The sequence below is a fragment of the Winogradskyella sp. genome (genome assembly GCF_028282165.1).
Taxonomy (GTDB): Bacteria; Bacteroidota; Bacteroidia; order Flavobacteriales; family Flavobacteriaceae; genus Winogradskyella.
On sequence record NZ_JANQIM010000010.1, the window covers coordinates 1 to 57,671 of the forward strand.

56 protein-coding genes (1 of these 56 running past the window's edge) are annotated in these 57,671 nt (G+C 35.3%); 33 read left to right on the top strand and 23 right to left on the bottom strand.

The window, feature by feature from the left end:
• The 7 genes from Q0972_RS04375 to Q0972_RS04405 form a co-directional block, all read left to right on the top strand.
• Positions 1-1,842: gliding motility-associated C-terminal domain-containing protein (locus Q0972_RS04375; RefSeq protein WP_299363088.1), on the top strand; the 1,842-nt coding region annotated here is incomplete at its 5' end.
• 33 nt (positions 1,843-1,875) lie between these two features.
• A complete protein-coding gene (locus tag Q0972_RS04380) occupies positions 1,876-2,805 on the top strand; it encodes a type IX secretion system membrane protein PorP/SprF (protein ID WP_299363091.1) in 930 nt (309 codons plus the stop codon).
• Positions 2,806-2,815: 10 nt separating this feature from the next.
• The gene (locus Q0972_RS04385; protein ID WP_299363093.1) at positions 2,816-4,795 is read left to right on the top strand and encodes an OmpA family protein; all 1,980 of its coding nucleotides are present in this window, start codon (positions 2,816-2,818) and stop codon (positions 4,793-4,795) included.
• A 103-nt stretch (positions 4,796-4,898) separates the two neighbouring features.
• Complete coding sequence (idi, locus tag Q0972_RS04390; protein ID WP_299363095.1) at positions 4,899-5,426, top strand: isopentenyl-diphosphate Delta-isomerase; 528 nt, start codon at positions 4,899-4,901, stop codon at positions 5,424-5,426.
• Positions 5,423-5,833: a 6-carboxytetrahydropterin synthase gene (locus tag Q0972_RS04395; RefSeq protein ID WP_299363097.1), complete on the top strand. Its 411-nt coding sequence runs from the start codon at positions 5,423-5,425 to the stop codon at positions 5,831-5,833. The genes idi and Q0972_RS04395 overlap by 4 nt, the downstream gene beginning before the upstream one ends.
• 3 nt (positions 5,834-5,836) lie before the next feature.
• Positions 5,837-6,808: a type I phosphomannose isomerase catalytic subunit gene (locus Q0972_RS04400; RefSeq protein WP_299363099.1), complete on the top strand. Its 972-nt coding sequence runs from the start codon at positions 5,837-5,839 to the stop codon at positions 6,806-6,808.
• A gap of 68 nt (positions 6,809-6,876) precedes the next feature.
• Entirely contained in the window at positions 6,877-7,143 is a 267-nt protein-coding gene (locus tag Q0972_RS04405) for a hypothetical protein (protein WP_299363101.1), read from the top strand.
• Between the two features lie 86 nt (positions 7,144-7,229).
• On the opposite strand, the gene Q0972_RS04410 is transcribed toward Q0972_RS04405, so the two are convergent.
• The 8 genes from Q0972_RS04410 to Q0972_RS04445 form a co-directional block, all read right to left on the bottom strand.
• Positions 7,230-7,940, bottom strand: a complete 711-nt coding sequence (locus tag Q0972_RS04410; RefSeq protein WP_299363104.1) for a DUF4369 domain-containing protein — start codon at positions 7,938-7,940, stop codon at positions 7,230-7,232.
• A gap of 18 nt (positions 7,941-7,958) precedes the next feature.
• Positions 7,959-9,266: a DUF819 family protein gene (locus tag Q0972_RS04415; protein ID WP_299363106.1), complete on the bottom strand. Its 1,308-nt coding sequence runs from the start codon at positions 9,264-9,266 to the stop codon at positions 7,959-7,961.
• 63 nt (positions 9,267-9,329) lie between these two features.
• Positions 9,330-9,509, bottom strand: a complete 180-nt coding sequence (locus tag Q0972_RS04420; RefSeq protein ID WP_299363108.1) for an Arc family DNA binding domain-containing protein — start codon at positions 9,507-9,509, stop codon at positions 9,330-9,332.
• A complete protein-coding gene (locus Q0972_RS04425; protein WP_299363110.1) occupies positions 9,502-10,017 on the bottom strand; it encodes a hypothetical protein in 516 nt (171 codons plus the stop codon). Before Q0972_RS04425 ends, Q0972_RS04420 begins: the two co-directional genes overlap by 8 nt.
• Positions 10,017-10,175 (bottom strand): DUF4177 domain-containing protein, encoded by a 159-nt coding sequence (locus tag Q0972_RS04430; protein WP_299363112.1) that lies wholly within the window; start codon positions 10,173-10,175, stop codon positions 10,017-10,019. Before Q0972_RS04430 ends, Q0972_RS04425 begins: the two co-directional genes overlap by 1 nt.
• 15 nt (positions 10,176-10,190) lie before the next feature.
• Entirely contained in the window at positions 10,191-11,051 is an 861-nt protein-coding gene (locus Q0972_RS04435) for an SPFH domain-containing protein (RefSeq protein WP_299363114.1), read from the bottom strand.
• Between the two features lie 302 nt (positions 11,052-11,353).
• Positions 11,354-12,277 (bottom strand): alpha/beta hydrolase, encoded by a 924-nt coding sequence (locus tag Q0972_RS04440; protein ID WP_299363116.1) that lies wholly within the window; start codon positions 12,275-12,277, stop codon positions 11,354-11,356.
• A gap of 407 nt (positions 12,278-12,684) precedes the next feature.
• Positions 12,685-13,284: an alpha-ketoglutarate-dependent dioxygenase AlkB gene (locus Q0972_RS04445; RefSeq protein ID WP_299363118.1), complete on the bottom strand. Its 600-nt coding sequence runs from the start codon at positions 13,282-13,284 to the stop codon at positions 12,685-12,687.
• A 118-nt stretch (positions 13,285-13,402) separates the two neighbouring features.
• Between Q0972_RS04445 and Q0972_RS04450 the strand changes: the two genes are divergently transcribed.
• On the top strand, positions 13,403-14,083 hold the full coding sequence (locus Q0972_RS04450) for a M15 family metallopeptidase (protein ID WP_299363121.1): 681 nt from the start codon (positions 13,403-13,405) through the stop codon (positions 14,081-14,083).
• A 3-nt stretch (positions 14,084-14,086) separates the two neighbouring features.
• On the opposite strand, the gene Q0972_RS04455 is transcribed toward Q0972_RS04450, so the two are convergent.
• The 3 genes from Q0972_RS04455 to Q0972_RS04465 form a co-directional block, all read right to left on the bottom strand.
• Positions 14,087-14,443: a hypothetical protein gene (locus tag Q0972_RS04455; protein WP_299363123.1), complete on the bottom strand. Its 357-nt coding sequence runs from the start codon at positions 14,441-14,443 to the stop codon at positions 14,087-14,089.
• Entirely contained in the window at positions 14,436-15,410 is a 975-nt protein-coding gene (locus tag Q0972_RS04460; RefSeq protein WP_299363126.1) for a hypothetical protein, read from the bottom strand. The genes Q0972_RS04455 and Q0972_RS04460 overlap by 8 nt, the downstream gene beginning before the upstream one ends.
• A 94-nt stretch (positions 15,411-15,504) precedes the next feature.
• Positions 15,505-15,849, bottom strand: a complete 345-nt coding sequence (locus tag Q0972_RS04465) for a DUF6249 domain-containing protein (protein ID WP_299363137.1) — start codon at positions 15,847-15,849, stop codon at positions 15,505-15,507.
• A gap of 142 nt (positions 15,850-15,991) precedes the next feature.
• Here Q0972_RS04465 and Q0972_RS04470 point away from each other — a divergent pair, with 142 nt between their 5' ends.
• Together Q0972_RS04470 and Q0972_RS04475 are read left to right on the top strand one after the other, a co-directional pair.
• A complete protein-coding gene (locus tag Q0972_RS04470) occupies positions 15,992-16,576 on the top strand; it encodes a sigma-70 family RNA polymerase sigma factor (RefSeq protein WP_299363139.1) in 585 nt (194 codons plus the stop codon).
• Positions 16,563-16,967 carry a hypothetical protein gene (locus tag Q0972_RS04475; RefSeq protein WP_299363141.1) on the top strand — a complete coding sequence of 135 codons (405 nt, stop codon included), beginning with the start codon at positions 16,563-16,565 and terminating at the stop codon, positions 16,965-16,967. Before Q0972_RS04470 ends, Q0972_RS04475 begins: the two co-directional genes overlap by 14 nt.
• Here the strand turns inward: Q0972_RS04475 and Q0972_RS04480 are convergent.
• The 8 genes from Q0972_RS04480 to Q0972_RS04515 form a co-directional block, all read right to left on the bottom strand.
• Positions 16,964-18,289 carry a hypothetical protein gene (locus Q0972_RS04480; protein ID WP_299363143.1) on the bottom strand — a complete coding sequence of 442 codons (1,326 nt, stop codon included), beginning with the start codon at positions 18,287-18,289 and terminating at the stop codon, positions 16,964-16,966. The two genes, Q0972_RS04475 and Q0972_RS04480, sit on opposite strands and share 4 nt — an antisense overlap.
• An 85-nt stretch (positions 18,290-18,374) precedes the next feature.
• Positions 18,375-19,166, bottom strand: a complete 792-nt coding sequence (locus tag Q0972_RS04485) for a class I SAM-dependent methyltransferase (RefSeq protein ID WP_299363145.1) — start codon at positions 19,164-19,166, stop codon at positions 18,375-18,377.
• A gap of 160 nt (positions 19,167-19,326) precedes the next feature.
• Entirely contained in the window at positions 19,327-19,911 is a 585-nt protein-coding gene (locus tag Q0972_RS04490) for a Crp/Fnr family transcriptional regulator (RefSeq protein ID WP_299363147.1), read from the bottom strand.
• A gap of 149 nt (positions 19,912-20,060) precedes the next feature.
• On the bottom strand, positions 20,061-20,756 hold the full coding sequence (locus Q0972_RS04495; protein WP_299363149.1) for a YafY family protein: 696 nt from the start codon (positions 20,754-20,756) through the stop codon (positions 20,061-20,063).
• 100 nt (positions 20,757-20,856) lie between these two features.
• Positions 20,857-21,234: a VOC family protein gene (locus Q0972_RS04500; protein WP_299363151.1), complete on the bottom strand. Its 378-nt coding sequence runs from the start codon at positions 21,232-21,234 to the stop codon at positions 20,857-20,859.
• A 127-nt stretch (positions 21,235-21,361) separates the two neighbouring features.
• On the bottom strand, positions 21,362-23,011 hold the full coding sequence (locus Q0972_RS04505) for a serine hydrolase (RefSeq protein ID WP_299363153.1): 1,650 nt from the start codon (positions 23,009-23,011) through the stop codon (positions 21,362-21,364).
• A gap of 112 nt (positions 23,012-23,123) precedes the next feature.
• Positions 23,124-25,031 (bottom strand): molecular chaperone HtpG, encoded by a 1,908-nt coding sequence (gene htpG / locus Q0972_RS04510; RefSeq protein ID WP_299363155.1) that lies wholly within the window; start codon positions 25,029-25,031, stop codon positions 23,124-23,126.
• A 458-nt stretch (positions 25,032-25,489) separates the two neighbouring features.
• Positions 25,490-27,931: a prolyl oligopeptidase family serine peptidase gene (locus Q0972_RS04515; RefSeq protein ID WP_299363157.1), complete on the bottom strand. Its 2,442-nt coding sequence runs from the start codon at positions 27,929-27,931 to the stop codon at positions 25,490-25,492.
• Positions 27,932-28,110: 179 nt separating this feature from the next.
• On the opposite strand from Q0972_RS04515, the gene Q0972_RS04520 reads away from it, so the two are divergent.
• The 14 genes from Q0972_RS04520 (at position 28,111) to Q0972_RS04585 (ending at position 39,938) form a co-directional block, all read left to right on the top strand.
• Positions 28,111-29,121 carry a 3-oxoacyl-ACP synthase III family protein gene (locus tag Q0972_RS04520; protein ID WP_299363159.1) on the top strand — a complete coding sequence of 337 codons (1,011 nt, stop codon included), beginning with the start codon at positions 28,111-28,113 and terminating at the stop codon, positions 29,119-29,121.
• Positions 29,122-29,479: 358 nt separating this feature from the next.
• Complete coding sequence (locus Q0972_RS04525) at positions 29,480-29,836, top strand: hypothetical protein (protein WP_299363163.1); 357 nt, start codon at positions 29,480-29,482, stop codon at positions 29,834-29,836.
• A gap of 174 nt (positions 29,837-30,010) precedes the next feature.
• Positions 30,011-30,379: a hypothetical protein gene (locus Q0972_RS04530; RefSeq protein ID WP_299363166.1), complete on the top strand. Its 369-nt coding sequence runs from the start codon at positions 30,011-30,013 to the stop codon at positions 30,377-30,379.
• 226 nt (positions 30,380-30,605) lie between these two features.
• The gene (locus Q0972_RS04535) at positions 30,606-31,088 is read left to right on the top strand and encodes a hypothetical protein (RefSeq protein WP_299363169.1); all 483 of its coding nucleotides are present in this window, start codon (positions 30,606-30,608) and stop codon (positions 31,086-31,088) included.
• Between the two features lie 78 nt (positions 31,089-31,166).
• Entirely contained in the window at positions 31,167-31,913 is a 747-nt protein-coding gene (locus Q0972_RS04540) for a helix-turn-helix domain-containing protein (RefSeq protein ID WP_299363172.1), read from the top strand.
• 33 nt (positions 31,914-31,946) lie between these two features.
• On the top strand, positions 31,947-32,372 hold the full coding sequence (locus Q0972_RS04545; protein ID WP_299363175.1) for a VOC family protein: 426 nt from the start codon (positions 31,947-31,949) through the stop codon (positions 32,370-32,372).
• The gene (locus tag Q0972_RS04550) at positions 32,369-33,289 is read left to right on the top strand and encodes an alpha/beta hydrolase (RefSeq protein ID WP_299363177.1); all 921 of its coding nucleotides are present in this window, start codon (positions 32,369-32,371) and stop codon (positions 33,287-33,289) included. The genes Q0972_RS04545 and Q0972_RS04550 overlap by 4 nt, the downstream gene beginning before the upstream one ends.
• A 128-nt stretch (positions 33,290-33,417) precedes the next feature.
• The gene (locus tag Q0972_RS04555; protein WP_299363181.1) at positions 33,418-34,863 is read left to right on the top strand and encodes a serine hydrolase; all 1,446 of its coding nucleotides are present in this window, start codon (positions 33,418-33,420) and stop codon (positions 34,861-34,863) included.
• An 88-nt stretch (positions 34,864-34,951) separates the two neighbouring features.
• A complete protein-coding gene (locus tag Q0972_RS04560) occupies positions 34,952-35,356 on the top strand; it encodes a hypothetical protein (protein WP_299363183.1) in 405 nt (134 codons plus the stop codon).
• A gap of 19 nt (positions 35,357-35,375) precedes the next feature.
• Entirely contained in the window at positions 35,376-36,515 is a 1,140-nt protein-coding gene (locus Q0972_RS04565; RefSeq protein WP_299363185.1) for an MBL fold metallo-hydrolase, read from the top strand.
• 27 nt (positions 36,516-36,542) lie between these two features.
• Entirely contained in the window at positions 36,543-37,196 is a 654-nt protein-coding gene (locus tag Q0972_RS04570; protein WP_299363187.1) for an NAD(P)H-binding protein, read from the top strand.
• A gap of 170 nt (positions 37,197-37,366) precedes the next feature.
• Positions 37,367-37,858, top strand: coding sequence for an SRPBCC domain-containing protein (locus tag Q0972_RS04575; protein ID WP_299363189.1), 492 nt, complete (start codon positions 37,367-37,369; stop codon positions 37,856-37,858).
• Positions 37,859-38,076: 218 nt separating this feature from the next.
• Positions 38,077-38,982, top strand: a complete 906-nt coding sequence (locus Q0972_RS04580) for an oxidoreductase (protein ID WP_299363191.1) — start codon at positions 38,077-38,079, stop codon at positions 38,980-38,982.
• A gap of 20 nt (positions 38,983-39,002) precedes the next feature.
• Complete coding sequence (locus tag Q0972_RS04585) at positions 39,003-39,938, top strand: AraC family transcriptional regulator (RefSeq protein ID WP_299363194.1); 936 nt, start codon at positions 39,003-39,005, stop codon at positions 39,936-39,938.
• A gap of 343 nt (positions 39,939-40,281) precedes the next feature.
• Here Q0972_RS04585 and Q0972_RS04590 read toward each other — a convergent pair whose 3' ends face one another.
• Positions 40,282-42,756, bottom strand: a complete 2,475-nt coding sequence (locus tag Q0972_RS04590; protein WP_299363196.1) for a TonB-dependent receptor — start codon at positions 42,754-42,756, stop codon at positions 40,282-40,284.
• Between the two features lie 101 nt (positions 42,757-42,857).
• On the opposite strand from Q0972_RS04590, the gene Q0972_RS04595 reads away from it, so the two are divergent.
• A complete protein-coding gene (locus Q0972_RS04595; RefSeq protein WP_299363199.1) occupies positions 42,858-43,220 on the top strand; it encodes a CoA-binding protein in 363 nt (120 codons plus the stop codon).
• Positions 43,221-43,227: 7 nt separating this feature from the next.
• Here Q0972_RS04595 and Q0972_RS04600 read toward each other — a convergent pair whose 3' ends face one another.
• The 3 genes from Q0972_RS04600 to Q0972_RS04610 all read right to left on the bottom strand — a co-directional run bounded on the left by Q0972_RS04600 (position 43,228) and on the right by Q0972_RS04610 (position 49,411).
• On the bottom strand, positions 43,228-44,559 hold the full coding sequence (locus tag Q0972_RS04600) for a vanadium-dependent haloperoxidase (RefSeq protein WP_299363201.1): 1,332 nt from the start codon (positions 44,557-44,559) through the stop codon (positions 43,228-43,230).
• Between the two features lie 3 nt (positions 44,560-44,562).
• Complete coding sequence (locus tag Q0972_RS04605) at positions 44,563-47,823, bottom strand: VCBS repeat-containing protein (protein ID WP_299363204.1); 3,261 nt, start codon at positions 47,821-47,823, stop codon at positions 44,563-44,565.
• Positions 47,824-47,929: 106 nt separating this feature from the next.
• Positions 47,930-49,411, bottom strand: coding sequence for a sodium:solute symporter (locus Q0972_RS04610; RefSeq protein WP_299363207.1), 1,482 nt, complete (start codon positions 49,409-49,411; stop codon positions 47,930-47,932).
• 68 nt (positions 49,412-49,479) lie between these two features.
• On the opposite strand from Q0972_RS04610, the gene Q0972_RS04615 reads away from it, so the two are divergent.
• The 8 genes from Q0972_RS04615 to Q0972_RS04650 all read left to right on the top strand — a co-directional run.
• On the top strand, positions 49,480-52,020 hold the full coding sequence (locus Q0972_RS04615; RefSeq protein WP_299363210.1) for a T9SS type A sorting domain-containing protein: 2,541 nt from the start codon (positions 49,480-49,482) through the stop codon (positions 52,018-52,020).
• Positions 52,021-52,103: 83 nt separating this feature from the next.
• Positions 52,104-52,721: a recombination mediator RecR gene (recR, locus tag Q0972_RS04620; protein WP_299363213.1), complete on the top strand. Its 618-nt coding sequence runs from the start codon at positions 52,104-52,106 to the stop codon at positions 52,719-52,721.
• A 7-nt stretch (positions 52,722-52,728) separates the two neighbouring features.
• Positions 52,729-53,832 (top strand): glycosyltransferase family 2 protein, encoded by a 1,104-nt coding sequence (locus tag Q0972_RS04625; RefSeq protein ID WP_299363215.1) that lies wholly within the window; start codon positions 52,729-52,731, stop codon positions 53,830-53,832.
• An 80-nt stretch (positions 53,833-53,912) separates the two neighbouring features.
• Entirely contained in the window at positions 53,913-55,274 is a 1,362-nt protein-coding gene (locus tag Q0972_RS04630; RefSeq protein WP_299363217.1) for a dihydrolipoamide acetyltransferase family protein, read from the top strand.
• Between the two features lie 194 nt (positions 55,275-55,468).
• Entirely contained in the window at positions 55,469-56,245 is a 777-nt protein-coding gene (locus Q0972_RS04635) for a 3'-5' exonuclease (protein WP_299363219.1), read from the top strand.
• 33 nt (positions 56,246-56,278) lie between these two features.
• Positions 56,279-56,890: a fumarylacetoacetate hydrolase family protein gene (locus Q0972_RS04640; protein ID WP_299363221.1), complete on the top strand. Its 612-nt coding sequence runs from the start codon at positions 56,279-56,281 to the stop codon at positions 56,888-56,890.
• Positions 56,891-57,232 (top strand): Hpt domain-containing protein, encoded by a 342-nt coding sequence (locus Q0972_RS04645; RefSeq protein WP_299363223.1) that lies wholly within the window; start codon positions 56,891-56,893, stop codon positions 57,230-57,232.
• Positions 57,233-57,671, top strand: partial view of a competence/damage-inducible protein A gene (locus tag Q0972_RS04650; RefSeq protein ID WP_299363226.1) — the start only. The gene runs 809 nt beyond the window's last position; the window shows 439 of its 1,248 coding nt (coding positions 1-439); it begins with the start codon at positions 57,233-57,235; its stop codon lies off the right edge, out of view.

Sequence of the window (57,671 nt, forward strand, 5' to 3'; positions counted from 1 at the left end):
AACGACGGCGGGGACGGAATAGCGGATGCCGGCGATACCATTACATATACCTTTACGGTGACGAATACCGGTAACGTGACCCTCACGGACGTTACGGTCACGGACCCATTGGTGGCGGTGGTCGGCGGCCCTATCGCAAGCCTGGCACCTGGCGCAGTGGACGGCACGACCTTTACGGCGACCTACACATTGACCCAGACGGATATCGTCAACGGCAGCTTTGCCAATACGGCGACGGTCAGCGGCGATGACCCGGGCAGCAACCCGGTGACGAGCCTATCGGACGATCCGGACGACCCGACGGATAACGACAGCGACCTTGACGGCAACCCTGACGATCCAACGGTAACGACCTTACCGTCCTTACCAGGTATCACGATTACTAAAGTGGATACCTTAGATGATGGTGGTGATGGTGTTGTGGATGCTGGCGACACAATTACATATACCTTTACGGTGACGAATACCGGTAACGTAACATTAAGTAATATTGTGGTCACTGATCCATTGGTGACGGTGGTCGGTGGACCATTATCAAGTTTAGCGCCTGGCGCAGTAGATAGTACGACCTTTACGGCAACTTATACAATAACACAAGCTGACATAGATAATGGTAGCTTTGCCAATACGGCGACGGTCAGCGGCGATGATCCAAGTAATAACCCGGTGACGAGCCTGTCGGACGATCCCGATGACCCTACGGATAACGATAGTGATTCTGATGGTGACCCTGACGATCCTACGGTTACAACCATACAACAACAACCGAGTATTAGCCTATTGAAGACTACTTTACCATTAGCAGATACAAACGGCGACGGAGTTGAAGGGAGTTTAGGTGATCTTATCTCGTATGTGTTTGTAGTTGAAAATACTGGTAACGTAACATTGACCAATATTCAAGTTGAGGATTTATTGCCTGGATTGAATTTAGTTGGAGGTCCAATAGCACAATTACTTCCAGGAGAGATAGACAATACAACTTTTACCGCAACTTATGAAATTACACAGATTGATCTGGATATTGGATTTGTGACAAATTCAGCAAGTGTCAGATCAGAAGGACCTTTAGGTGATTTAGGCGACCCAACAGATGATGTTGTGGACACTAGTGATGATCCTAACGATACGAGTGATAATGATCCTGATGGAGACGGAGAACCAGACGACCCAACAGTAACACCTGTAAATTCAATTTTTGATTTAGAGGTTACTAAAGTTGTTGATGAATTAAGACCAGTTGTAGGTGATGAAGTTACATTTACCATTGAAGTAGCTAATGTTGGAAACGTAACGGCTACAAATGTTGTAATAGATGAACAGATACCGGATGGATATGTATTTGTATCTGCAATTACAACGGCTGGAACGTATTCTGAATTTGATGGAGAATGGATAGTAGGACAATTGGACCCTGATCAAGTAGAAATTCTTCAAATTACGGTTGAAGTATTAGGAATAGGAGACTATTTGAACACAGCTTTTGTAGGCAATGCAGATGGTGGAACTGATATTAACCCTTCAGATGATGAAGCTAGTGCATCTGTTGATCCAATATGCCTAACGATTTACAATGAGTTTTCACCAAACGGTGATGATGTCAATGAAACCTTCATAATTGATTGTTTAGAACGATTCCCTAATAATAAACTTGAAGTCTATAATAGATGGGGTAATATCGTATATAGCAAAAGAGGTTATCAAAATGATTGGAATGGAACTTCGAATGGAAGGGCTGTGATTAATCAATCTGGAGATTTACCTGTAGGGACCTATTATTATGTTCTTGACTTAGGTGATGGTTCAGAACCGAGAGTTGGATGGTTATATATTAATAGATAAGACTAATTAACACTGATTATAAAATACATTAAAATGATACGTAAATCATCAAAAATAAAAGGATTAATAGTTTTAGTATTTATAATGCTAATTAGTGCTAGTAGTTTTGCACAGCAAGATCCTCAATACACACATTATATGTACAATACATTGAGTGTTAATCCAGCTTATGCAGGTCAACGTGAAACATTAAGTGTTGTTGGCTTACATAGATCGCAATGGGTTGGTATTGATGGTGCGCCACAGACACAAACTTTAAGTATCCATTCTCCTCTGCGAAACGAGCGTATAGGTTTAGGTTTAAATGTTGTGAGTGATGCCTTAGGGCCTGCAAGGGAGACCTTTGTAGATGCTAATTTTTCATATACCATTCCATTAAACGCTAATGATTTAAAACTATCATTTGGTGCTAAAGGTGGATTTCATATGTTGGATACGGATTGGAGTAAAGGACGTTTTCGGGATCCTGATGTTGTCTTTAATGATAATCTCAATCTTATTTCTCCGATGGTTGGTGCTGGTTTGTACATGCATACCAGAAAATGGTATTTGGGTGTAGCTGTCCCTAACTTCCTAGAAACCGAACATTATGACGATTTTCAGGAATCCATTGCCACCGAGCGTATGCATTTTTATGTTATAGGTGGCTATGTATTCAACCTTAGTGAGACCTTAGAAATGAAACCAGCCTTCTTGGTTAAAGGCGTTTCTGGTGCACCAATAATAGCAGATGTATCCGCTAATTTTTGGTACAAGAAGAATTTGACTGCAGGTGTGGCTTGGCGTTGGGATGACTCTATAAGTGCACTTTTTGGTTTTCAGATTACACCTGGTATGTTTGTTGGATATGGGTACGATCTAAACACAACAGGTTTAAATAATTATAATAGCGGAACTCACGAAATCACTTTAAGATTCGAAGTGAAGCGATTAGGTAGAATTTTATCACCACGTTTCTTCTAAAAAAATAACTATGAGAACAATTTCAAGGTATATCAGTGTCGTATTTGCAAGTATGTTTTTCATATCTTCTTATGCACAAAATGGAAAAATTAAAAGCGTTGAAAACGACTACAAGGATTTTGCTTATGTAAAAACAAGTGAAGTGCTTCTGGAGGTGGCGAACAAAGGTTACAGGTCGGCTGAGCTTTTCCAGAAATTGGCGAACTCCTTTTATTTTATTAATGATATGGAGAATGCGGTGAAATGGTATGGAGAGTTAATGTCTATGAATGAAGTTATTGACCCAGAAAACTATTTTAGATATGCATTAGCACTTAAGGGTATTGAGAATTATGAAGAATCTGATAAGTGGATGAAAAAGTTTAACGAACTTAAACCCGACGATCGAAGGGGAAGAGCATTTCTGTCAAAGGTAGATTACAAATCTAATATTGAAGCATTAAGTTTTCTCGATGTCGAACCTCAAAACTTGGATATCAATACGGAGTTTTCAGACTTTGGAACAACAGAGTACGAAAATGCAATTGTATTTGCTTCAGCTAGAGGTGGTGGTCGTAAGTATCGTTGGAACGAAGAGCCCTATTTAGATTTGTACGCGGCAGAAAAGACTGAGAGTGGCTTTGGTGAAGTTAAAGAAATTCAGGGTAAAGTCAATACAAAATATCACGAATCCAGTGCTGTTTTTTCACCTAATGGAAAATATATGTTCTTTACAAGAAATAATTTCTTTAGATTGAAGTATAAAGAAGATGATGCAGGTGTGAATAGGTTGCAGTTATATAGAGCTGCCTTAAGCGAGGATGGTACTTGGGATGAAATCCACAAAGTACATTTTAATAGTGAAGACTATAGTGTTGCCCATCCAACTTTAAATCTTACAGGATCTAGATTGTATTTCGCTTCAGATATGCCTGGAACTTTTGGGCAGTCTGATATCTTTGTTGTAGATGTTAATAATGACGGCACATTAGGCACTCCAGAAAACTTAGGACCTTCAATAAATACAGAAGGACAAGAATCTTTTCCATTTATTGATACTACTGGTAATTTATTCTTTTCATCAACAGGGTTCCCTGGTTTAGGAGGATTTGATGTTTATAAATCTGAGGAATTAGATCAAAAAGTGGCGGAAGGTTCTAACAGAAACTTTCCGATAGAAAATATAGGCAAACCTGTTAATAGTTCGGCTGATGATTTTGGCTATTATGAAAATTTGGTCACAAAACGTGTTTACTTTAGTTCTAATCGCGAAGGAGGAAAGGGAAGTGATGATATATATACATTTGAAGTTCCGGAATGTGAACAATTGGTTGTAGGAACCGTAAAAGATAAGAATACTGATGAGCCAATACCAAATGCTACGGTTATCTTGTTTGATGGTGAAGGTAATCTTATTGAGCGTAAGTCTGCTGATGCCAATGCTGCTTTTGCGTTTGAGCTCGATTGCGAAAAGGAATACATCGTCAGAGGTGAAATGGAAACTTATATCTCTGATGAACAGCGCTTTACAACACCAAAGAAAAAACAAGAGCTTCAAATTCAATTATTGTTAGAAAAAGACGTACAAGAAATAAATCCTTGTGACGATTTGGCTAAAGTTCTTGATATTCCGATTATCTATTTCGATTTTGATAAATCCAATATTAGATATGATGCGGAAATAGAACTACAGAAGGTGTTAGCTGTATTGAATAAGTATACAACAATGACGATAGATATTCGTTCGCATACTGACTGTAGAGGACTTGCAGACTACAATGAAAAATTATCGGAGAGAAGAGCACAGGCTACGCGACAGTATTTAATAGACAATGGTGTTGCTGCGGATCGCCTTACAGCTAAAGGTTATGGCGAATCGCAATTGGTTAACGATTGCGAATGCGAACTTGCAAAAGATTCTAGCTGCTCTGAAGAAGAACATCAATTAAACAGACGTAGTGAGTTTGTGATCACAAGTATTAATGGTCAATCTTGCGATGAAAAAGAGTAAGCTAAACGTTTCGTAAAACAAGTCAATAGCCGTTAATTCTTTAACGGCTATTTTTTATGAATTCCTTTACTTTTTTTAAAGCTTTAGGTGTTAATTTTGCTTTATGATTGAAGAACAAGTCATCTTAGTAGATGAAAACGACAACCAGATAGGTTTGATGCCAAAAATGGAAGCACACGAAAAAGCGGTATTACATCGGGCCTTTTCAGTGTTTATTTTTAACGATAAAAATCAATTAATGCTTCAGCAGCGTGCTAGGCACAAATACCATTCCCCAGGTTTATGGACCAATACTTGCTGTAGTCATCAAAGAGATGGAGAAACAAATTTAGAAGCGGGTAAAAGGCGTTTGCAAGAGGAAATGGGATTTGTTACAGACTTAAAGGAGTCGACGTCTTTCATTTACAAAGCACCTTTTGATAATGGGCTAACCGAGCATGAGTACGATCATATTATGATTGGATACTACAACGATGTACCAAATATTAATGAAGAAGAGGTTGCCGATTGGAAATGGATGTCCTTGGAAGATGTGAAAGTGGATATGGCACTTCATCCAGAGAATTACACGGCATGGTTCAAAATCATATTCGAGAAATTTTACGAATTCATAAATGTCAATAACTCATGAAAGTTACCGTACACAGAAGAGCGCATTTCAACGCAGCACATAGACTCTATAGAAAAGATTGGAGTTTCGAGAAGAATGAAGCTGTTTTTGGCTTGTGTAACAACCCACGCTATCATGGGCATAATTACGAGTTGATTGCTAGTGTTACTGGCGAAATTGATCCAGAAACCGGCTATGTTATTGATGTTAAGATTTTAAAGGACATCATTAAGTCTGAAGTTGAAAATGCTTTCGACCATAAGAATCTCAATGAAGAAGTTCCCGAATTTGAAAATTTGAATCCAACCGCAGAAAACATTGCTGTTGTAATATATAACAAGATCAAAGCTAAGCTCGACCCAAAATTTCATTTAGAAGTTACACTTTACGAAACTCCTCGTAACTTTGTTACATACTCTGGTGAATAATTTATGAAACACGTCTTACATCCACTAAAATTTCAACCTATCTTAAAAGATAGGATTTGGGGTGGTGAAAAACTCAAAACGCAGTTTAATAAAAATTCCGATTCTCACCAATTGGGAGAGAGTTGGGAAGTAAGTACGGTTTCTGGAGATATTTCTTTGGTTGTAAATGGCACCTTAAAAGGGAAAACATTACAAGAACTTGTAGAGGCATACACTTTAGATTTTTTAGGCAAAAAGAACTATAAGCGCTTTGGAAATAATTTTCCATTACTTATAAAGTTTATCGATGCTAAACACGATTTAAGTATTCAGTTGCATCCAGATGATGCTTTAGCCAAAAAACGGCATAATTCATTTGGTAAGACCGAAATGTGGTATGTAATGCAAGCGGATGAAGATGCACAGCTTATAGTTGGTTTCAATCAAAAAATGAATAGGGAAACCTATTTAAAACATCTTGAAGCGAAAACCCTTACTGAGATTTTAAATTTTGATAAGGTTAAAGAAGGCGATACCTATTTTATTGAAGCGGGTAGAGTTCACGCTATTGGCGCAGGCGTGTTATTGGCAGAAATTCAACAGACCAGTAATATTACCTATCGTGTCTATGATTGGGATCGGGTTGACGCGCAGGGAAACTCTCGCGAATTGCATAACGATATTGCAATTGATGCCTTTAAATTTGATATGGATAATGATTTTAGAGTCGATTATGAGAAGCTAAAGAACTTATCTAACACGATGGTAAGCTGTCCATTTTTTACCACCAATTACTTGCAATTGGATTCTAATATTAAAAAGGAAAACGACAAAGACTCATTTTTAATATATATGTGTGTCGACGGCGATGTTGAGGTGTTGACAGACACCACAAATGATAGTATTGCAAAAGGGGAGACTATTCTTATTCCAGCAGCAATAAAAGACTTTGAGTTAAAAACTAAAAGTGCCAAGCTTTTAGAGGTTTATGTTTAAAACCTTGATTGCGCATAGATGTTTGGCGAATAGATTTACTACATTTGCATTTATAAATATTATGAATTATGGCGAATAAAAGAGATTTAAAAAAAGACATTAATTACGTTTTTGGCGATATCATTGAAGCCGTTTATTATTGGGAACTAGAAAACACGCAAAAGCCAACTAAAGAAAGCGATGCCATTATAGATGATGCTATAGCTTCTTTTGATGAACTTATTGCTCGTGTTAATGATAGAAATGTAGACGACAAAAAAGCACACTTTAAAGCAATCAATAACGATTTAGAGGCTAAAGGAAGAGCTTTAATAGAACGTATAAATAAATTATAGTAGAATATAATTCTATATGGAAGCAAAAGCCGATCATATTTTTTGATCGGCTTTTTTTAATTAGACAGTTTATTTAGATACGATACTTAATTTTCTACTTTTCTGTTCTCTATAAATTTTCCTAGCTTTTTGCCATAAAAGGAATTCTTTACATCGTCATTTAAACCATTATAAACAGAATCTACATAGACTGGATTGGCCGAAGGCATTTCATATAATGCCAGATAAGGTGCAATAATATTGTCCTTATGGTTTATGGCAAATTGAATGGTAAAAGAATACTTGCGTTTTAACAAAGTTTCAGATGCCTTATTTAGGGAATCTACAGTAATACTGTCATTATTTTTTTGGGCTAAAAAACTCGCTTCAATGATATCTAGATTCTGATTGTTGAAGTTAGACATCACTTTGGTATATTCATTTAATAAATCTTGCTGTTTTGACCCTTTTACTTCTGCATCATAACTAAAGTTCTTTAGGGTAGTTTTAATTTCAGTAACACCTTCATCAGCAAAAAATGGTATGTAGTGCTCATCGTCATCACTTTTAAAGAGTTTTAAATAGAGTAGTATAGGTTCGTCTATAGTAGTTTTTAATGTGAATTCTGGCTGGCCATTTATTGCCATAGAATCTAAATTCACTATAGATGAATCACCATCTTTTTGAAGATAAACGATCCCTTTTTTAAGACCTTTTATTTCCCCTTTTAAGGTAAAGTTGGAGTTTTCTTCTTTTTTGCAAGAAACACTTATAAGTATTACTATTGTTGGGATTAGAAATTTATAGAATTTCGTCATGCTTTATTTAAATTAGGGTTAAGTTATTGGTGCAACGATTCGCATTAACTCAGCTGTAAGCATTGCGCCATAAGTTCCTACCACATATCCAAAAACTGCCAATAATACTCCGACTGTTGCTAAAGATGGATGAAAGGCTGCAGCGACAACAGGGGCTGAGGCAGCGCCTCCAATATTTGCTTTACTTCCAACAGCTAAAAAGAAATATGGTGCTTTAATTAGTTTTGCTATTAAAAACAGTAAACCTACATGAATTGCCATCCATACCAAGCCAACAACAATTAATCCTGGGTTATCTACAATCTTAGTTAAATCCATTTTCATACCAATAGAGGCTACAAGAATATAGATAAATACACTCCCTATTTTACTTGCACCAGCACCTTCGTATTTTTTTAATCTGGTAAACGACAATATAATGCCCAAAATAGTTGCTATTGATATCATCCAGAAAAACTGGGATCCAAATGAAGACCAAGCAGATTTTTTATCACTTACGGCTTCTACGTTGGTCTTTAAAAACTCAGAAATTTCATTAGCGCCAAAATGTGAGATACCAACAACAGTAAATGCCACACCTAAAATGACCATAAAATCGGCAAGTGTTGGGTTTCTTGATATACTAGCAGCATAGCTAGAAACCTTTTCTTTTAAGGTCTCGATAGCGCTGGTATCTGCCTTTAGCCATTTATCGATCTTTTTTTGTTTTCCTATACCAAGTAAAAGTATCGCCATCCATATATTGGCGACTACAATATCTACGATAACCATTCCGGCATAATTAGCTGTATTGTACTCGTAAATTTCTAACATTGCTGCTTGATTGGCACCTCCACCAATCCAACTCCCCGCTAGTGTAGCTAATCCTCTCCAAACAGCATCTGCCCCTGCACCACCAACAGTTTCTGGGGATACTAATGCTATTAAATAAACGGCAATAGGACCACCAATGATGATTCCTAAAGTTCCTGTCCCAAACATGGCCAAAGCTTTCCAACCTAGATTAAAAACAGCTTTTAGGTCTATACTAATGGTCATAAGTACTAAGGCTGCAGGAAGCATATACCTACTCGCAATATAGTATACTTGCGATTTGTGTTTTACAATCTCTCCGGTAGCTTCTTTAGTTTCCCATTCGGGAGCTATTAATCCGAAAGTAGTTAAGGCTGCAGGCATCATATATGCCATTAGAAGTGCCGGAATATATTTATAGAATTTTTTCCAAAATTTGTTATCGCTAGTTGATGTATAAAAAACAAACCCTAACATTAGCATTAATAGTCCGAAAACAATGGTGTCTTGAGTAAAAATAGGTACAGCGTTCATATGAGTTAAATTAAAGGCGCAAAATACCAAAAATAAAGGGTATTAAAAAAGTGATCGTTTCGATCACTTTTCATCTTCGGGTTTGTCTTTCTTTTTTGGTTGTCTATTGTTTTCTTTTAGATATTGCATCAACATCCATTCTATTTGGCCGTTGGTACTGCGAAACTCGTCCGCAGCCCATTTTTCAATAGCTTTTAGCATATCTTCATTTATCCGTAATGCAAAGGCTTTTTTCTTAGACATGTTTACTCTTAATTATTTTTTCTTTGTAGGTCTCTAATGTGGCTTTGGCTTCTTTTTGTTTTTTGGTGCCTATTAAAATTTTTTTACCATTCTTCAATTCGAGTTGAATACCAACATTACCAGAAACATTTATAGCCGCACCTTTGGATTTCTTCCAAGGGATCTTACCTTTCAGCCCCCATCCACCATACTCACTTATAGCATTATAGGTTCTCACATAGACTGAATTGATTTCGTTCCACCTTATAAGCTTAAAATTTTGGTGAAAGGGGAAAAATCTATAGTGAATCCCTAATTCGTCTATTCTTGATGAAAGCTTGAATAAAAAGATAATGCCTGAAGCCAAAATAATTAATCCGGCTATTAAAACAAATTCTAGAGAGGAAAGGCGCTGAGGCTCTGTGGTATAGATACCTACAATAATACCTAGAGGAACCATCATACTTAGAATAATTATGATTATTCGCCATGATTGAGTAAAACGCTGTTCTTCCTTAAAAATTCGCATCACCTATTTTTATCTCGTTCTAATACTACACTTCCCCAACCTTGACCAATGAATTTAACGGACCAGCCCTCTCTTGCATGTTGATTCAATATATCCTCAAATTGCTGAAACCGATTTCTGAAACCTAATTTTGGTTGTATTACTTTATATTCTTTCATTTTTTTGATCAGCTTTTAATGGCTTAATGTTCCAGTATTTACAACTGGAGCGGCTTCTTTATCACCGCAGAGCACAACCATTAGATTACTTACCATCGCAGCTTTGCGTTCTTCGTCGAGCTCTACAATGTCGTTTTTGTTAAGCTCTTCTATAGCCATTTCTACCATACTTACTGCACCTTCCACAATTTTATGTCTAGCAGCAACAATGGCCGTTGCTTGCTGACGCTTCAACATTGCATTTGCTATTTCTTGGGCATAGGCTAAATAACCGATTCTAGCTTCTAGTACTTCGATACCAGCGATGGATAAACGTTCATCGATTTCACGTTCTAATGCTTCACTGACTTCATTAACACTCGAGCGAAGCGTAATATCTTCAGCATGACCCTCATCTGCAAAGTTATCGTAAGGATACATACTTGCCAATTTACGTACGGCAGCATCAGTTTGTACACGGACAAAGTTTTCGTAGTTATCAACATCAAAAGCCGCTTTATAGGTGTCTTGTACACGCCATACTAGAATGGTACTGATCATTACAGGATTTCCTAATTTGTCGTTCACTTTTAAACGTTCGCTATCAAAATTGCTCGCTCTAAGTGAGATTTTCTTTTTTGTGTAAAAAGGATTGACCCAATAAAAACCGTTCTTTTTTATGGTGCCCACATATTTTCCGAATAGCAACATTACGCGCGAACCATTGGGTTGTACCATTACAAAACCCGCAGACATTACAATGGATAAGAAAATGGTAATGCCTGGCCAAGGAGTCTTATAGGCTATGATAGCAGCTATACTTCCAAAAAACAATACCAAGAACACAAACAACATAAAGTAGCCATTTGCAGGAACGATGATTTTTTCTTCTTTCATAATTTAAAATTTAATTGGTTAATCATTTAATATTTCAATATGATATCAAAATGATATCATAAAGATATAATTTATTTTGTTAGTATGCAAATAGATTTTTTTGTTACAACTTTATGAAAAGATTAAAAAAAGCATAGTTTGGCACGCGATTTGTTATATGTTAATTGTAATGGTTACAGCGATAGTTACAAGCGTAACACTACTACAAAATCGCGACATTACATTTTGGTTGGTTAGTTAGTAAAAAAGCATCTCACAAGAGATGCTTTTTTAATTAAGTAGTATGAAGTGGCCTATGATTATTAATTAATGAAATTAGTTATGCTTTTAACAAGTTTTGATGATATTGGCCTGAATGCTTCATTATAGGATTTGGAGTTTTCCAAATCACCACCCTCTATTTCAAAAAAGACGTGGTTCATATTTTCTATAATGCTGATCTGGGCGTTTTCATTGGCTTCCTTTAATAATTTTGCTTCCTCTTCCGAAACCTGAAGGTCTTTGGTGCCGTTAATAACCAAGATCGGAATCTTTAAATCCTTTATGATTTCTATAGGGTTATATTGCATCCAATTTATCATAAAACTTTGAATATTTGTGTCGAAAACCGAAGCCAATATTTCTGGATACTCTGCTGCAGATTCCCCTTTTTTGAGCTTATCAACTACTTTTTGTGCTTCTTTACCCAATTGAGGATTCATATTTGAGACTTGTTCAACGATAACATCTCCTATATTTTTTGCTGCTCCAGCAATAGAAATAAATCCATCGGTTTTTTCTTTTGCTGCAAGCATACCGACTAGACTACCCTGACTATGACCAATAACATAGATTTTTCTGAAAGAATTTTTTTCTTTAAAATAAGTAATGACATCTTTAGCATCATTCACAAAATCGTCGAACATTATATCTGGATCAACATTGCCTTGGTGAATTTGTTTTACAATGCGTTTATCGTATCTAAAAGTTGAAATTCCTGCGTTGGCAAGATCTTTTGCTAATTTTTTTAAGGCGTCATTTTTTAGAAAATTTTGGTTACCATCCCTATCAGTAGGGCCAGATCCGGCAATAATTATAGCTAATATCGATTTTTTATCTTCAATAGGATCCAATAATGTACCATCTATAAATTTTGACACCGAGATTTCTGTTTCGGAATAGGTTTTTTCTTGGCTAAAGCCATGAGCAGAAATTAGGAGAACAAAAATAAATTTTAAAGGTCCCATGGTTATAAATTTTACGGCACATAAAGTTATACTATAAATCATCTCATTTGTATGATTTAAACAATTTTTATTGATATTTATTATTCTATTAGCATCATATTTAGAAGAATCATTAAAATGTATTTTATCGACGAAATGCACAATTTTACCTATAAATGTTAAAATTAAATGTATTTCATCGATTAATGATGTTTTTAAGCGATAAAATTGAAACCTAATTATATATTTGGAGTGTACTAAAATTTAGTTTTTAGTTCAATGGATTAATTAATTAATATTTGCATTATGTTATGTTGACTTAGAGACCCTAAATCTACTTACATAATAAAAAAAGCAAATTAGAAAAACTGGGTTTGAGGGAACCCAGTTTTTTGTTTTTTGAGTTTTTAACTAATTGAGCTATAAAATTAAATCAGCTTTCTAAAGGTTAAGTTTATTCTGGGCTTTATTTCCTTTTTTGTCTTTGCAATCTGATGTAACCAGTAATGCTGCATTTCACCTTTCATTAATAACAAACTTCCGTGTTCTAAATTGAGTTTATAGCGTTGGTCCTTTAGCGTTCTGTGCTTAAAATGAAATGGACGTATTTCTCCAAAGCTTACCGACGCAATTACAGGATTATTACCCAATTCCTTTTCATTGTCTGCGTGCCATCCGTTGCTATCACTACCATCTCGGTATAGATTGATTAATAATGTGTTAAACTCAATATCGGCAATCTTTTCAACCCTTTCCTTTATAATTTTTAAGCTTGGTGTAAATGGGTTGGGATACAACACCAGATTAGAATAGCCGTACGGTTTGTTTGTGTCACCAAACAATGCGGTTAGCCTCGGTTCTTTATAGGTTTTCCCAAATACAGTAATATCATTGTTTCGCCATAAAGTTTGAGTATTTATGGTTTCAAAGTAATTATCGGATTGTTGTTTGCTAAAGAAGTTTGGGAGGTATAGTAATTCCGCATTGGGAAGAATTAAATGTTGTTTCTCTTGCGAAAACAAGTCCATAGCATATTTTTTTGCCTAAATTAGTGCTTCATTATGAACCGAGCAAGTTATTAGTTTTGGGGTTTACAAGATTAATGATTTATGAATAGCATGAGACTTAAAAAATTAGTATAACCACGTGAATTATAAAACACTCATATATGTTATTGTACTGGGTTTTCTCGTTCTGGGCTTCAATCAGCAACAAGAATTGCCTGAGGGATTTGTCTACGTGAAATCTGAGATACCAGATTTAGACGTAGAGCTTCGATATTTTGGAACAAATAATTTTGTAGGTGATACCATAGATGGTTATAAATCCAACCGTTTAATTTTAACCAAAGCGGCAACGGAGAAGTTAAAGTTAATTCAGGATGAATTGCAGCAACAAAATTTGTGCTTAAAGGTATTTGATGGGTATCGCCCACAGCGTGCCGTTAATCATTTTATCCGTTGGGCAAAGGATTTGAATGACACTATCAATAAATCGCAGTTTTATCCAGATGTAAAGAAGCGAAATTTATTTAAGGAAGAATATATTGCTTCAAGATCTGGACATAGTAGGGGAAGTACGGTTGACCTGACCATTGTAGACGGTAACACTGGTATTGCTTTGGATATGGGAAGTCCATTCGACTTTTTTGGGCATCAATCTTGGGTGAATTATGAGGGCATCACTGAAGCTCAAAAAAAGAATAGACAGCTATTGCAAACTATTATGTTAAAACATAATTTTAGAAATTACCCAAAAGAATGGTGGCACTTCACCTTGCGTTGGGAGCCTTTTCCTAAAACCTATTTTGACTTTGAGGTCGAATAAAATTCATAAATAAACCCAAGCCCAGTATATTAATCCAAACTGTAGTGGAATACGTAAGATCAATATCCATTTTGGGATACCAGCAGCAGCTTTTTTACTAGATAACATATAAAAGTGGATCGTAATGAGAAATACCACGAGCATAGCAATAATCAAATAAATTGCTAGGTTTTTTAAGAGAGGGAAACACAAGCCTATGCCTAAGAGAATTTCTGCAACACCACTTATATAGACTAAGGATTTGTGAGCTGGGAGATATTTTGGCATAACGCGCATGTATATTTTTGGGATGACAATATGCATTAGCCCTGCAAAAATATAGACTCCTGCCATGATATATAATCCTAAGGGCTCACTCATCCTTAAAGGTTTTAAAGCTTATACCGATGCCATAATTGTACAGGTCCTGATCTAAAAGACTTGATCTAAAACCATTGCCTTTATCAAACTTTACCCAGTTATTACCATTAATAAATACGCGTTTAATGAACGTGTTTTTAGTTTCGATTTCATCAGTGAAAGGCAGTAAGGGTCTAAAGTTGGTCGGTATTTTTACCGTACCATTTTTGGTTTTTATGTCTTTATATTTTTTGTTGGGCAGAAGTTTTCCTGTTTTATCAGTATAGCCCATGACTTGCAACGAAACGAAGAAACCATCTTTGGGAATGTAAATGTCATAAGCTTCAACATTTAGCGTATGGGCATCACCGTCCTTTTCAGTAGCTTTAAAAACAATGGTTTCATAGGTAAGGGTTTTTCCTGGTATCCCATTGTTATTGGCATAAAACTGAACCTTAAACAAAGTAGAGAAGGCTTTTTTGTCGCTATTGGAACGTTTCCGTTTTTTCCAATCTTTAGATTCTAGCGCAATAGGAAAAGTCACTGAGGTCAATTTTTGATCCTTGGTTGAGGTTTTGGCAAAATATACTGCAATTTCCGACTCGATAGTGGGCAACCAACAATGGTAATAGTCGTCATCTAAATAGGGCTTTAGGATTTCTTCCTTAAACTTTCGATTGAGCTTTGATGTAACGGTAACTTGATCTAGTTCATCGGCCTTTGGCTGCATTACCAATTCGCTAGGCAGGTTTTCAGTAGCGATACTTAAACTCTTAAATCCTAGTGCAGAAATAAAGAGCGAATCGATATCCGGATAAATTTTTTTGGTGAAGACAAATTTTCCTTCATCATCGGCAAAAATACCATTGCCATTTCCAAATGAAATGGTAGCATAGCTAACAGGATATTTAGTAATGCTATCTAAAACAGTAATTTGGGCTAAGGATACCTGGCTTAAAGTTAAAATGAAAAATAAGACTTTGGGCATAACTTTACTTTAGCTTAAATATACATCATTTAGGGGCATAAAAAAACGCTCCCTTACAATGGAGCGTCTTTTTATTGATTGATGAGTTTCTATTTTATTCTTCTAGTGCTTTTTTGGTTTGCGTATAACCCACATATAAACCAACACCAGCCATTAGAAATATCATTGAAGGATATACAGCTTCATCATCTAATCCGGTATAGGTATCTAGGATGTTTCCAATAAATACTCCCAATCCTATGCCCATTAATAGAAAGGCTAGATTTAAGACGACAACTTTCCAAGAAGAGCCTCGACGTTTTCCGATGTTAAAAATACTGGCATCTGCGCCTTTTTCTATCAATGCTAAACGCTCTTTGTTTCTTGTAGAGAAATATAAATATACAATCCCGAAAATTGCTGCGAATAGACTTAATGGTATTAAAATTTCTTCATCCATAATGTTTATTTTTTAATTGATTATTTTTATTTGTTCACAGCTTATGACGATAGCTTAGTTATTTAGGTTACAAATTTTTAAAAAAAAATATTTTTGTGGGTTTGTGTAACCTAATATGTAAAGCAGTCGTCTTAATAATAACATGACCACCAACGACGATATTATATTAATAGAATCCATTAATAATGGCGATACTAAAGCTTATGCCCAATTAGTTGATCGTTACAAGGATTTGGTCTATACTTTAGCTTTGCGTATGCTAAAGCATAGGGAAGAAGCAGAAGAGGTGGCACAAGACACGTTCATTAAAGTATTTAAGTCTTTAGATAAGTTTAAAGGGGATTCTAAATTTTCTACCTGGATTTATAGAATAGCTTATAATACCTGTTTGGATAACATCAAAAAGAATAAAAAGTATTTAAATAATATAGCAATAGATGAATATACCTTTAATAAATTAGACACAATTGATAATGCTTTGGATAATATAATCAATGAAGAAAAACGTGCTCTAATTAAAACGTGTATTAATAAATTACCAGAAGACAGTAGTGCATTGCTAACGCTTTTTTATTTTGAAGAACTATCCTTAGATGAAATATCTAAGATCATAAATGTTGAAGCCAATACAGTAAAGGTAAAGCTTTTTAGGGCCAGAAAAAAGCTAGCGGTTATTTTAGAACAGTACTTGCAACCACAAAAAAAGTTGAATTATGGAAAAGGATGAAAAAAGAATAGAAGATTTGGTAAATAAGTTAATGAGTGCAGATAGTCTTGAAAAAGCGCCATTGGATTTTACCGATAAGGTAATGGCAAAAGTAGAAGCTTTGTCCAATTCTGAGGTTACGGTATACAAACCTTTAATCCCCAAATATATATGGTGGCTTATTGCTTTAGGTTTTGCAACGTTGGTTGGCTATATTCTTTTTAATCGACCAGGCAATAGCACTAGCCTTACCGAGCGTTATAATTTACCCAAAGTTTCGTTTGATCTATTCCAAAACCTGTCATTGGATTTTTCAAGTGTCTTAATGTATGCTGTAGTATTACTGGCTTTTATGGTAAGTATTCAAATCCCTTTGTTAAAACAGTATTTTAATAATCGGTTGACTTATTAATTTGGAAAGTACCAAAAAGGTATAGTCGCATATCTAACGCGTTGTGTGTCTTTTTTTCTGATGCGTTTTCGCAATACTTTCAGTAAATGTTTACCTTCTTCAAGATTTTTTAGACTTACATATGTTTCAAAGCCCTTTTGTTTTTTTTGACTTTTACTTACAATAAACTCGCTATTGTAATCTATAGAATCAATCCTAACTGTAAAGACTTCATTAAGGGTTTTCATATATGCTTTCCTCAAGCTATCACGTTTTTTCCAAGATATGGTATTCATAATAATAATATCAGAGTCTAAGCCTCTAATATCCTTTTCTGGTTCTAGTCCTTTGTTAAAGGAGAAAACATAATCATCAAAATCGTCATACAAAACCATAAATACCTTCAAGTGATTGTTTGTTATCACTTTTGAGTCAATTGCTACATCTTCAATAAAATCATCTTCCCCGAGCATACTTTCATAATTGCTATTACTGGCAATTATACTGTTAGAAGACAGATCACCATTAAAATAGTTGGAGGTTTTGTAACTTAAGCTTGTGCCAACAAGTATTAAGATATAAATAGGGACCAATGCCATACTGATACGCCTACCAAATTTGTTGTCCAAAAAATTATACACAAGGGGACGATATAAAAAAGACAATGTAATTTTGCTGAATACCCAATACACGGGAAAATAGATTTTACTTAGCCATTTCTTTTTCTTAAGCCAGCCTAGGGTCAAAAAGTCAAAGAAAGTCATAAACATGCCTAAAACGATAAAAACAACCAAAGGAACACCGATCCAATGACTTAGGGTATCATTAGATATGATTTTAGTCTCATTTTCTAGAAACAGTTTTACAATAATCACTAAAACTATTATCGTAAACGTAAAAGCAAGGACATAGAAAATGAGCATAAAGGAAATGGCAAAAATAATGCTACAATAGTTTTCTAGCTTGGCAATATATTTGTCGAATGACCCTACCTTTTTTCTCAAGTAGCTAGTAAATTTCTGACTATAATTGAGTTCTTCATAATCAATATCTCCAGAAACATATCTTAAGCCTAATGCTCCAATCCATAGGCCTCTTAAAACGACATGTAGCATAAGGTTAAAAATTAGAATGGCGCAAGAGACCAATACCACCATTAAAACTATCCAGAAATATAGTTTCTCATCATTTTGAGCCGCTTTTGCAGTAATATTAATCTGAGGGAAAGCAGTAAATAGACCAAAAATTGCAAAACCCGAAATGAGAAGTTCAAGTTGCCAACTCTCTTCTTGTAATTTTTGAAGTAGTTTTTTAAATGCAGGGTTGTTGTAATCTTGGCTCACTCTGTAATAAGTTGATTGTATTTTCTATCAAATTTAGTAATAATAGAAGAAATAAGACTAACTGCCAATATTTAGCGTATCTTCTTTAATACATTATGTTTTTGCAAATGATATAAAGGTAATCACCAAAATCATTTTCGTAAGACTTTATAATACGATCGATTTTACCAGAATCAATATCATTTCGCAAAGTAACCAGTCCTGTTTCAACTTCAGTCTTATTGGCTAAAGCACTAAAAGAAGAAATGCCATATCTAATATTTTCATCAAAATACAATTCCGGATTTTGCTTGCCGCAGTACAAAAAATGATCTCTTAAGTCTGGTTTAATGTTGTAGGTTTCAGTTGCCGTAATTCTTAATCCGCTAGAAGTCATAGCCTCCTCAATCGCTTCTAAAGAAGGCATCTGTAAAATGGAATCACTTAACATTTTAGGGAAGTAGTGATTGAGCCAATAGCCTTTCATTTGTTTTGGTGTAGATGTGAAAATTACAACTTTGCCGTTAGGCTTTAATACGTATTGCAACTCTGAGAATGCTCTAGATAAATTTGTCCAATGGTGAATGGTCAACGTAGCGATTATGCCATCAACACTTTCTGGAGGCAAACCCGTTTTTTCTGCAGTACCAATTTGCCATTTTATCGCTTTATTTTTAAGCTGTGCTTTTTGTAGCATTTCTATAGATGGATCTATACCAATAAACTGAACCCCTTTTTCTTGTAAGGCAATGGTATAATTGCCAGTGCCACAACCTATATCTAAATACAACCCGTTCTTAATAGGGTTTAAATGTTTTAATAGTCGATCTGTTAAATATGGATCGGCCTTACGGGTTTGATTATAGTTGATGCCTATCTTGTTGTATTTTGTTGACATTACGGTCTCGTAGCTTTAAAGACTAAAGTTATAAAAAAAGCGCAAGTTTACTCAACTTGCGCTTCCTGGCTATTAATCCTAAGGGACTTAAATTAATCATGTTAGGGAAGGGCAAACATATAATTAATATTACATTCAAAAATTGATGTATGTTAAAAAATTAGCCTCCGGAAAGCTCTTTTCTAATTCTACTAAGACTTTCGGTGGTAATTCCTAAGTAAGAAGCTATATGGTAGTTCTTTAGAAATTTACCAATTTCTGGGTAAGTGGCCATAAAATGAAGATAACGTTCTGTTGCCGTTTGCGAAATACCAGCAAGTATCCGTTTTTGAAAAGCTGCAAAAGCACGTTCTAATTTAATCCTAAAAAAACGATCTATTCGTGGAATCTGGTCGTATAAGAATTCTTTATCTTGTCTACTAATTCTATATATTACGGAATCCTCAATGGCTTCAACAGTCATAATCGCTTTATCACCTGAGAAAAAAGCAGTGTAATCACTAATCCACCAATCCTTAATTCCAAATTGAACGGTGTATTCTTTTCCTTGACTGTCGATATGGAACGTTCTTAAGCAACCATCCAATATGTAGTAATGCGAATCCACAATATCGCCAGGACTAAGCAAAATGTCTCCCTTCTTTACAACGACTTTATGAAAAACAGATTCTATAATTTTAATTTCATCGTCTGTAAATACAAGATTTTTAAATATCTCTTTGATTTTAGAATTGTCCGAGTGCACGGTAATTGAATTATTAGCTATTTGAAATTACTCAAAATCCATTGAGGAGAAAAGTTAAATTCGATATGGGTAATTAAAAGAAGTTTAACCGCCTTTTTATATGAGAAAAAACACTTCAGTTCTCTATGTTGGAAAAGGTTTAGTGTTTTTTAATGATGACCTTCATAAGCTTCTGCTTTATAGTACTCTTGAAGATTAAACTTTCTATCGGTAAAGGTTTCTGGTAAAATCTTGAAATGCTGAATTCTATCTATTCTAAAAGCACGATAGGCATCTCTTAGGTAGCACCAGGCAATTAAAATCCATTTTTGATTTGTAGAGATAAGGGTATAGGGTTCTATTTTTCTGAATGTAATATTTGGATCATCCGCTTTGCGGTAGTTGATTTCAATGTAATTAAAGTTTGTAATCGCTAGCTGAATTTCAGATAGTGCGGCACTGGATATATCTTCTTGATACGGCTCGAACACAAAAATTTTGCTATCCAATAACTCGCTTTTTTCTTGAATGGACGTTCTAAAAACCGACTTAATTTTTATCAAGGCATCATTAAAATCCTTAGTAAAAGAAGAGTCTTGTGTTTTATTCACCAAATGCTGAGCTGTAATAATCGCATTGGCTTCTTTTTCCGTAAACTGAACTGGTGCTACAGTATAGCCTTCCATTAACGAGTAACCTCTACCTTCTATAGTTATAACAGGAATACCAGCTTCTTCAAGCTTTCTAATATCTCGATAGATCGTTCTAATACTTACACCATATCTATCCGAAAGTTCTGTTGCCGTTAAAAGCCTTTTGGATTTTAAGAGTGTTAATATCGATATAAGCCTTGCTAACTGAGACATAATAACAAAGATAGCGAACTGGTTGCCAATTCGCTATGTGTAGTTTTTAAATGAGTTTTTGTTCTTTTTTCGTTGATGAAAGAAACGAATTCAAAATGGTTTAGTTCCAAGAATGCAAAGCAATTCTATTGCCTTCAGAGTCTATAAACTGAGCCATATATCCATTTTCGCCAATATCGGTTTTTGGCATAATGACTTTACCACCAGAAGTTTCAACTTTTCCTAACGGGATGCTTAAGTCTTCACCACCATTGATGTAAAGTGTAGGGCCGTCTGAAGTTGGTTTTTGTTCCTCGCCTTCAACTAAACCACCTCCAACACCATTGTTATCATCATCGTAAGGAAACATACCATACTTTATGTTTTGTTCTGGCATATGGTGATCTGTGATTTCAATGCCTAAAACCGTTCCATAAAATTGCTTTGCACGTTCGTAGTTTGTTACTGGAATTTCGAACCAGCTAATTGCATTTTTCATTTTTAAAATTGATTTATTAATTAAACTTAGCACAAAGATATTAGCGCTAGTGTCAGAATATGTCAGAGGTGAAAAAGAAAAAACCACTTCGACCGAAGTGGTTTTTTAAGAATCTATTAAAAGCGTATTATTCAATCTTCTTAGCAACAGTTTCGCTTCCACCTTGATATAGTTTAAAACTAACAACTTTACCAGTACCGTCTTTGTTTATAACTATTTTTATAGGTGCTACTTTAGCAAAAAACGTAATGTCATCTTCGGCGAAAAGTTCAAGTTTTCCTTGGCCTGTAGCCTGTGCAAACATCTGGCTACCTTCAACTGTTATTTCGACTATAAAATTCGGAGCTAACTCATACTTACCTACATAAGGACTCAGAATTTCATTAGATAGTGTTACTTCTTTTCTAGTTGTAGGCATTTCCTTGTCAATTTCTTTCCCAATACTTTTAGAATCGGTCATAAATATCACTTGTTTCTTGCCATCGGCAGATTTTGAAAATTTGTACTCAATATTGCCTTTCTCAAACATAAAATGGTCTTCTGCTAATGGGAAAATATCAAAAACGGTATTAGTTTCTGATTCTTTCATACTTTTTAAGGCACCATCTTTCACAAAGATATGTCTTATTGCACCATCTTCAAATTCATAAGCACCAACCCATTGTTTCAGTTTATCTTGAGATAATTTCACTACATCTTTCATGGTTGGATATGGTTTGCCTATTGCCGCTGCAGCGAGACGTTGTGTTACATCGCCAATATCATTGCAATTGCAATTGCTTAGCCCTATAACATAAACATTTTCATTGATAAGATACATGCCATTGGTTGTGAAACCAAAAATGCCACCACTATGCTCATATCCTTTAGAACCTTTTAGGTTTATTTCTTCGAGGCCATAACCATAGTCAATATATTCGCCATTGTTTAACTTGGATCCGTTGATGGCCTTATTGAGCGTAGAGGCTTTAATTAATGTATTATTGGTTAAGGCATTTTGCCATTTCAGCATGTCATCCACTGTTGAAGCTAATGAACCTGAAGCATGAGGTAAAGTCATGCTGATGTAATTGGCATTGACATAACCTGTATCATCTTGTTCGTAACCTTGAGCTCTATTTTTTACAAGTTCCCTATTATTACCGAAGCTTGAACTTTTCATCCCTAAACGCTCAAATATTTTTTTCTCTATAAAATCTTCATAAGTCTCACCAGAAAGTTCTTCGATAATTTTTCCAAGAAGAATATAACCAGAATTGTTATATCTAAATTGGTCACCAGGATCAAAATCCATTGGTTCATTTTTAAAATAGTCAATTAACTCATCAAGAGTTTTGTCTGTTCGAGCAACTTCTACCAAATTCCCCATAGCTGTATAACTTTTTATACCTGAGGTATGATTTAATAAATGGTGCACTGTAATGGTTTTTCCCTGTGTTGGATAATCTGGAATAAATCTGGTAATGGGGTCATTGAGGTTGAGTTTGCCTTGTTCTTCTAGCATTAAAATAGCAACAGCAGTGAACTGCTTGGTGATAGATGCTAATCTAAATACATTTTCTGGTATCATGTTTACATCTAACTCTAAGCTAGACTTACCGATGGCTTTTCTGTAAATAGCTTTACCGTCTTTAGCCACTAAAAAGGTAGCGCCAGGCATATCGGACTTATACGATTGAGAAACGATATCATCGAATTGTTGCGTAAGGTTTTGGGCATACCCAGTTGTTGTAAAAACAATGAGTATGAGAACTAAAAGTAAAGATTTTGTTTGCATATTTTTTGATTGATTATTTTAGGTAAGACGACACTAAAAAAATAAAGTTACAAAAAAACCACCTAGAGTGTTCTAAGTGGCTTTGTCTATTAGCTTATCTATAATCTCAAATCTACTTAATCATATCATAGCTACGCTTAATAAAGTTGGTCAGTTCCTCGCCCTTTAACAAGCCTTGTGATAAACGTGCTAAGTCTAAACTTTGATTGATTAAACGTTCTTGTTTTTTCTTGGTCTTGGTATTTAAGATTTCGCCTACTAAATCATGGTTTGTATTTACCACCAAGTTGTACATTTCTGGCATATGCCCCATACCAAACATGCCACCACCAGTTTGCTGCATTTCTTTCATACGACGCATAAATTCGGGTTGTGTAATCATAAATGGTGATGCACTGCTATCCATAGCTTCTAACTGTACCATAAATTTTTCTGATGGCACCACTTCTTTCAACAATTCATCTAATTTGGTTTTTTCCTCATCCGATAATTTTGAAATGGTCGTATCTTCTTTTTTGATGAGGTTATCGATATGGTCGGCATCCACACGTGCAAAAGAAATATTTTCTTTAGTGGTCTCAAGCTTTTGCATTAAGTGACTTACAATAGGAGAATCTAACAATAACACTTCATAATCTTTCTCTTTAGCTGCTTGGATGTAACTGTGCTGCTCATCTTTATTAGCGGCATAAAGAATCACCATTTTATCGTCTTTATCTGTTTGCTTGGCTTTAATGGCATTGGTCAATTCTTCAAAAGTGTAGAATTTGCCATCAACTGTTGGGTACAGTGCAAAGTCATCTGCTTTTTCAAAGAATTTTTCTTCGGACAACATACCGTATTCGATAACGATTTTAATATCGTCCCACTTCTTTTCAAAATCCTCACGATTGTTGTTGAATAACGACTTAAGCTTGTCGGCCACTTTACGTGTAATGTAAGATGAAATCTTCTTCACATTACCATCAGCCTGAAGGTAAGAACGCGATACATTCAACGGTATGTCTGGAGAATCGATGACACCTCTTAACATGGTTAGGAATTCAGGAACGATACCTTCAACATTATCGGTAACAAATACCTGATTTTGGTACAATTGAATTCTGTCTTTTTGAATATTAAGATCGTTCGTCATTTTAGGGAAGTACAAAATCCCTGTAAGGTTGAACGGATAATCTACATTTAAATGAATGTTGAATAATGGCTCTTCGAACTGCATTGGATACAGCTCTCTGTAGAAGTTTTTATAATCTTCCTCTTCTAAATCTGAAGGTTGTTTGGTCCAAGCTGGATTTGGATTATTAATGATATCATCAACGGTTATCTTACGGTGTGGTTCAGTGGTTTCTTTACCGTCTTCATCGGTTATGGTTTGTGGCTCATGCTCAGGATCGTTGATTTCCTTGGTTCCAAACTTAATCGGAATCGGCATAAACTTGTTGTATTTGGTCAGCAATTCTCTGATTCTAGAATCTTCGAGGAATTCCTCTTCACCTTCAGAAATATGTAAAATGATTTCCGTTCCTCTTTCAGTTTTATTGGCTTCTTCTAACGTAAATTCAGGAGAACCGTCGCAGGTCCAATGTGCAGCTGTAGCATCTGTGTGCGATTTTGTGATAATCTCTACTTTATCGGCCACCATAAATGCCGAATAAAAGCCTAAACCAAAATGTCCGATGATTCCAGCATCTTTGGCAGCGTCTTCATACTTATTTAAGAATTCCTCTGCACCAGAAAAAGCTACTTCGTTAATGTACTTTTGTACTTCCTCTGATGTCATTCCAAGACCTTGGTCAATGATGTGAAGCTTTTTTGCTTCTTTATCAATCTTTACTTCAATAACTGGCGTACCATATTCAACTTTAGATTCACCAATACTTGTTAAGTGTTTTAGTTTTAAAGTGGCGTCTGTAGCATTGCTGATTAGCTCACGTAAGAATATTTCGTGATCACTATACAAGAATTTTTTAATTAACGGAAAGATATTTTCTACCGATACGTTAATACTTCCTTTTGTCATGATTATAAAATTTATTGTTTAATGTCACTTCGAGTGTTTTGAACTTGTTCAAAATTTATCGAGAAGTTCTCGATACTTCGATTTCGTCTCAACTCGAACTGACGAAAGTTGATGTTTTATTTTCATCTCAACTTGTTCAAATAAAATACCAAGACAAGATTTGTGACAAGATGGCATAAAAAACTGCACTAAAAGTAGTCACTGGCAGTCATTACGAACGTAGTGAAGTAATCTCTTGATTTATAATATAGTTTAAAGATTGCTTCGTTCCTCGCAATGACAGTTGAGAGTTTTTTAGTACAGTTTTTTTGTCCTGATTAATTCCTTATGGCTTCTTAAGCCTCTCTGGTAAGAGACAATGTATCTGTCATTTCGAGCGAAGCAGGGAAATCTCAAAAAGCTTAATGTTGAATGCCATCTCGACCTCGCTAGATGTGACAGAATAGGTTAATATGAAACTAATTCTTTAAAGTCTCTTCGTTTTCGATTTTTTGTTCTTCCTTCTTTTTGTTTTTTACGTGCTTATCTAGCCATTGGTCTTGTTCCCAAAGCATATGCATAATCGATTCTTTGGCTCTATAGCCATGACTTTCCTTTGGTAACATCACTAATCGTACTGGTGCACCCAAACCTTTTAAAGCATTAAAGTAACGTTCGCTTTGTAGAGGATAAGTGCCGGAATTATTATCGGCAACACCATGGATTAAAAGCAATGGTGTTTTCATCTTATCGGCATGCATAAATGGCGACATATTGTAATAGATCTCTGGTGCTTCCCAATAGCTACGCTCTTCACTTTGGAAACCAAACGGTGTCAATGTTCTATTATAAGCACCACTTCTGGCTATTCCTGCGGCAAATAAATTGGAGTGCGATAATAAGTTGGCTGTCATAAATGCACCATAACTATGACCACCAACAGCAACTTTATCACGGTCTATATAACCAAGTTTATCTACTGCATCTATTGCTGCTTTGCCATTGGCTACGAGTTGGGTTCTAAAGGAATCGTTGGGTTCTTCATCACCTTCACCAACGATAGGAAATGCTGCATCGTCTAGAACAACGTAACCTTTGGTTACCCAATAAATAGGTGAGCCCCAATAGGGATATACAAATTCGTTAGGGTTTGACGTACTTTGCGATGCACTCGACTTATCCTTAAATTCGCGGGGGTATGCCCAAAGAATCATCGGATACTTTTCGCCTTCTTTATAATCTAGTGGTAAATAAAGTGTACCTTCTAAATCTAAACCATCATCGCGCTTATAGCTAATGACGCGTTTATCAACTTCTTCGAGACTTTTAAAAGGGTTTTCAAAATCCGTAATAGCGGTTAGTTCATCCTTTTTAATATTTCTAATGTAATAATTTGGGTATTCCTTCTTTGATTCAATACGAACTAGAATTTCCCCTTTTTTCATATTAATGGCATAGTTAAGACTCTCAAGCTTATCTGTATATTCTGACTGATATAGTCGTTTGGTCTTACCAGATTTTATGCTGTATTCATCAATGAAGGGGAATTGCCCTTCTTTAGAATAGCCGTCTCCCATTAAATACAATTTATCACCATTCATATTTAAGGTATAGCGGCCGAAATCGTTTCTGGCAGTCACGAAATTTCCAGGATCGCTGTACACATCTTGGTAATTTCTATCTGAAATCACTTTGGCTTTCCCATTTGAAGGATTGAATAAATAAGTCTTTAAGTTTCTGGTGTTCCACCAATAATCATAAGCTACGGCATTTTTATCATTTCCCCATTCAATACCACCAAAACGCTGCTGGGTTTTAAGGATAAGTTTAGGCTTGCCATTAAAAGGCGCATTAAGCTCATACACAGCATCCCTGTACTCTATTTCTACAGCTGGGTCCCCTTTATCCAAGGCTTCTGCCCAAACCAATGTTGAGGGTTTGTCGTCTCGCCAGGTCATATTGCGTTTTCCCATTCTGGTGGACATAAAACCTTTTGGGCGAACTTCGTCTAGAGGCACATCGTTTACAGTTTTTACTTTTTTACCATTAGACTCGTACATAATACTTTCGTTAGGAAATCTAGAATAGGTTACTAAATATGAGAATGGACGTTTTACTTTAGTAACCATCACATAGTTTCCATCGGGTGAAAAACTAATGCCTCGATACATATCAGCGCTTAAGAAATCTTGTACATTACCATCTATAGATACTTTTATAATTTCCGAACGCGCTAATTGTTCAAAATTAAATTCGTCATTTGGCGTTTTTAATAGATCCTGGTAGGTTCTGTTTTGGGCTTTGGCACCATCACTCACAGAAATAGTTGGTCCTGTTGGCACTGCAATGTCTGTATTGATTAATTCCTTTCGGTCATTTGGTAGCATTTTCACCAAAAGGTTTTTATTGTCTTTAAACCAATTAATGGTGCTCCCCATATTGGCATTAACGTTAGCACTGGTAAGTTTGGTCACCTTTGCCTCGGTAATATTGAGTACCCATACTTCGACACCATTTGATGTGGTATTTAAACAGGCAATCATGGTTTGGTCTGGCGACCACCTAAAGCCAGATAGTCTAGCATTTTCTGGCAATCCTGTTACTTGTATGGCGTCTTTAGCTCTGATTTTTTTTACCTTAATATTGGTGTAATAATTAGTTCTACTTCCAATATTGGTTACGGGATTAATACGTAAACCTGCTAAACGCATTTCCGTTTCCGAAAGCTCTTCAATGGATTTGTATTGGTTGCGGTAGAGGAGTACCATATGCTCACCTTTGCTATCGATTTGCACGGCTGGCGCAAGTTCTACATCTGCCAGTTCTAATATTTCTTCAGAAGGTTGTTGATACTTAAGGCTTTGCTGTGCATAACTATTTAGTATGAAAAGCAATGCGAATACTTTGATTAATGATTTCATATTTTAGGATAATTGATTAGAGGTTTGAAGATACTTAAAAATGCAAGTCGAAAATGTGATACTAATGTTAAAATTGGTTACTAGTAATATACATCTCGTTTGCTATGCACGCATAGCGAATACATTTAGGATTCAATGGAAATGGGTTAAATTTGTTAATCTAACTATTTTTTAAGCACATGTACAATTCTAGAATTACTGGTTTGGGAAAGTACGTCCCAGAAAACGTCGTTACTAATAATGATTTAAAGCAATGGATGGATACAAGCGATGAATGGATCCAAGAGCGAACAGGTATAAAAGAGCGTCGTTGGATAGACCCAGAAACTAGTAATGATACTACATCCATTATGGGGGCTAAGGCCGCTAAGATTGCAATTGAGCGTGCCGGGTTGACTAAAGATGATATTGATTTTATCGTTTTTGCGACGTTAAGCCCTGATATGTATTTTCCAGGAGGAGGTGTGCGTGTACAAGAACTTTTAGAGATGGATACCATTGGTGCCATTGACATACGTAATCAGTGTTCTGGTTTTATATACGGACTGTCGGTTGCCGATCAGTTTGTAAAAACAGGGATGTACAAACATGTATTAGTGATTGGTAGTGAGAATCACTCTGGGGGTTTGGAGCGTTCTACGCGTGGTCGCGCTGTGACGGTTATTTTTGGTGATGGCGCAGGAGCAGCTGTGTTGAGTAGGGAAGAGGATACAACTCGTGGTGTACTATCTACACATTTGTACTCTGAAGGTAAACATGCCAAGGAACTATCGCTAGAAGGTCCAAGTACAGGGCGTTGGGTCGATGCCATTATGGAAGACAATGATCCAGAAGATGTGTCTTATTATCCTTATATGAACGGCCAGTTTGTGTTTAAGCATGCCGTGGTGCGTTTTAGTGAAGCTATTATTGAAGGTTTAAAAACCAATAATCTACAAAAAGAAGACATTAATATGTTGATTCCTCACCAAGCTAATTTGAGAATATCACAGTTTATCCAAAAGAAATTTGGTTTGGGTAATGACCAGGTGTATAACAACATTATGCGCTATGGTAATACCACGGCCGCATCTATTCCTATTGCTTTGACCGAAGCTTGGGAAGAAGGTAAAATAAACGAAGGTGACAATGTTGTCTTGGCTGCATTTGGCAGTGGCTTTACTTGGGGCAGTGCGATTATAAAATGGTAAACAATTCCTGCGTCTGCGTTCGGCGAAGCTTCTCGGCCGTCGTAGCCCTTGCTACTATAGCGAAGTCGGCTAGTGGAGGTGCAAAGTAAGACTCATATTTTGTACTTATTTGTAGATGCATAAATCTTTTTATGTATTTTTCTTATTGTGTGAAGTTAAGATTTCACTATTTTACAAGAGTGCTTATATAAGCTAGTTAACCACAAGTTAAAAATGACATTAGAGATATTACCAAATAAAGGATTTAAATTGAATTCTGATATCTTCAATTGGAATGAAGAAAGGGAATCGGTCAGGAAAAAACTAAAGAATCTACATAAAGAAGATAACATTCTAATTGATATGTCTCAATTTTTTGGTGGAGATACAAGTCACGATATTGATCAAAGAAGAGATATTTATCAAGATATTCACGGAGCGAAAAACTATTTTTTTTTTAAACTATAACAAGAACAACCTTCTTAGTGAATTAGAAGTTCATTGGGGAATTAAAGTTTGGATTGATAATATCGAATTGGATTTTGAAAAAGACATCAATACTTATTTAAACGAGCTGAACTCAAAAGGATATAATTTTAAAGAAATTGAGCAAGGAAACTATTTGTTTGAAAAACTCAAAATAACAATTGCGGATTCTGAATCGACAGGTGGAGATGGAAATGGGCTGTCATATCTATATTCGGGACAGAATATTGAACATTTGATTAAAAATTAAAAACTAGTGGCCAACATTGGCTATAACCAGCCCAACAGAGCCGTTTAGGTAGGTTGCTTAGACAAGTTCGTTTCTCCCGTCTCCGTGCAATTCGCTATCTTTCGGTTGTTGAGGTAAATTATAACTGATTCTTCACAACAACCCATAAACAAAACTATTATTGGCAAACTGAAAATGAATGCGAAAAAAAAATACCAACCATGTAATGTAAAAGCACAATCGTGGGACTTTATAGAAAATCGGTACACAGAAGATTGGTATGGTGAGCACAAAAACCTACTCGAATTAGTTCGGCATATAAAGAATTCGGATTTAAAAGATAGGCTTTTTGGCTCAACTTCAATGGACAAACTTGTCATTAGCATTTATGATCCTATCGATTATCGAAAAGAAGCTTTACATATCACATTTGACCTTCAGGGTAGAACATGGAATTTTGAATACATCTCAAAGCCATTCCAAACATCTGAATTTGTAAGGACATATGATGAAGTAAAAGGAATTGAAAAATTTGACAACTTCATTAATATGATAAAATGGTAAAAATGAAAAAACCAGCAGATAACAGTCTACAGACTACAATTTGTCAACTCGAGTCCGCTTAGCTCTCGTATACGGTCGCCTGCCCTATACTATATTTTAGAATATACTCAAACAGATCGACTAAGAATTGTTAAAGTCATTGCTTTTTCCGATTTTTAATGCATAAAACCCCTAAATAATGGTTATATAATACCTAGATATTAATGAAAAATCTATTCGAGTTTCTATGAAAAAACTATCATTAATCTTTTTAATACTACTGTTAGTGGCTTGTAGCAATAACGATGATTCAAATAATGAAAATGAAGATAATAATGTAGTCACGGGAAATTACAAAATTGAATATAAAACACAACTATCGGACTCAGACCTAGATATGGATATCACTTTTTCATGGGATGATGAAAATGATCAACTTCAGAGTGAAACCATAAATGTTTTAAATCCAGAAGCATACTCTGAATTAACAGATGAAAGAACGGCCCTAGTTAGAGATGTTATTGGTGTTTACTTTATAATAAATAGTGGCAGCAACTATTTATCTAATACTCATGTAGAGGTTACGAATCTTGATAATAACACCTCATTTGATATTATGCTGCCAGAACCCATAGGTGCACTTAATGGAGCTTTTGATAATAATACGTTAGTAGTTGCTTTTTATACGGATAATAATGACTTTGAATTTACATATGGGGTGACTAACTAGTTAAAATACACTTACAGGGCCAAAAGTAGATTGTGCATCAAACCAAACACAACCGTTGTATGCCATTTAAAAAACCAAGTGAACTATAAAGAAAAATACACTGAGGGATTTATTTCAAACTTCATTAAAAGCTTCTGGGAGTTTGAAACTTCCGATATGGCATACCACTATGAAATCTTACCAGATGGATTTTTCGACCTGATTTTTGAAATCAAAAAAGAACAAATTACAAGAATTTCATTGACAGGGGTTTGGACAAAACAAATCCAAACTTCAATACCGGAAAATACCAAATTGATTGGTATTCGTTTCAAGCTGATTTCTGCAGAGTATATTTTTAGACAATCTATTAAAGAATTTAAAAATACAAAAACGGACTTACCAATAACTTTTTGGGGCTGTGAAAATTTCGACTTTAGCGATTTTGCAAGATTTACCGATTCAATAACCGAAAAATTGCAATATGGTTTGAAAAACCTAAAAGAAATTGATAACAGAAAGCTTAAACTTTTCAAGATTGTTTATAAACATAAAGGAGAGATTACCGTTCAAGAACTCTCAGAGAAGCTTATTTGGAGCAGTCGGCAAATTAACAGATATTTTAATAGTCGTTTTGGTTTTTCCCTTAAAACATTCTGCAACGTTCTTAAATGCCATTCATCCCTCAAACACATTGCAAAAGGAGAACTTTTTCCTGCAAGCGGTTATTACGACCAAGCCCATTTTATTAAGCAGGTAAAGCAAATTACGGGTTCGACACCGACAAATTTGTACCTGAACAAAAACGACCGATTTTTACAATTATCGATACTTCATGAAAAGTAATTTTGCATATGATTAAACTTAAAATTGTGCACTATGACTTTTAACAAATTAACACCGAATTTTGAAGTAAAAAGCATTAGAGAGACCATAGATTTTTATCAATCTATTTTAGGGTTTTCACTAGTAATGGCTGTTCCCGAAACGCAAGACGGAATCGAACAATCTTTAGAAAATGGAAAAGAATATGTTTATGCTTTAGTTAGCAAGGATGACATAGAAATGATGTTTCAACGAACAGATAGTTTTAAAAAAGATGTAAGTCTTGCTAAAGATATCTCGATAGGCGCAAGCGTTTCGTTTTATGTAGAAATTAATGGAATTAACGATTTCTACGAAGAAATTAAAAGCAAAGGGGAGAATCCTACTGAACTGAAAACAGCCTGGTATGGAATGCGTGAATTTTATCTAAAAGACAATAACGGTTACATACTTGGATTTGCACAAAAAATTAAGGAATGAACGATTATAACATAGTAAATACCCCATCTTACGGAAATGTGCGATATATAGAGATTGGCGCAAAAGAAGGAGAAGTTGTTCTATTTGTAAACGGAGGTGGTGCTGGCTACAATGGTGTTCACGCATTTAGATGGTTAGCGGATCATGGATTTAGACTTATATCAATTAATCGTCCAGGCTACTATGATATGCCCTTAAAAGAAACTGAAGGATTTGAAGACCATGCAGCTATTTATTTTGAGGTAATGCAACGGCTAGGGGTTACAGATAGCATCCACGTATTTGGACTATCAATGGGAGGCTTATCTGCTTTGTACTATGCTAAAAATCATCCAACTCAATCACTTGTTTTGTGGAGTGCAATTACAGGAAAATATATTGTAAATGAGAAAAGTGCCAATTCATCTCTTGGTAAACTTGTTCTAAGTAATAGAGGGAAAGGAATTATCTCCTGGCTGCTTAAGAAATCTGCACACTACTTTCCCAAATTAACGATTAAGGAGTTTCTAAAAACAGAAGCGGATTTGACAAATGAGGAAAAGGAAAATATAGCAAACGAGATTGTTAAAAACCCTGAGGATTTAAAAGAGTTTAAAATTTTTATCCAATCTATGACACCAATGAGCAAATTATATGATGGCATGATGGATGAAGTTAAAAAAGCTACTCATCTTAAAAGTGTGGATTGGTCCACGATAGATTGTCCTACCTTTGCTGTTCATTCCAAGGTAGATATTGACGTTCCAATTTCGCATGCCAAAAGGCTACAAGAAACCATAAATAACATACAGATAAAATATGTTAAAGCTGCAGGACACTTCGTGTGGTGGGGCAAAGAAGGAAGAGAGGTTAAAGAAGCGACAAAAGACTTTTTAAAAGAACATAGAATAATAAACAATAAGACATTTAGTTCATAATGTTTAATAGTGGCTAACGAATTTTTGGCGAAATCCCAGCAACCTTCACTCCTTTTTTCCTAACTTAGTTCTCAACTCCATCAACTATAAATAAATGCGTTGTACAACACTTTGGAAAACTTATAGTCATGAAACAAAATTTTTTGGCTTTAGTAATACTGTTTTGCCAGATTACTATTGCTCAAACTTCACAGGAGAACTTTTCGGAACTTGATCACTTTATTAAAAAGTTGCAGCTAGAAACAAACTCACAATCTATTTCTGCTGCTATCTATATGAATAATAGCCTATTTTGGGCCAATGGATTTGAAATACAAGATGATGAGGTCGTCCAAGTCAATGGAAATAGATCTTACAGAATAGGGAGTGTTTCTAAGGTCTTCACTTCAGCAATATTAGAAATGATGCGAGCTGAAAACAAATTAAATTTAGATGATCCCGTATTTGAATACTTGCCCAAATTTGGAGAGAAAGGTAAAAAGATATCGTTACGCTCTTTAGCAAACCATACAAGCGGTGTGAGACATTATGATTATGGTGAAGAGAAATTAGCTAGAAAGCCATATGATAGTAGTATTGAAAGCTTAGAACTATTCGTTAATGACCCTTTATTGTTCGAACCAAAAACAAATTATTACTACTCAAGCTATGGTTATAATCTTATTGCGGCATGCTTGGAAAAAATAGCAGAAAAAAGTTACGAAATATTGCTCCAAGAATACATTACGCAACCATATGGTTTTAATTCTATCGAAGTAGAAAAACAACATGATTTTAAGCCAGAATATGTTGATGTTTATGAAGGCAAGCGTAAAGTTGTTCAGGCAAAGGATTTGAGTTATAAATGGGCAAGTGGTGGCCTAAGATCTAATGTGACTGATTTGGTAAAATTTGGAGCACTGTTTTTTGATAATAACAGTACATTCGATAGCAACTCAAAATTGAACTTTTTTACGCAAGGAACATTGAAAGATGGTACCTCAGTTTCCCATGCAGTTGGATGGAAAGCAGACATGTTGAATACTGGTGAACGTATAATTTACCATAACGGAGAGGTGCAAGGAGGTCGTACCCATTTTTTGGTTATTCCAGGACTAAATATCTCAGTAGCAATTTCAGTTAACAGAGGCAGTTATTTCAGTTTAGATGAAGGCTTGTTTTTAGTGCAACAAGCTTTGGTTTTAGAAAAAAAGCCTTTTGGGGCTAAATTCAAACGCGATGAAGAAAAGATTTCAAAAGTCGTTAAATCCATGCATAAAGCACTTCGAGATTTCAGAACCGGTTTAAAAGAAGCTAATTTGGAGCTTATCAACGATTGTGTATCAAATGATTTTTCTAACCCAAAATGGAAGGATAAGTCCAAATTCATAGACTTCTTAACCGATAAATTAAGTAACAAAACTGTAATTGAGGAAGATACGGAAATAGATTTGTCTATCGGCGGAATAGAAAATGGCGCTATATCTACTGTTGATAATTTGAAGTATAAGAACTTATTTGACAAGGATTACACTTTTATTTTTACATTTTTTGATGAGAAATGGAGCCTGACATCCATCTCGGAGAAACTTTAAGTTGAATAAAAAACGTTAACTGGAAATTATATACAAGATGCAGTAAAATGTATACATCTACCTAAAAGAGACCCACTAATTTTGTCTCATGGTATTATTATCAAAACTTTATATGGGCTTATTGCTCATCGCAACTACAGGTATGCTGGTCTGGGGACTAGCAGGCTTTTTTGAATACTTTACGGAAATTACTCCTTTTATTAAACTACAGAATGACGCGTATCCAAGTGGTGTTCAGTTTGTGCATTGGTTTTTAATTACACTCACAGGTGGCACCTTTTTAATCGGCTACTTTACGAAATGGAAATGGACACCTTTTGCCATGGTACTACTCTTTTCTAATCTGGCGGTATTGTGTACCATTGAGACCTTTGACTTTATGTCGGAGCAATGGAGTTTTTCAGCATATAGTATAGAAATGCTATCTTATGTTGCCCATTCTTCATTTCTCTTGATTTCAGCCTTGTCTAAATCGCATTTTAGACATTTTTAAATTTAAAAAATCGAAATTCTTGAAAAAATTAAAAAAAATCTTAAAACGTATGTTTCTATATCTAGCAATTGTAATTGCAGCACTATTCTTGTCGTATTTAGCGTTCGTGAATTTTTATCCAAGTTTTGGAGGCGATGTTTCTCAAGAGCGAAAAGCGCAATACCAAACTTCTGAGCAATTTAGTGATGGCAAATTTGTAAATACCAAGGCTGGTGTTCCTGCTGATGCCAGCTTTTCCGAAATGCTAAGTATAGCCAGAAAAATGCTATTCCAAAAGATTGAAAATGGCAGACCTAAAAGCGATTTAAAAGTTCAAGAAATCGATTCAGCAGAAGTAGCTACGTATAATGGAGGAGCAAGACTAATTTGGTTTGGGCATTCGGCACTTTTATTACAAATGGACGGTAAAAACATCTTGATAGATCCTATGTTTGGCAATGTCGCAGCACCACATCATTGGTTCGGTACTTCTCGCTTTAACAAAGAGTTGCCCATTACAATTGACAAACTGCCGAAAATTGACGCAGTGCTTATCTCACATGATCATTACGATCATTTGGATTATGGTTCAATCAAACTGTTAAAATCTAAAATAGAATCCTATATTGTACCATTGGGTGTTGGAGTACATCTTGAGGCTTGGGGTATAGATAGTGATCAAATCACGGAATTAGATTGGTGGGACGAAGTAATCTTTAAAAATATAAAACTAGCATGTACACCAGCACAGCACTTTTCGGGCCGTAAATTCTCTAATAGTCAGAGTACTTTATGGAGTTCTTGGGTTATTTCATCAGAAAGTGCAAATCTGTACTTTAGTGGCGATGGTGGTTACGGAACACATTTTAAGGACATAGGAGAAAAATATGGTCCATTTGATTTGGCCTTGTTAGAATGTGGTCAGTACAACAAAATGTGGCCAGATATACATATGTTTCCTGAAGAAACCGCTCAAGCAGGCGTTGATGTTAAAGCAGAAGTTATTATGCCTATACATTGGGGCGCATTTAAATTGGCATTGCACTCATGGACAGACCCTATAGAGCGTGTCATTAAGAAGAGTAAAGAATTAAACATTCCTGTAATTGCGCCAGAAATAGGAGCATCGATTCAAATCAATAGTCATCAAAAATCGAATACCAACTGGTGGCTGTTTTAAATTGAAATCAATCAATAGTGAAAAATTATGAAAAGAGTACTTATCACAGGTGCATCAGGAATGGTAGGCCATCTCATATTAGAACAATGTCTATCCAGTTCAGAAGTTGTTGAAGTTATTTCTCTTGTGAGGAAGCCCTCTTTAAAAACACATCCGAAACTTAAAGAAGAGGTAGTTTCAGACTTTACGAGCTATCAACAGATGACGCATCATTTTGAAGCTATAGATGCCGCTTTCTTCTGCATTGGTGTCTATACAGGAGAAGTACCGGATGCCAAATTCAAAGAAATAACAGTGGATTATGCAGTTAATTTTGCAAAAGTCTTAAAAAGAAAAAGTCCAAATGCCATAATGTGTCTATTAAGTGGAGCTGGAGCAGACCGAACTGAAAAAAGTCGTACTTCGTTTGCAAAATATAAAGGTATGGCAGAAAATGCGATTTCGAGATTGGAACTCGAATTTTATGCCTTTAGACCTGCATATATTTATCCTGTAACACCACGGAAAGAGCCTAATGTAATGTACAAAATACTCCGCGTCATGTATCCTTTAATGAAACGCATCAGTCCTAGTAGCAGTATTAAATCTACAGAATTGGCTAGAGCTATGTTTACTGTAGCATTAAATGGCGCAGAAAAGGAAATATTGGAAAACATGGATATTCTTAAACTAGTACAATAAGTCAATTTGATTCTTCGGGCGATTACTGCTCTTTAATGTTTTCAAAAAACGGAAAATATATACAACCTTCGGAAAAATGTATTCATCTTCTATAAATCGGTGATTTAGCTTTGTATCAGAAAATAATATCTGATAACAATTTTAAATACATCCTATTAAAATAGAATCGAATGAATATTCAAATTAAAGAAAACATCAAGGTTAAAAAGCTAAAAGCATCGCACAGAACCATCTACACAGATATAGAAATTGAAGCTTCACCAGAAGAAGTGTGGGAAGTTTTAACCGATACAGATTCGTACAAAAAATGGGCAGTCTTCATGGTTGATGTTCAAGGAGAAATAAAAGATGGAAATCGAATAACGGTAATTTTTCAGATTAATCCAGAAAAAGAAAAGCGTAATATCATTGATCATACGATTTCTGTTATAGATAATGAGGAATTTTTCTGGGCTGAAAAAGGACCAGGTGGAATCTCTGATAACCATCATTTTAAGGTTGAATCTGTTGGAAATAGCAAAACTAGGTTCATACAATCAGATGAGCTAAAAGGTGGAATTACGTGGTTAATGGGTGGAAATCTATCTAAAATGTACGGTGAAGGCTATCAGGCATTTAATAGAAACTTAAAGACAGAAGTAGAACGAAGATTTAAAAAATAAATGCATGTTGAATATAGCAAACTAAAAACTTAAATGAATGTCAATTCGAGTGAAAATCGTAAGATTTTTGTACCTGCCTTAGCCACAGACAGGTCGAGAATTACTCTTTAGACATAAAAACAGACGTCAGTTTGAGTGTTTTTCGAAGGAAAATGTATCGAAAACAGTCAGTTTTTTCTATCGAGTTCATGTTAAATAAAGAATCAAAAAAAGAAAAAATGAATTTTAATTTAAATAATATTCCATCACAAAAGGGTCGCATCGCTATAGTAACTGGAGCCAATAATGGTATCGGTTTCGAAACCACTCTAGCAATGGCCAACTATGGCTTTAAAGTCGTAATGGCATGCCGGAGCTTGAATAAAGCAGAAAAGGCAAGGGTAGATATTTTGCAAAAAGCGCCACAAGCAGATCTAGACATACTACAGCTAGATTTGAGTAATCTAGATAGTGTAAAAGCTTTTGCCAAAAAATTCAAAAACAACTATACGAAACTCGATGTTCTCATTAACAATGCTGGTGTACTGATATATTCAGGTAAAAAGAATAATGCTGGTGTAGAATTGCAATTTGCTACCAATCATTTGGGCCATTTTTTATTGACCAACCTATTATTGGATATGATTCCAGACCATCATGCATCACGCATTGTGGCATTGAGCAGCTTGGCACATAAAAATGCAAAGATTTATTTTGACGATATAAATGGTGACCATATAAAAGATAGAGAGGCAGTATATGGCCAATCAAAACTAGCTAACCTTATGTTTGCCGATGAACTGAATCGACGTTTAAAAAAAGCAAATAAAAGTATTATAGCATTAGCTGTGCATCCTGGAGGCTCGGCATCTGGACTTTTTAGTGAAATGTCTAGGTTAAAGTATTACACCTTTAAAATTTTATCACCTTTTATTTTAAACTCGCCTGCTTCTGCCGCAAAACCATCACTTTTGGCCGCATTAAGTCTTGAAGTACAAGGCGGTGAGTATTTTGGTCCACAAGGCTTTAACGAGTTTAAAGGAAAAGTTGGCTATGCTAAACGAAGTGATTATTCAAAGCGAGAAGATGTAGCTGAAAGGCTTTGGGAATTATCAGAAGACATGACTGGCCAGTCTTTTTTGTAATAGTATCATAAAAAATTAGTATGTTTATTACAAGTAGTTCAATACCAATGGATAGCATTATTCATATTGAAAGTATTTCAGACATGCACAAGGTATTTGGTTTACCAAAACCTAAGCATCCTTTAGTGTCAATTATTCGGTTTAAGAATGTTGAAATTCAGGAGGAATTCCATCATGTCCGATGTTCTTTTGGAATGTACTGTGTTACACAAAAAAATGAAACCGTTGGAAGCATGAAATATGGACGAAATACGTATGACTTCCAAGAGGGCTCAATGGTTTTTATAAAACCAGGTCAGGTACTTACTTACGATGGTCATCAATCTACTGCAGAAGATCCAGGTTGGGCTTTATTGTTTCATCCAGATTTGATTCTGAAATCCGAATTGGGAAGATCTATAGACGACTATTCTTTCTTTTCATATGACATTACTGAAGCTTTGCATATTTCTGAGGATGAAAAGATGGCACTTAACGAGATTCTTGGAAAAATTGAAAAGGAATATCATCAAAACATCGATCGTCACAGTCAGAAACTAATTATCTCGAATATAGAATTACTTTTGGATTATTGTACGAGGTATTACGATCGACAGTTTTACACACGGAGTAACTTAAATAAAGATGTTTTAGCCAAGTTTGAACAGCTTCTGAAGACATATTATGAAGACAATAATCAATATACAACAGGAATCCCATCTGTGAGTTATTGTGGAAATGCTTTACACATGTCACCAAAATATTTGAGCGACTTATTAAAACGCGAAACTGGCAAAAATGCCAAAGCACATATTGATGATTTTCTGTTGAATAAAACCAAAATGCAATTGTTAAGCTCTAAGGCATCTATTAGTGAAATTGCCTATAGCTTAGGGTTTGAGTATTCCCAACATTTTTCAAAATTGTTCAAGGCAAAATCTGGAGTAAGTCCATCTGAATATAGGAGTTTAGGTTAAAAAAAAGCCCGAACAACTAATAATTGTCCGGGCTTTTCAGCTATTAACCAACTTTAACTAACACTTTATTATAAAACATTAAATCTTATAACAATTATTACTTAAAACTTATCTCATTATATTAGACGTAATTGGCTTTGTTTTATTTCAAAGATTAACATATTTAACGTGTATTTAACAAAAACCCTGACTAACCTAGGGCTGTCAGGGTCTTCTTAATCTAATAGTTAAACATTAACACTAACCATCAACTATTTATGTAAACTATTAAATATATTAAAGTTATGTTCTGTACTATAAAGACTCCATTTTTATATAAATGTTGCATTTTTAGACAAATATTCTATAAAAAACCTCCTCCAGATTTCTCGTCATTATCTCTACGTTTACGGGACTTAGCTCTGTATTTTCCACCACCAAAACGATAGGCCAAACTGGCGAAGATGGTTTTAAATTCTGGAACAACCTCCACTTCTTGCCTAAATGGTCGCTCACTAAGGATATTTAACTCTTGGGTGTCGAATACGTTATTAAAGTTTAAGCTAAATGTTGCTCTGTTGTCTTCCAGGAAACTGTAACGCAAACCAAGGTTTACAAAATACATTGGGTCAACTTCAAAATTAAGACCTGTATCCTTACCGCGGTACATGGCAAAAGCCGATAATGACAAATTCTTGGTGACCTTAAAGTTGTTGAACACTCTAAAGTTGAGGATGAGATTATCAACTTCTGTATTTTCTATTACAATGTCATCTTCAGTAGGATTATCAATAGTTGGGTCTAATGATTCTGCAAAACCTCTCTGTCTACGACCATACATATCAAAACTTGCATTAAAACTCCACCACTTAGTAGGTTTGTAATTGCTGGAAATTTCAACACCATAAGCAGAAGTATTGTCAAAATTGTCTATTCGTAAAGTAACACGTCCAGAACCCAAAGCCGAGCGATCAACAAAAACACCTTGGTTAATTTCGTCTTCAATTAGCCTATAAAATACACCAGCAGTAATACTTCCTTTTTTTAGATTTCTGGTATAATTAACTTCAATAGAGTTGGTGAACTGTGGTTCTAACTCCTGGTTACCAAACTGAGAAATTAAAGGTGTGTTAAACTCTGGTATAGGATTTACCTGCCCGACTCCTGGTCGATCTACACGACGACTAAAACTAAATTGGTACGCGTTTTTCTCGGATGGATTATAGGTAATAAAGGCGGATGGATAGACTTGTGTATAGTCATTTTCAAAAGGAAATTCCGTAGTTGTATTATTTGTTAAGTCCGTATCGATAGCAAATGTATTAACGTTTACGGTTTCTGCTCTAAGACCTAGTTTGTACGACCACTTTTCTAACTGCTTACTATAACTTACATAAGCTGAATAGATGTTTCGTTCGTAATCGAAAGAAGTTGATGTTGGGATATAGTTGCCAAATTCGTCCTGTACCCTGGCATCAGAGTTATACGCTAAGTCATTATTAAACAATCTGGCCTGTAAACCAGCTTCAAGCTTAGCTTTTTCAGATAATGGATTTACATAGTCTAGGTTAATCGTTGTGCGATTTCGCTCAGTATCTGTGAATTCGTCAAAGTTTGGTCGTGCTCCTGTACCAGAAAAGCGGTTAAAGGTTACTATATCATTGTCAAAGATGTTGAAATCTGTTTCTAGTTCTATGTGATGACCCTCTTTGTCAAAATCTAGTTTGTAATTAACATTGTATTGCTGGCTATGATTCTCATTGTTATTGTCAATAATTTGATTTTGGTTTTGCGTAGGGTCTGCTTCAAAAATTACTGATGTATCTCCAAATACTCCTCCATCAAATATATTTTGATTGGTAAATATGGAAAAGGTGTTTTTTTCATTAATGTAATAATCCACTCCTAACTTAAAGAGGTGCGAATTGTTCATATCTAGTAAATCTATATCTTGATTTATGCCTGTTTCTACCTGTTCTAGTTCGAGAAAGGTCTGTCTATCGGCAATATTATTACCATAACTTCCATAAAAATTTAATTTGTTGTTTCTATAGTTCATATCAATAGAACTATTAAACTTTGGCTCTAATTGATAGCCTAATCCAAAGTTAAGATTACCGTTAAAACCAATGTTTACATTTTTGTGGAGTATAATATTAATGATACCACTCATACCGTCTGGATTATATTTTGCGGACGGATTGGTTATTAATTCAATTTGCTTTATGGATGTTGATGGAATTTGTCTAAGAAGTTGCGCAGCAGGAATATTGGATAATTTTCCATCGACCATGACTTGTACATTTTGGTTTCCTCTAAGCGCTACATCACCAGTTTGTTGATCGATATTTACTGTGGGGATATTATTCATGATGTCTGATGCTGTTGGTCCAGCTGTTGTTAAATCCTTACCGACATTAATGACTTTGCGATCGATTTTTTGTTGTATAGTAGAGGTTTCGGCAACTACAGTAACTTCATCTAGGTTTGAAGTATCTTCTTCTAGACTAATATCTCCCATGTTAATGTTATAGTTTCCCTTACCTATGGTTTCTTGTTTTACAATGGTTTTGTAACCTATATAAGTAATTTCCACTTTTATAGTTCCTTCTGGAATTTTTTTAATGTTAAACGTACCATCGCTATTGGTAATACCTCCTGTAATTACTTTTTCAGTGGCATCTTTAACTATAATATTGACATAGGGTAAAGGCTCATTGAGTTGGGCATCTATGACGCGACCTGAGATTGAACCATTTTTAATATCTGAATTTGAATTGGGTTGGGCGCTTAATATGGTTGATGAGACCATAATAAGCATTAAGAAGAAATTCTTCATTTTGTGCTCGTTTTTTGATTGATTGATAGTTTCTTATTGTCTAGACGACTAATTTTGCATCATGTTACCTCATTTAACACCCCTTAACTTTTTTTTAACATATGAGTAAAAAAACATTAGTCCTTGGTGCGTCCTTAAAACCTGAGCGTTATTCTAATATTGCAATCCATAAACTTCGCAATAATAATCACGATGTTGTTGCTTTTGGCTTAAAATCTGGTAAAGTAAATGATGTGGTTATTGATACTGAGTTGTTACAGTATGAAGCTATTGATACAGTAACATTATATCTCAATCCTAAACGACAGCAAGACTATTATAGTTACATTATAGGCTTAAAGCCAAGACGTGTCATTTTTAATCCAGGTACAGAAAATCCAGAGTTTTATCAGTTGCTCAAAGAGAACCAAATAGAATTTGAAGTAGCTTGCAGTTTAGTTTTGTTGAGTACTAACCAGTATTAATTAAGTGCTACTTTAAAAACGACAATCTTGAATTGACTAATGTGCCTACGGCTATGCCTTGATCAACACCAATTTCTACTGCTGCTTTATAGTGTATGCTACCATATAAGCGGCTAACGGCTGCTTCTTGTGCCGCACGTCTAAAGGACTCGAAACTGCGAATTGGTAAACCATAAGGAAGCTCAGTGGTATCATCAAATACAAAGTTGTCTCCAAAAATTGCTGTTAATACCTCTGATGATGCTCCCGAAACGACGGAGTGACCACTTGTATATTCGGGAAATGGTGGGGTTTGTAAAATAGGTGTCCACTCTAGGTCTATATGTTTATTTATTAAAGTTTCTGGTCGTATTAGATTACTCCTGTATTTTTCGTCCCAACAGCTAATAAATGCATCTGCAATGGCTATAGAGGTTTTAGTGTATGCATAGACTGTTTTTTCATAATCTGAATTGGTTTGCTTGCAAGCTATTTCGCATATTCCTATCCAATGGGCACCAGGTGTTATCTTTTTTTCGGCAAACATAAAATGCCCTTTGTTTACTGAAACAAAAGGATTACAATCCCAGAATCTTGCAATTTGAATCTCCTCACAGTCATCACCTTTTTCCCTGATTTCATTGGTGAGTTTATATACATCCATGAGTTCATTGTAAAACGCTGTACCCTTTTCCAAAGAAAACTTCGGATGGGTAATAGGTTTAAACTGAGATGCTGAATCGAGCACAAAGGTCCTAAGCTTACTCCAATGGGGTTCTATACCTTTCATGTAGGCAGGTGGCGTGGGTTCCCATTGTGATGGGTCGTTGGTGTAGATATTGTAATCTGGCATTGTCCGGGTTTCTGCATAATTATCTGCGTTCATCCAGTTGATGACCTGTTTCGATATGTTCAATCCATATTCTTTAGCATTACTAAACTCATTAAGATTTTTAATTTCCCAAGTGTGATACAGGCTATCTCTGTATCCGGTTATACTATCTTTGGAGAATACCAGTTCCTTGGCAACATCTAGATAGGCAATAATTGAAGCTAACTTTAAGTTTATGGGTGTACTTTGATCTGTAACATTTAGCTTCTTAAGCTCATTCAATTGATTAGCCAAGGACTTGTATGTACTGCTATTTTGGTTTAAGGTTTCGTAAGCGGCAATGTTAGGATATACATAGAGTCTACTTGCTACAGGTGGCGAAAATATGTCATGCACCATAACGTCCGTTAGTTGGTCTACAGCCGCATGATAATCATCTGTAGAAATTGCAATAGGTTCTTGTTCTTTTTGGCAAGAAAAGAAACTGTTTATTATAAAAAGTAGTATGAAATATGATCTTACTTTCATGATCTATTTTTGATAAGAATACATTTTTAAGTTATCATTATTGAAAACAACTACGACTAAATCTTTATCTTTCATTTTAATCATTTCAATGTGTTTTACCTGTGTATTAAAGGGCTCCATTCCATACTCTGAAATAGGATTGAAATTAGAAATATCGGCCACCATAAGTCCTTTAAGTGCTGTATAAGAACCATGGTATGTATTTACTTTATAAGAGTTTCCACCAACAAGTAATTGTTTGCTTCCATTGATGTCTACTTCAGAAAATACGTTGATTGGTGCTAACTGAAATGCCTCGGGAAAAGCTTCAAATGTATTAAACTTACCATTGTCATTTCTTAAATAACCAGAAGCTAAAATATCTGCTCTGTATTTAGTGGCATCTTCAATAAATTTTGGACCGATAATTTGATTAATAGTCTTGCCCGCGAAGCTTCTGTGATTTGTATAGATCTTGTTGACAATATTCATTTGAGAGGCAAGCTCATCTTTAGAGTTTAGAGGGTAATACTTTCCATCCTTATTATAGGTTAGCAAGGTTTCAAATTTTCCGTTTTCGTCAAAGTCATTATGGTACATTATTAAAGGACCATCGAAGTTAAGGTTAAACTTTGTGTTTGTTCCCCAATTTCCGAGTAGAATGTCTTCATCACCATCATTATCTATGTCAAACATGGAAATAGACTGCCAAAGCCCATTCATGTTTTGAGGTAAATCATCAATTAATTCCATTTCAGAATTACCTTTATTGATATAGATTAGGGGTTTTTCCCATTCGGCGGCAACTAGTAAATCCTTAAGACCATCACTGTTAATATCTTGCCAAATGGCATCATTAACTTTTGAAGTTAATTTAAAGTTTGGGTCTTTTGAAAAACTACCGCTTCCATCATTAATTAAAAGATAAGAGCTTATAACTTTTCCATAATCTCCTGTGTCGGCTAGATTTCCTATAAACAAATCTATATCGCCATCATTATCATAGTCATATGATTTTACGGTTGAAGCAACTAATGTGTTATTTGGAATTTGGTTTTGGGATTGCACGAATGTACCTTTTTGATTAAGGTATAATCTATCATTTTGATACGTCTCATTCTTTGATTCATTGATGCCCGAAGCCACATATAGATCTAAATCGCCATCGTTATCGGCATCAAAGAATATGGCGTCATTGTCTTCGTAAGCGGCGTCTTCTTCAAAGGCCTTTTGTTTCGATAGCTTAAAGCCTAAGCCAGAATTCATAAACAAAGCAGCTGCCTTACCCGAAGCATTGCCAATAAAAATATCTTCGAAGCCATTACCATCAATATCTGCTTTAGCAACTGCTGGACCTTGCATGGAAATTTTGTATGGAATCAATTTTTCTTCTGCGAAGTCATTATAACGATCCTCTATATGCGTATAATCTAACAGTGATTCTTTATTGAAGTATTTTTTTTTATTAGACATATTCTTTTTGTAGTCAAAGAAGATGTTTGTTGGGCTATAGGTAATCTTAAGATTCTGATTTATTACTGGATTTTGAATCACCTGTAGTTCGTTGTTGGGCCAAATCACCTGAATAGAATCAATACTGTTTGCGTCACCCAAACCAAAATGTAATCTACTTTCTAATGAAGACAAGAAACCTCTAGACTTAAATAGTTGTTTTAGTTGAAACTTACCATTGTTATGTACAAAGACTTTTAGGCCTATACCTTCCTTGTTGGCATTGCTGTATTCAAAATCTACGGAGATGTAATTTTTTTTACTATCGGTCGTATTTTTATAGAGTCCTGCTACACCTCCAAAATTATTAGTCACTAAATCTAAATCACCATCTAAATCTAAATCTACATAAACAGCTCCGTTAGATAAACTAGGTTGGCTATCGATCCAGTTACCAGTTTTATTTTCAAAAGTTTTGGAATTCCCTTTGAATATCTCATTACTTACTTTGCCACTAACCATCTCATTAATGGAGTTGTACAACCATTCTAAACCTTCGGCTTCTGAGCGCCCTTTAAATGCACTGGAAACATATTTCTTAAAATCCAAGCCATTTGGACGTCTAAGTATTCCGTTTGAAATAAATAAATCCTGATGACCATCATTATTATAGTCAGCAAATAGTGGTGCCCAACTCCAATCTGTATCCGCTACGTTGTTCATTAAAGCAGTTTCCCGAAAATAATCACCAGATTGGTTGATTTGAAGCATATTGCGCGAATATTGATCTTTATAGCCCAATTTGTTTAGACGCGTTTGCAAATTAAACATAGAATCATCGCCTTCGGTTTCCTTTAATATACGCTCGTCTTTGGGTAACATATCCAAGGTCATTAAATCTTGATAGCCATCACCATTAATATCTGCAGCATCGCTTCCCATAGAAAAGCGACTTATGGTCGTAAATGCCTCGCCAAGTTGTTCAGTAAAAGTGCCATCTTGGTTATTAATGTAATAATAATCATCTTCATGAAAATCATTACAAACATAAATATCATCCCAACCATCATTATTAAAATCGGCAATAGAAGCACTGAGCCCATAGCCATTTAATCCTCCAAAAATATTGGCTTCTTCACTTACATCTACAAATGTACCATTGTCGTTTTTTAACAATACGTCTCCAACTAATGGTTCTCTTATGTTTCTTAAGTCAGCTCTACCGTGAGAAAGCGTTGTATGTACAGCATGGTTGACGATGTAAGCATCTAAATCATCGTCTTTGTCATAATCAAAAAAATAGGCCTGGGTAGAATAGCCTTTAAAATCGAGACCGTATGCCTTTGCATTTTCTGTAAAAGTACCATCTCCGTTATTAATATACAGTTCGTTGTGTCCCTCAAAATCTAGCAATTCTGAAACAGCACATACGTATATATCCAATAGCCCATCATTGTTAATGTCTACCATTGACACTCCTGTTTGCCAGCTCGATTTTCCTGAAATATTGGCTTTTTCAGATATATCTTCAAATTTTAAGTTGCCTTTATTTAGATAAAGTTTATTCTTGTCCATGTTAGAAACAAAAAATAAATCCGATAGTCCATCATTGTTAATATCACCTGCTGCTATTCCACCACCATTGTAATAATAAATATAGCTGATGATATTATGTTGAGCGTCTTCCGTAACAATATTGGCAAAGTCGAGTCCAGATTCTTTTGGAGAAATTTTTGAAAAAAGATAAGTGCTCTCTGCAACTTTATCATTTTTGTCATTGTCACAATTAAACAGAAGAAGTATTGCTATTATAGCAATGTGTAATTTTTTCATCGAGGTGTAGTGGTTAGTCTTCGTTGCTAAAGTAATATTTTTTAACAAATATTTAACGATAAATCAACACGATTATAATCGTCGGCCGTGACCTAAAGATTTATAATTAAAGCGGTAACTTCTGGTGCTTATTTGATTTTTTAATACATAAAAGCCCCAAGAAAGTAATTAAGCCATTGAGCGGTAATAACTCATAGCCAACTACATAGCCGCCTAAATTTTCGGGAGGAATATTTCCTATGATAGATGTTAAAATAACAGCAATAACAGCAATAATCCAGACGTATTTGTCTCTGAGTTGGTGTTTGGTAAATATACCAAAAGCAAATAAACCCAGAAGAGGGCCGTACGTATAACTGGCCACTGTCAATAAGCTATCAATAACATTTCTGCTTAAAATGTGTTTAAAAATTATAATAGTTATAACCAGTACGATACTCATGGCAATATGAGTGTTCTTGCGGATTCTTTTTTGACGCTCCTGAGGTTTTTTTTCAATACTTAGAAAATCTACACAGAATGAAGTTGTCAAAGAGGTAAGTGCACTATCTGCACTACTGTAAGCGGCAGCAATAAGGCCTAGCATAAATGTGATGGCCAGTGTAATGCCAAGCCCGCTGTTTAAAGCTATTTCTGGAAATAGCAAATCTGTTTTAGGGCTGCCATCCATTAATGGAACTTCAATATGATGTTTTTTGGCATAGATAAATAGCAGTGCGCCCAGTAACATAAACAAGAAAGTAACTACTACTAGAACTATACTAAATGAAATCATATTTTTTTGGGCATCACCTAAGCTTTTGCACGTTAGGTTCTTCTGCATCATATCTTGGTCTAGCCCTGTCATACAGATTGTAATAAATACTCCGCCCAAGAATGATTTTAAAAAGTAACTCCTTTCTAAAAAACTGTCGGTCACCCAAATTTTGCTATATTCCTTTAACTCGTCAGAGATCAAAAACTCACTAAAGCTCCAACCCATATTTTTGTTTATAAAGTATATTGAGAGAATGACCGCAAGTATCATAAATAAGGTTTGCAAAGTATCTGTCCATACAATAGTTTTTATACCACCTTTGTTAGTATAGATCCATATCAGTAAAATTGAAATAATAACAGTTATTTCAAAAGGAATATCCCATGCATCAAAAACAAACCTTTGTAGCACAATGGCAACTAAAAACAATCTAAAAGCAGCTCCTAGAACCCTTGATATAAAGAAGAAAAAAGCTCCAGTTTTATGGCTTACAACACCAAAACGTTTTTCTAAATATTCATAGATAGAAGTAATGTTTGATTGATAATATATTGGCATTAAAACAAAAGCAACCACAACATATCCGATCATATAACCGAGTACAACCTGAAAATAACTAAACTGAGAGCCATCAATCCAACCTGGTACAGATATAAAGGTAACACCAGACAGCGATGCCCCAACCATGCCAAATGCCACAACGTACCAAGGTGATTGTCGCTTGGCTTTAAAAAATACATCATTACTATCGTCCTTACTGGTAAGGTAGGAGATGATAATAAGTAGACTAAAATATCCTGTTATAAGAAGTAAGATGGAAAGGGAATTCATGTAGTGTATTCTGATTTTGCAAAAGTTTCATGAAAAATAGTACATTTGGGAAAAAAAGTTACTTATTTATGAAAAAGATTACTTCATTTTTGGTTTTTGTATTATTTGCCTTTAGTGCTTCAAGTCAAGATTATAGGCAATTAATAGCTGAAGGAACCCACACTGTACAGCACATCGTTGATGTTGCTGAAAGTCATTTTGATTCCATAGGGAGAGGACGAGGAACAGGTTACAAGCCATTTAAGCGTTGGCAATATTTTGCAGAGCGTGCGATGGATGAGTCTGGCATGCTAAAATTACCTGAATTTTATTATAATGAGCTTGAGAATTACAATGCAAGAATCAATAGTGAAGGCCTAGCTTCTAAAACTCAGGTTGGTACTTGGGAGGATATGGGACCAACATATTGGGATGCAACGTCTGGATGGAATCCTGGAGTGGGGCGGATAACATCCTTAGCAGTAGAAGAGGGTAACCAAGATCATATCATTGCAGGAAGCGAAACAGGTGGTGTATGGAAAAGTACCGATGGAGGATCTACTTGGACGGTACTTACTGATAATCTTTCAAACATAGATGTTTATGCATTGACAATGGATCCTAGTAATAACATGACCTATTATTGGGGATCTACGGGAGGTGCAATTTTTAAATCTACTAATGGTGGTTCCACATGGAATTTGCACAGTAATTTACCTGGAGGTATAGTCAATAAGATATTAGTACACCCCACAAATCCCTTAAAAATGTATGCAAGTGCCCAAGGAAGCGGCTTGTACAAGTCCGTGGATGGTGGGCTTACATGGAACTCTATTTATTTTATATCTACAATTACAGGTTATGATTTTGAGTTTAAACCAGGGGATCCAAGTACGGTTTATGCCTCAGGAAGTGCATTTTATATTTCTACTAATGATGGATTGAGCTTTACGCAGATTAGTGGAACTGGTGGAGATCAGTTTAGCTCTGGTGTAAAGATGATAGGTGTATCGGCCAATAATCCAGATGTGGTTTATGTGGTAGAGGCCGCAGGTAACCTTTTCGGGGCTCTATATGTATCATCTAATAGCGGAAGTTCATTTACTAAACTAGATCACGGAGGAAAGAATTTCTTTGGATATGATACCAATGGAAATGACGCATTGGGCCAAGCGCCAAGAGATATGGATATCACGGTGAATCCAAATGATGCCAATGATGTGCATATAGCTGGTATTAATACATGGAGGTCTACTAATGGTGGCACTACGTTTAGTATTACATCCCAATGGGTTCCTGGTAATGCATCTAATCTAAACATAGGCTATTGTCATGCGGATGTAGATATCATGAAGTTTGTAGGTTCAGGTTCAGAAGCACAACTTTATTTAGGTACTGATGGAGGTATCTTTAAAACTGAAAATCCAACAAATGTTACTTCTAACTATTATACAGATTTAACTCCTGGGATGGGTATCAGACAATTTTATAGAATTGGTATTAGCCAAACAGATCCGGTTATTGTTACTGGTGGTTCTCAAGATAATGGTACTTCTGCACTCAGGGAAGATGGCAATTGGACAGATTGGCTTGGTGCAGATGGAATGGAAGGGTTTGTAGATAAAAATAATCCTGTGCTAATGTATGGGACTTCACAATTTGGGACTTTATATAGGACCCAATATGATTTACCTGGAAGCAATTATTTAATTCTTAATCAACCAGATGGAAAAGGTGGGCAAAATAATTGGAACTGGGTAGTGCCTTTTGAGCAAGACCCTATAGTTCAGAATACAATTTATGTAGCCTTTGATGAAGTTTATAAGTCATTGGATGGTGGCATTATTTGGTCTTCTATCTCTCCAAATGTATCCGCTAATATTGATCATTTTAAGGTTGCCCCATCAGATAATCAATTCATGTATTTTGCTGTTAATGGGCAATTTAGGTTCTCGATTGATGGTGGTAACACTTGGGTGTTATCTTCACTAAACTTAAATGGAGGCTGGATCAATTACATTGCTGTTCATCCGACAGACCCTGCTAAAGTAGCTATAGCAACAACAAATAGCCAGAAAGTTTATGTAACTACAAATAATGGTGTCACTTGGGCACCGATACCATGGGATTTGCCAAATTTTTCAGCCCAGGCTCTGACTTGGCAAGACAACGGTAAGGATGGCTTATATGTTGGTATGAACTATGGTGTTTATTATACCGATAATGATCTTGGTACTACTTGGGTGCCATTTAATAATGGTCTACCTAATGTAAGAATTAATGAGTTAGAGATTAATACTGCAGACAATAAGATTTATGCAGCTACTTATGGAAGAGGTTTGTGGCGATCGGATTTGTACGAAGAACCATTGAGTGTTAATGATTTTAAATTTGAGGATCTTTCAGTTTATCCTAATCCTGCAACAAATGAAATTAACCTTAAATGGAATAAATCCGATGATGTTAGCATAAGAATATTTAATGCTCAAGGAAAAATAATATTCTATGGCAAGAAAGTCAATTTATTTAACGGACTCAAGGTTGATGTCTCTTCTTTCAATTCAGGATTGTATTTTGTGAAATTGAATACTGCTAATGGAGAAATAACCAAGAAACTGATTTTGGAATAAGAATCGATTTAAAATAAAATAAGCCCGACTGTAAATTAAGCGCAGTTGGGCTTTTTTGTTCTTAAATCAGTAACTTCGCATTTATGGAATTTTCTTCAAAACTTTTAGAAAATGCTGTTAATGAAATGGCGCAATTACCTGGAATTGGTAAACGAACCGCATTACGTCTAGTACTGCATTTATTGAGGCAACCAGAATATCAAACATTTCAATTGTCCGAAGCTCTTTCTAATGTTAGAGCAGAAATTAATTTTTGTAAATCTTGCCATAACATTAGTGACAAGGAAATTTGTGAAATTTGCGAAAATCCTAATCGCGATAGTACATTGATTTGCGTAGTTGAGGATATAAGAGATGTTATGGCCATAGAAAGTACAGGTTCATTTAAAGGATTATACCATGTTTTAGGTGGGAAAATTTCACCAATAGATGGGATTGGACCTCAAGATTTGAATATTGATTCTTTAGTTGAAAAAGTAAAATCTGGCTTAGTAAAAGAACTTATTTTTGCCATGAGTCCTACGATGGAAGGCGATACCACTAATTTCTATATTTTTAGACAGATTCAAGGTTATAATGTCACAACTTCAACTATAGCTAGAGGTGTAGCCGCTGGAAATGAATTAGAATATACAGATGAAATTACATTGGGTAGAAGCATAATTGACAGAATCCCATTTGAAACATCTTTAAAATCATAAGCTTGTCTTGAAGCTATCGGTTATTATACTCAATTACAACGTACGATACTTTTTAGAACTTTGTTTAAGAAGTGTCAAAGCTGCAATTAAGGATATTGAAGCAGAGATTATTGTTGTTGATAATAAATCCTTAGACCAAAGTTGCGAAATGGTTAAGCGCTTATTTCCTTCTGTAAAGCTTATAGAGAATTCTGAAAACTATGGTTTTTCAAAAGGTAATAATATTGGAGTCGCCAAGGCACAAGGAGAATTTTTATGTATACTCAATCCAGATACAGTTGTAGCTGAGGATACATTTGAGAAAGTACTTCAGTTTGCAGAAACCCAATCCAAACTTGGCGTTTTGGGTTGTCAACTAATTGATGGTACAGGGAATTTTCTACCAGAAAGTAAACGCCAAGTACCAACACCCAAAGTGGCATTTCAAAAGTTAATAGGTAAAACAAACAACTATTACACAAATACATTAAGCCCAAATGAAGTTGGTAAAACAGATGTTTTGGTTGGTGCTTTTATGGTTTTAAAACGATCGGTCTATAATCTGGTGGGGGGGTTTGATGAGGATTATTTTATGTATGGAGAAGATATTGATTTATCGTATAAAATTCTAAAGTTAGGATACTCAAATTATTATTTTGGACAGACGACCATAATTCATTTTAAAGGCGAAAGTACCCTTAAAGATAAAACCTATGCAAAACGATTTTACGGTGCTATGGAAATTTTTTACAGAAAACATTTTGCAAGTAATTCTATCGTAACGGCAATAGTAAAATTGGGTTTAAAAATAGCTTCAAAAAGAGGAAAATCGAAAAAAATGATACCTATTGCTACTACCAATAGCGTAGTAGTGTCTAATTCAGTATTCAAAAGTTTAAAATCAAAACTAAAGCGACCTATAACATTTACTAAAGATCTAGAGACTATACCTGATCATGCTCAAATTGTTTTTGACCTGGACTATATAGATTATAAAACGTTAATTGACTATATGAGGCACCGAAATGGTACAAAGGAAAATAGCTATCGAATATTACTAAAAAATAGTAATTTTATCCTTGGAAGTGATAGTAATGTGAGCAAAGGTGAAGTCATAAAGCTTGATTTTTAAATGAAAAAAAGACAATAAAAAATGCTATTTTTTATTAATTTTGCACTCAATTAGCTAATAAAGACCTTCAAATTAACGATATGGCAAATTTTGAACTTAAGTTACCTAAAATGGGAGAGAGTGTTGCAGAGGCAACAATTACCTCTTGGCTTAAAGATGTTGGTGAAACTATAGAAGCAGACGAAGCAGTTTTGGAAATTGCGACCGATAAAGTGGATAGTGAAGTACCAAGTGAAGTCGACGGTATTCTAGTCGAAAAATTATTCGAGGTTGACGATGTAGTACAGGTTGGCCAAACCATAGCTATTATTAAAATTGAAGGTGATGATGCAAGTGAAAGCGGAGCACCAGCTTCAGAGCCAGTTGTAGTAGAAGCGCCAAAAGCTGTAGCCGAAGTAGCCCAAACGGTAGTTGCTGCTAAAGCATCGGTTGAACCAGTTATATCTTCTGGTGATCGATTTTATTCTCCATTGGTTAAAAATATTGCCAAGCAAGAAGGTATTTCTCAATCTGAATTGGATACCATTCCTGGTACAGGTAAAGATGGTCGTGTCACTAAAAATGACATTAAGAATTACTTGCAATCTCGCAGTTCTGCACCAGTTTCTAAACCGAAACCTGAACCTGAACCTATTGAAATTAAGGAAACTGTTGCGCCTCAAGTCGTTGAGACGAAAGTAGAAGTCCCAAAACCTAAGGAAAAACCAGCTCCGACTCCTGTAGTAGCTTCTGGTGATGATGAAATTATTGAAATGACTAGAATGGGGAAACTCATTTCTAAGCATATGATTGATTCCGTACAGACCTCTGCTCATGTACAGTCTTTTATAGAAGCAGATGTAACAAACATATGGAACTGGAGAAATAAGCATAAAAATGCCTTTAAACAGCGAGAAGGGGAAAACTTAACATTCACTCCAATTTTTATGGAGGCCGTTGCCAAAGCCTTACGCGATTATCCAATGATGAACATTTCTGTACAAGGTGATAATATCATTAAAAAGAAGCATATCAATTTGGGTATGGCAGCTGCACTTTCAGATGGTAATCTAATAGTACCGGTGATTAAGGATGCCGATCAGCTAAACCTTTTGGGTATGGCCAAAAAGGTAAACGATTTAGCAAGTAGGGCTAGGGAAAATAAATTAAATCCTGACGATATCCAAGGAGGTACATACACAGTTACTAACGTTGGTACATTTGGTAGTATTATGGGTACGCCAATTATCAATCAACCTCAAGTAGGTATTTTAGCTTTAGGTGCCATTAGGAAAGTGCCAGCGGTTATAGAAACACCTGGTGGCGATTTTATAGGCATACGTTATAAAATGTTTATGTCTCATTCTTATGACCATAGAGTGGTAAACGGTGCTCTTGGTGGACAATTTGTTAAAGCTGTAAAAGACTATTTAGAAGCTTGGGATTCCGATAGAGAGATTTAATTTTAGTATATAGAATAGTGAAAAAGACATGGTAAATCGCTATGTCTTTTTTATTTTCACACACAAAAATCATTTAATTCTAGTTACCTTTGCAAATCAAACTAAGGTTTGTCATTCCTGCATAGGCAGGAATCCACAAAAATCTTAAAAAGTTAAATTAATAAGATTCCTGCCTATGCAGGAATGACATCCATATGCAACTCAACTTAAATAAGCCCATTTGTTTTTTCGATTTAGAAACTACGGGAATTAATATTTCCAAGGATAGAATTGTGGAGATCTCTATTCTGAAAGTGCATCCTAACGGAAAAGAAGAAACCTATACCAAACGTGTTAACCCTACTATTCCTATTCCGCCAGAGGTAACTAAAGTTCATGGAATTTCAGATGCTGATGTTGCAGATGCACCAACGTTCAAGGAAATTTCAAAAGAGGTACATCATTTAATTAAAGATTCAGATTTAGGAGGTTTTAATTCTAACCGCTTTGACATTCCACTGTTGGCAGAGGAAATGTTGAGAGCAGAGGTTGATTTTGATATGAAAAACAGAGTCGCAATAGATGTACAGACAATTTTTCATAAAATGGAACAACGTACTTTAAGTGCTGCGTACAAATTCTATTGCGATAAAAACCTTGATGATGCCCATAGTGCTGAAGCAGATACTATTGCTACTTATGAGGTGTTAAAAGCACAATTGTCCAAATATGATGAACTGCAAAATGATACTAAATTCTTGGCGGATTTCAGTTCACGAAAAAAGTTTGCTGACTTCGCAGGCTTTCTATCCTACAATAAAGATGGCGAAGAATGCTTTTCTTTTGGTAAACATAAGGGTAAACGTGTAGTGGATGTCTTGGAGCAAGAACCAGGTTATTTTGGTTGGTTGCTTAATGCTGATTTCCCTTTATATACTAAAAAAGTGTTAACTGCTATTAAGTTACGTCAGTTTAATAATAAATTGGGCTAAATATATAAAGCGTATCCCTAACAGCCTTTTTATATGAAACTTATCTGCATAGGTCGTAATTATACAGATCATATCAAAGAACTTGAAAATGAAAAGCCGAAAGATCCTGTGGTGTTCTTAAAGCCAGACACTTCTATTCTATTAAAAAAGATGCCTTTTTTTATTCCGGAGTTCTCTGATAACGTACATCATGAAGTTGAGGTTTTGGTGAAAATCAAAAAAGTTGGGAAATATATTGATAAGAAATTTGCACATAAATATTACGACGAGATAGGTCTAGGTATCGACTTTACAGCGAGAGACCTTCAGGCAGAGTTAAAGTCAAAAGGACTCCCTTGGGAAAAGGCTAAAGCATTTGATGGTGCTGCAGTTGTGGGGAATTGGCTGCCCAAATCACAATTTGAAGATGTTAACCACATCAACTTTAGCCTTAAGAAAAATAATGAGGTGGTACAATCTGGTAATACAGCATTAATGCTTTGGAAGATTGATGAACTTATCGAATATGTCTCAAAGTATTTCACTTTAAAAATAGGAGATATTATTTTTACAGGCACACCATCTGGTGTTGGTAAGGTTTTTGCAAACGACGAATTAAAAGGATATATTGAGGGCCAAGAACTGTTTTCAATTAAAATTAGATAAATGGCAAAACATTATAAACTAGATCGGGTACGTGAGATGGCCGATAATGACGAAGATTTCGTTATGGCATTAGCAGCAGCTTTTATAGAAGAAGTCCCAGAAGATGCAGAGCGCTTAAGAAAAGCCGTACCAGAAAAAGACTTTTATGAGACCTATCAAGCGGCACACAAAATGAAGCCCACCATAGAATTATTCGATTTGGGGGTTTATGACGAACTCATCGAAGTACAAGATTGGGGAAAATATGAGCAAGAGGATAAAAATATAGAAACTCAACTCGAAAAAGTTTTGATAGCAGTAGAAAACGCTACCAATGAAATAAAAGCCGATTTCGGATTATAAATGCAAGCAGAAATAATAACAATTGGCGATGAAATTCTCATTGGGCAAATTGTAGATACTAACTCGGCATTTCTAGCCAGAGAGTTCAATAAGGTAGGTATTTCTGTTTATCAAATTACCTCGGTACAAGACGATAAAGAGCATATCCTTAAAGCACTTGAAGAGGCGGAGGGAAATGCAGATATTATTATCATTACTGGAGGATTGGGACCTACAAAAGATGATATCACAAAAATAACACTCTGCGACTATTTTGATGACATCTTAGTCGAAAACAAAGACGTCCTAGCTCATGTAGAGTATTTGTTTTCAACCTATATCAGTACGCCAATTTCAGATCTCAACCGTAGACAAGCATTGGTGCCGTCAAAATCAAAAGTGCTTATGAACCAGTTTGGGACAGCTCCAGGTATGTGGTTGGAAAAAAACGGAAAAGTAT

Coding starts and splice junctions, on each gene's coding strand:
- Q0972_RS04535 (WP_299363169.1), top strand. CDS start 30,606: ATGAAAAAACTATCATTAATCTTTTTAATACTACTGTTAGTGGCTTGT.
- Q0972_RS04530 (WP_299363166.1), top strand. CDS start 30,011: ATGAATGCGAAAAAAAAATACCAACCATGTAATGTAAAAGCACAATCG.
- recR (WP_299363213.1), top strand. CDS start 52,104: ATGGAATTTTCTTCAAAACTTTTAGAAAATGCTGTTAATGAAATGGCG.
- Q0972_RS04420 (WP_299363108.1), bottom strand. CDS start 9,509: ATGTCTAAGAAAAAAGCCTTTGCATTACGGATAAATGAAGATATGCTA.
- Q0972_RS04435 (WP_299363114.1), bottom strand. CDS start 11,051: ATGAAAGAAGAAAAAATCATCGTTCCTGCAAATGGCTACTTTATGTTG.
- Q0972_RS04415 (WP_299363106.1), bottom strand. CDS start 9,266: ATGAACGCTGTACCTATTTTTACTCAAGACACCATTGTTTTCGGACTA.
- Q0972_RS04430 (WP_299363112.1), bottom strand. CDS start 10,175: ATGAAAGAATATAAAGTAATACAACCAAAATTAGGTTTCAGAAATCGG.
- idi (WP_299363095.1), top strand. CDS start 4,899: ATGATTGAAGAACAAGTCATCTTAGTAGATGAAAACGACAACCAGATA.
- Q0972_RS04555 (WP_299363181.1), top strand. CDS start 33,418: ATGAAACAAAATTTTTTGGCTTTAGTAATACTGTTTTGCCAGATTACT.
- Q0972_RS04590 (WP_299363196.1), bottom strand. CDS start 42,756: ATGAAGAATTTCTTCTTAATGCTTATTATGGTCTCATCAACCATATTA.
- Q0972_RS04605 (WP_299363204.1), bottom strand. CDS start 47,823: ATGAAAAAATTACACATTGCTATAATAGCAATACTTCTTCTGTTTAAT.
- Q0972_RS04440 (WP_299363116.1), bottom strand. CDS start 12,277: ATGGGACCTTTAAAATTTATTTTTGTTCTCCTAATTTCTGCTCATGGC.
- Q0972_RS04645 (WP_299363223.1), top strand. CDS start 56,891: ATGGCAAAACATTATAAACTAGATCGGGTACGTGAGATGGCCGATAAT.
- htpG (WP_299363155.1), bottom strand. CDS start 25,031: ATGACAAAAGGAAGTATTAACGTATCGGTAGAAAATATCTTTCCGTTA.
- Q0972_RS04515 (WP_299363157.1), bottom strand. CDS start 27,931: ATGAAATCATTAATCAAAGTATTCGCATTGCTTTTCATACTAAATAGT.
- Q0972_RS04550 (WP_299363177.1), top strand. CDS start 32,369: ATGAACGATTATAACATAGTAAATACCCCATCTTACGGAAATGTGCGA.
- Q0972_RS04385 (WP_299363093.1), top strand. CDS start 2,816: ATGAGAACAATTTCAAGGTATATCAGTGTCGTATTTGCAAGTATGTTT.
- Q0972_RS04400 (WP_299363099.1), top strand. CDS start 5,837: ATGAAACACGTCTTACATCCACTAAAATTTCAACCTATCTTAAAAGAT.
- Q0972_RS04640 (WP_299363221.1), top strand. CDS start 56,279: ATGAAACTTATCTGCATAGGTCGTAATTATACAGATCATATCAAAGAA.
- Q0972_RS04425 (WP_299363110.1), bottom strand. CDS start 10,017: ATGCGAATTTTTAAGGAAGAACAGCGTTTTACTCAATCATGGCGAATA.
- Q0972_RS04410 (WP_299363104.1), bottom strand. CDS start 7,940: ATGACGAAATTCTATAAATTTCTAATCCCAACAATAGTAATACTTATA.
- Q0972_RS04580 (WP_299363191.1), top strand. CDS start 38,077: ATGAATTTTAATTTAAATAATATTCCATCACAAAAGGGTCGCATCGCT.
- Q0972_RS04545 (WP_299363175.1), top strand. CDS start 31,947: ATGACTTTTAACAAATTAACACCGAATTTTGAAGTAAAAAGCATTAGA.
- Q0972_RS04455 (WP_299363123.1), bottom strand. CDS start 14,443: ATGAGTGAGCCCTTAGGATTATATATCATGGCAGGAGTCTATATTTTT.
- Q0972_RS04575 (WP_299363189.1), top strand. CDS start 37,367: ATGAATATTCAAATTAAAGAAAACATCAAGGTTAAAAAGCTAAAAGCA.
- Q0972_RS04630 (WP_299363217.1), top strand. CDS start 53,913: ATGGCAAATTTTGAACTTAAGTTACCTAAAATGGGAGAGAGTGTTGCA.
- Q0972_RS04595 (WP_299363199.1), top strand. CDS start 42,858: ATGAGTAAAAAAACATTAGTCCTTGGTGCGTCCTTAAAACCTGAGCGT.
- Q0972_RS04475 (WP_299363141.1), top strand. CDS start 16,563: ATGGAAAAGGATGAAAAAAGAATAGAAGATTTGGTAAATAAGTTAATG.
- Q0972_RS04585 (WP_299363194.1), top strand. CDS start 39,003: ATGTTTATTACAAGTAGTTCAATACCAATGGATAGCATTATTCATATT.
- Q0972_RS04470 (WP_299363139.1), top strand. CDS start 15,992: ATGACCACCAACGACGATATTATATTAATAGAATCCATTAATAATGGC.
- Q0972_RS04600 (WP_299363201.1), bottom strand. CDS start 44,559: ATGAAAGTAAGATCATATTTCATACTACTTTTTATAATAAACAGTTTC.
- Q0972_RS04485 (WP_299363145.1), bottom strand. CDS start 19,166: ATGTCAACAAAATACAACAAGATAGGCATCAACTATAATCAAACCCGT.
- Q0972_RS04505 (WP_299363153.1), bottom strand. CDS start 23,011: ATGCAAACAAAATCTTTACTTTTAGTTCTCATACTCATTGTTTTTACA.
- Q0972_RS04500 (WP_299363151.1), bottom strand. CDS start 21,234: ATGAAAAATGCAATTAGCTGGTTCGAAATTCCAGTAACAAACTACGAA.
- Q0972_RS04395 (WP_299363097.1), top strand. CDS start 5,423: ATGAAAGTTACCGTACACAGAAGAGCGCATTTCAACGCAGCACATAGA.
- Q0972_RS04615 (WP_299363210.1), top strand. CDS start 49,480: ATGAAAAAGATTACTTCATTTTTGGTTTTTGTATTATTTGCCTTTAGT.
- Q0972_RS04635 (WP_299363219.1), top strand. CDS start 55,469: ATGCAACTCAACTTAAATAAGCCCATTTGTTTTTTCGATTTAGAAACT.
- Q0972_RS04465 (WP_299363137.1), bottom strand. CDS start 15,849: ATGGATGAAGAAATTTTAATACCATTAAGTCTATTCGCAGCAATTTTC.
- Q0972_RS04560 (WP_299363183.1), top strand. CDS start 34,952: ATGGTATTATTATCAAAACTTTATATGGGCTTATTGCTCATCGCAACT.
- Q0972_RS04445 (WP_299363118.1), bottom strand. CDS start 13,284: ATGGACTTGTTTTCGCAAGAGAAACAACATTTAATTCTTCCCAATGCG.
- Q0972_RS04520 (WP_299363159.1), top strand. CDS start 28,111: ATGTACAATTCTAGAATTACTGGTTTGGGAAAGTACGTCCCAGAAAAC.
- Q0972_RS04460 (WP_299363126.1), bottom strand. CDS start 15,410: ATGCCCAAAGTCTTATTTTTCATTTTAACTTTAAGCCAGGTATCCTTA.
- Q0972_RS04570 (WP_299363187.1), top strand. CDS start 36,543: ATGAAAAGAGTACTTATCACAGGTGCATCAGGAATGGTAGGCCATCTC.
- Q0972_RS04495 (WP_299363149.1), bottom strand. CDS start 20,756: ATGTCTCAGTTAGCAAGGCTTATATCGATATTAACACTCTTAAAATCC.
- Q0972_RS04610 (WP_299363207.1), bottom strand. CDS start 49,411: ATGAATTCCCTTTCCATCTTACTTCTTATAACAGGATATTTTAGTCTA.
- Q0972_RS04405 (WP_299363101.1), top strand. CDS start 6,877: ATGGCGAATAAAAGAGATTTAAAAAAAGACATTAATTACGTTTTTGGC.
- Q0972_RS04380 (WP_299363091.1), top strand. CDS start 1,876: ATGATACGTAAATCATCAAAAATAAAAGGATTAATAGTTTTAGTATTT.